Source organism: Kingella sp. SNUBH-2017 (assembly GCF_028680565.1).
GTDB lineage: Bacteria > Pseudomonadota > Gammaproteobacteria > Burkholderiales > Neisseriaceae > Kingella_D > Kingella_D pumchi.
In genome coordinates this window covers 1-41,007 of record NZ_JAPHVK010000016.1, presented here as the reverse complement: position 1 = coordinate 41,007, position 41,007 = coordinate 1, and the positions used below count along the sequence as shown (strand labels likewise).

Below are 41,007 nucleotides of genomic sequence, written 5' to 3'. Positions count from 1 at the left end.
GCACAGCGGGGGCTGCACAGCGGGGGCTGCACAGCGGGGGCTGCACAGCGGGGGCTGCACAGCGGGGGCTGCACAGCGGGGGCTGCACAGCGGGGGCTGCACAGCGGGGGCTGCACAGCGGGGGCTGCACAGCGGGGGCTGAGGCGGCAAACCTGCCTGCGGCGGTTTGCCGCCTCAGCCGAACGCATTATCAATCATCCGAGCCTAGACTTACAATTCTAGCGGCAGGTTTTGCCTTTATTAACAAAAGCTGCCGAAATAGGCGCAGATTGTGTAGCAACTGTATTTTTCACCCCGTCGGGTAAAAATACAGTTACAGTTGCTCGCATGTTGCGGGGTGGCATACCGTGCAGCAAAACGCAGCCTGAAAACCGTTTGTGCGGTTTTCAGGCTGCTTTGTTGCCGCACAAACGGCAGGCGGGGGTTTTAGACTGCTTGAACGTGCCGGCGGCTGCAGCGGGGTTTAGAAATCAAAATCGACCAAACCGCCGCCGCAGTCTTGTTCGCGCCAGCGCTGCAGCAGCAGGCGGTGGGGTGTAGCGGCGGCGGCGCCGGTTTCAATGCGGCTGATACGGTCGCAGCGGAAATGGCGGAAGTCACCGCGCAGGCAGCACCAGGCGGCGAGCAGGCGCACGCCGCGGTCGCCGAAATAGCCGACCGCCACCGGCTGGACTTGGCGGCGGCTGGCGCGTCCTTCGGCGTCGGTATAGTCGAAACACAGGTAACAGCCACTGCCGAGCGCGGCGCGGATATGCTCCAGCACCTGCGCTTCCTGCGGCGTGCAGCCGGTATCGGCAAGCGGATAGAGCGCCATGTTTTCCAGCTCGGCGGCGGCGGCCGGCGGAATCAGGGCGCGGATTTTTTCCAGCGCCGAGCGGGCGGCTTCGCCGGCGCCGCCCTGCCGCGCCGCCCAGCGCAGGCCAAGCAGCAGCGCGGCCAGTTCGTCCTGCCCAAAGGCGGCCGGCGGCATCAGCCAGCCGCCGCGCCATTCAAAGCCGACGCCGGCTTCGCCGCAGATGTCGGCACCCTGCGCGCGCAGCAGGGCGATGTCGCGGTAAACGGTGCGCACGCTGATTTGCAACTCGGCAGCCATTTCCTGCGCCGGCAGCGGGCGGCGGCTGCGGCGCAGCAGGTCGGACAGTTGCAGCAGGCGTTGGGTGCGGCTCATGGGATCGGGTGGTGAAATAAGGGGAACAGAAGGAGCGGACGCTTATTCAGGCTGCCTGTTTGTTATTCTGCCGGCGGCAAGCCGAAGTGGCGGTAGCTCAATTCGGTGGCGACGCGGCCGCGCGGGGTGCGCTGCAAAAATCCCTGCTGGATCAGATAGGGTTCGATTACGTCCTCGATGGTGTCGGGACTCTCGCCGATGGCGGCGGCGACGTTTTCCAAGCCGACGGGGCCGCCGCTAAATTTGAACAGCACGGCTTCGAGAAATTTGCGGTCCATCATGTCCAAGCCGACGGCATCGACATCGAGCATTGATAGCGCGGCATCGGCCACGGCGGCATCGGCGCGGCCGCCGTGTTTGACTTCGGCGTAGTCGCGCACGCGGCGCAGCAGGCGGTTGGCGATGCGCGGGGTGCCCCTGCTGCGGCGGGCAATTTCCAGCGCGCCGTCTTCATCGAGCGCCATCTGCAAAAGTTCAGCCGAGCGGGCGACGATGGTCGATAAGTCGTCGGCGCGGTAAAACTCCAGGCGCGAAACGATGCCGAAGCGGTCGCGCAGCGGATTGGTGAGCATGCCGGCACGGGTGGTGGCGCCCACCAGCGTAAAGGGCGGCAGGTCGATTTTCACCGAACGGGCGGCGGGGCCTTCGCCGATCATAATGTCGAGCTGGTAGTCTTCGAGCGCGGGATAAAGGATTTCTTCAACCACGGGGCTGAGCCGGTGGATTTCGTCGATAAACAACACGTCGTGCGGCTCGAGATTGGTGAGCAGCGCCGCCAAATCGCCGGCACGCTCGAGCACCGGGCCGCTGGTCTGGCGCAGGTTGACGCCCAATTCTTTGGCGATGATGTGCGCCAGCGTGGTTTTGCCGAGCCCCGGCGGGCCAAACAGCAGGGTGTGGTCGAGCGCTTCGCCGCGCGCGCGGGCAGCCTGAATAAAGATTTCCAGCTGCGATTTGGCCTTGTGCTGGCCGATGTAGTCGGCCAGCGTTTTCGGCCGCAGAGCGCGTTCGAGCTGCTCTTCTTGGGCGGACATTTTCTGCGCCGCCACCATGCGCGGCGCGGCGTGGGAAGTAAGCTTGTCGGTTTCGAGCATAGGGATTGGGCTTTGAGCAAGGCAGCCTGAAAACGGGAAAACGACGGTTCAGGCTGCCTGAAAAGGGAAAAAACGGGCAAAACCGGCTTTCAGGCTGCCTGAAAGGCGGCAATCGGATTCAGCTGCCGGCCACGGTCATCTTGCCGACCAGTATCGAGCCGACGCGGTTGCCGGCGCGCGGCAGGGCATCGTCGGCAATGCCTTCGATGGCGGCGAACATTTCCTGCAGCCGGCCGGCCACGGTAATGCCGCTGACCGGATAGGCAATCACACCGTTTTCCACCCAGAAGCCGGCGGCGCCGCGCGAATAGTCGCCGGTCAGGGTATTGACGCCCTGCCCCATCAATTCGGTAATCAGCAGGCCGCTGCCCATCTGCCGCAGCAGATCTTCGCGGCCGACGCAGGTGGCGCCGAGCACCAGATTGTGCGCGCCGCCGGCGTTGGCGGTGGTCTGCATGCCGAGTTTGCGCGCGCTGTAGCTGCCGAGAAAATAGCCGCGCACGCTGCCTTCTTCAATCACGAAGCGCGGCGCCGTGGCCACGCCCTCGCTGTCGAAATAAGTGCTGCCGAAGCGGCGCGGCAGGTGCGGCTCTTCACGCAGATTGACGAAATCGGGAAAAATGCGGCTGCCGATGCTGTCGCAGAGAAAACTGCTGTGGCGGTAGAGCGCGCTGCCGCTGAGCGCACCGACCAGATGGCCGATCAGGCTGCCGGCCACGGTGTGGTCGAACAGCACCGGATAGCTGCCGGTGGGCACGCTGCGGGCGCCGAGACGGGCAACGGTGCGCTCGGCGGCGGTGCGGCCGATGGCGGCGGCAGCCTGAAGCTCGGCGGCATCGCAGGACATATCGAACCAATAATCGCGCTCCATGCCGCCCGCATCTTCGGCAAGCACGCTGCAGAAAATGCTGTGGTGGCTCACCTGCTGGTGGCGCAAAAAGCCGTGGCTGTTGCCGTAGGCAAACTGCGAGTGGCTGCTTTGCACGTTGGCGCCTTCGGAATTGCCGATGCGCGCGTCAAAATCGAGCGCCGCCGCTTCGCAGTTGGTCGCCAGCTCGAGCGCCTGCGCGCTGCCGACATCCCATTCGTGGTATTTGTCCAGATCGGGGGTGTCGGTGGCCATCAGATCAGCATCGGCCAGGCCGGCATAGGGGTCTTGCGCGGTGTAGCGGGCGATGTCCAGGGCAGCCTGAACGGTGCCGGCCAGCGCCTGTTCGGAAAAGTCGGCGGTGCTGGCGCGGCCTTTGCTCTGCCCCAGATACACGGTCAGATCCAGCGATTTGTCCTGGCGGTGCTCGATCTGGTCGGTTTCGCCCAGCCGCACCTGCACGCTCAGTCCCACCGATTCGCTAACGGCGGCTTCGGCAGCCTGCGCGCCTTTGGCATTAGCCAGCGCCAGCGCGCGCGCCACTACGTCGCTAAGGTCGGATGCTGTGTGTTGGAACATCATGGTTCTCGGGTCGGGATATCAAGGAAAGGGCGGCATTTTAACCGTTTTCAGGCTGCCTTGCGCCAAAAGCGACAAAGCGGCGCTTTTGCTATATGATGCGCGGCTTTATCCGCACAGCAGCCTGAAAAATGGATACGCACCAAGACGACGAATGGGTCAGCAAGACCGCCAAGAAAAAACAGATGAACGAGTTGCAGGATTTGGGCATGGAGCTGACCCGCCTGTCCCACGACACCCTGAAAAAAATCGGCCTGCCGGAAGAGTTGGCCGAAGCGGTGCGCGAATACCGCAAAATCACGTCCAACGGCGCACTCAAGCGGCAGAGCCAGTTTATCGGCCGCCTGATGCGCGACATCGACCCCGCGCCCATCCGCGCCTTTTTAGCGGCGCTCAAAGGCGAAAACCAGGCGCACAACGCCTTTTTGCAGCGGGTCGAGCAGGCGCGCAGCCGTCTCTTGGCCGACGACAACGCGCTCACCGCCTTCATCGCCGAGCATCCGGCAGCCGACGCCGGCGTGCTGCGCACCCTGATCCGCAACACGCGCAAAGAGCAGGAGCAGTCCAAGCCGCCGAAAAACTTCCGCGCGCTGTATCAGGAACTGAAACGGCTGATGCAGCCTGAAAGCGCCGTCGAAGCCGAAAATGACGACCAAGAGTCCTAATCAAGAGTTTCAGGCTGCCTGAAAACCGTTTTGCCGTTTTTTCCTTTTCAGGCTGCCTGACAGCCATGCCGCGCAATGTGAAAACACGTTAAAATGCGCCCCATTCCCCTTATCCCCTTTTCCGCACCGCCATGTTCCATCTGATCGAAAAATACCGCAAACCTTCCCAGTTTCTGCTCGGCTGCATCGCCCTGTCGTTTGTCGGCTTCAGCGCCGTCAGCCTGACCAGCCTGGGCAGCGGCAACTACATCGTCCAAATCGGCGAGAAGACCATCACCCGCGAAGATCTCGACCGCGCCCTGCACAACACCCGCAACAGCGGCGGCAGCGGCAGCCGCGAAGAAGTGTTCCAAGCGCTGCTCAACCAGGCCTATCTGCTCGAAGGCGCGAAAAAAATGGGCGTGGCGGTTTCCGACGAGCAAATCAAGCAGATGATTGTGGACGATCCCAACTTCCACGACCAAAACGGCGATTTCAGCCCGCAAATCTTCCGCACCTTCCTGCAAAACAACCGCATGAGCGAAGAGCAGTACACCGACCGCCTGCGCGACCAGTATCTGACTTTCGCCCTGCAGAAAATCTTTGCCAACGGCAGTATTCCCGATACCCAGGTGGCGCAGTTTGCCCGCAGCGTTGCCGCCGCGCGCACCATCCGTCTGGCGGTGGCCGATGAAAGCGCCTTTGCCGGCAAGGTTGCGGTAAACGACGCCGAACTGCAGAAATTCTACCGCGCCAACCAAAAAGCCTACCGCCAGCAGCAGGCGGTGAAATACCAGTATCTGCTGCTGTCGCCGAAAATACTGGCCGAGCGCGAAAGCGTGAGCGATGCCGAAATCGACGAAATCTTCAAGCAGCAGCAGGACAAACTCAAGCCCACCCGCCGCGTCAGCATGATTATGGTGCCGATTCCGGTAAAAGGCGGTGATGCCGCCAAAGCCGCCGCCCGCGCCGAAGCCGAAGCCGCGGCACAGGCTGCCAAAGCCGCGCCCGAGCAGTTTGCCGCCATCGCCCAGCGCTTCTCCAAAGACGGCAGCGCCGCCAAAGGCGGCGACATCGGCGACATCAGCCAAAACGGCACGCTGGAAAAACCGCTGGAAGACGCAGTTTTCGCGCTAAACAAAGGCGAAGTCAGCGCCTTAATCGAAGGCAGCTTCGGCTATTACGTCTTCCAAGTGAACGACATCCTCGACAACTCGCCCGCCGCCGTCAAAGCACGCATCGCCCAAGATTTGAAAGAGAAAAAAGCCGTCCAGTCACTGAAAAAACTGCGCGAAGACTTGGGCGACTATGTGATCAACAACAGCAGCGAGCTTGAAAGCACCGCCAAAAAATTCGGCGTGCCGCTGCAAAGCGGCGGCGACTGGCTGACCCGTGCCGGCGCCGCCGAGCAAAAGCTGCCTGAAGCGGTAATCGAAGCGCTGTTTGGCAGCGACGTTTTCGACAAAAAACACAATTCCGACCCGATTAGCGCCGCCGACGGCTCGGTATGGGTGCTGCGCGCCAGCGAAACCCGCCCCGAAGCGCAGCTTTCATTCGAGCAGGCCAAAGAGCAGGTGAAGGCCGACTACATCCGCTCCGAAAGCCGCCGCCTGGCCACCGAGCACAACAAAAAACTGCTCGCCGAGCTGCAGGCCGGCAAAGAGCCCGCGCTCAACTGGACCAACCCGCAGCCGGTGATGCCCGAGCAGCTGCGCGGCATGATGCCGCCGGCCGACTATCTGGCGATTATGAAAGCCCAGCCCAAAGACGGCAAACCCGCCTACGCCCTGCTGCAGGGCACCGGCATGCCGCAGCTGGTCGAAGTGCAGTCGCTCTCCGAAGTCAAACCCAATGCCGAAGAGCGCGCCGCCATCAAGCAGCAGCTGGCGGTTATCCAGGGCAACACCCTGATTGAAGCCTATCTGCAAAAGCTGCGGCAGGAAATTCCCGCCAAGCAGGGCAGACAAAAGCTCGAAGACCAATAAGCCGCCCCTTTTTCAGGCTGCCTGGCAACCCAGGCAGCCTGAAACGCGAAAACAGGCCGCCCACGCCCTTGCAGGCAGCCTGAAAGCGCAGCTTCAACGAAGTTAAAACCCAACCCGCCACACAAGGAACACCCCCACCATGCAAATCATCCGCACCATCGAAGAAATGCGCCAATGGCGGCGCAGCCACGACAGCGTCGCCTTCGTGCCCACCATGGGCAATCTCCACGCCGGCCATCTGGCGCTGGTGGCGCAGGCCAAACAGGCCGAGCGCCACACCGTGGTCAGTATCTTCGTCAACCGCCTGCAGTTCGGCCAGGGCGAAGACTTCGGCCGCTACCCGCGCACCCTTGATGCCGACGCCGAGAAACTGCGCGCAGCCGGCGTCGATGTGCTGTTCGCCCCCGACGAAGCCGAACTCTACCCGCGCGTGGCCCAGCAGTACCAGGTCGAGCCGCCCAACCTACAAAACGAGCTGTGCGGCACCTTCCGCCCCGGCCACTTTCGCGGCGTCGCCACCGTCGTGTGCAAACTCTTCAACATCGTCCAGCCCGACACCGCCTGCTTCGGCAAAAAAGACTACCAGCAGCTGGTGGTCATACAAGGCATGGTCGATGATCTCAACATCCCCGTGCACATTATTCCCGTCGATACCGGCCGCGCCACCGACGGCCTCGCCCTCTCCAGCCGCAACCAATACCTCAAGCCCGAAGAGCGCGCCGAAGCGCCGCAACTCTACCGCAGCCTGCAGGCCGTGGCCGACACCGTGCGTGGCGGCAGCCGCGACTACGCCGCCCTCGAAGAGCAGGCTCGCCGCGGCTTAGCTTCGCGCGGCTGGCAGGTGGACTACATCGAAATCCGCGCCGCCGGCAGCCTGAACACCGCCCGCGTCGGCGACAAACAGCTGGTCGTCCTCGGCGCCGCCCGCCTCGGCGGCACCCGCCTGATCGACAATATCGAATTCAGCATCGAAGACTAAACCGCCGGCCTAAAGGCAGCCTGAAAGATTGCAGCGCAAACCCAAAGCAGCCTGAAAAGCGTGTTCACGTTTTCAGGCTGCTTTTTAGCAAATATTCAAACCGGCAAACTTTCAGGCTGCCTGAAAGCCGTTTTTAGCGCATCCCATCCCCACTACCGTCATTCCCGCACAGGCGGGAATCTTGGTTGGTGTACAGCAATGCCTGCCAGCAAGGTAGGCTGGGTCTAGACCCAGCATTCCAGCAATACGGCTTGTTACGTTGCGCGCCAACAAGCCAAGCAAAAAGCAGCCTGAAAACCGTATCCGCGTTTTCAGGCTGCTTTTATGCAAAACCGACTTTCAGGCTGCCTAGCCCCTATTTTCCAGCGTATCGAGAAAACGGCGGCCAAAGCCGGTCAGCACGCTGCAGTCGTCACGGATGGCCAGCGCGCGGATGCGGCGGTTGCCGTACAGCATCAGCGCCAGCAGCGCGATCATGGCGCCGCCGAAACCGAGCGACATCAGCAGCGGAATCTTGCTTTCCGCCAACAGCAGCAGCAAAACCGCCGCCAGCGCCAGCGCCGCCATCACCCCGATGCGGCGGCGCCGGCAGCGGCGGCACACCGGCACAAACAGCCGCCGTTTGCGCTGCAGCCAGATTTGCGCGGCGGTAAACAGCAGCGCCAAAACAATCAAAACCGGCGCTTTCCACTCGTCCAGCCACGCAAACAGTACCGGCGCAAAAATAAAAAACAGCACCATCACCGCGGCCGACAGCAACAGCGCCGCCGGCGGCGTCCAATACAGATTCACGCTTTTGCCTTCTTCCGCCGTAGTCTCACCCGCGCAACGGATGCAGCGGCAGGGCAACGCGCTGCCGGCAGCGAGCCAGACTTTGCCGCCGCGCCGCCAGCAGCCCTGCGCCGGCTCGTCGCTGGCGGGGGTTTGGTAGGGATTAAAGTCGTTCATGCCCATCTTCCCAAGGCAGCCTGAAAACTATTTCTGCCAATAAGTCTTCACATTAACAAACTCATACAGCCCGAACTCGGACAGCTCGCGGCCGAAGCCGGAATCTTTCACGCCGCCGAAGGGCAGGCGCAAATCGCTGCTGGTGTGGCGGTTGACAAACACGCTGCCCACTTCGAGCCGCGCGGCCATGCGCTCGGCCAGCTCGGTATCGGCGGTAAAGATGCTGGCGCCCAGGCCGTAGGGCGTGCTGTTGGCGGCGGCCACGGCGGCTTCGGCATCGGCCACGCGGATAATGCCCAGCGCGGGGCCGAACACTTCTTCGCGCCACATCCGGCATTGTGGGTTGAGCCGGTCGATAAGGGTGGCGGGGTAGAACCAGCCCGGCGCCGTTTCCGACTGCGGCGGCAGCACGCCGCCCGCCAGCAGTTTGGCGCCGTGCGCCAGCGCGTCCTGCACCTGCGCGTGCACGCGCTCGCGCAAATCGGCGCGGTGCAGCGGCGCGAGCGTGGTTTCAGGCTGCATCGGGTCGCCGCTTTTTAGTTTGGCGCATTCGGCCAGCAGCAGCGGGATAAACTCGTCGGCTACGCTGTCGCAGACAATCAGGCGCTTGGCGGCGTTGCACGACTGGCCGGCGTCGCGGAAACGCGAATGGCAGGCTTCGGCGGCGGCGGCGGCCAGATCGGCATCGGGCAGGACGATAAAGGCGTTGCTGCCGCCGAGTTCCAACACGCATTTTTTCAGGTGTTTGCCCGCCAGCGCGGCCAAATGGCGGCCGGTATCGGTGGAGCCGGTAAAGGCCAGCGCATCGCACGCAGCCAGCGCGGCTTCGGTGTTTTCGTGCGCCAGCCACGCCGGCTGCAAGGGCAGACCGTCTGCCAGCTCAAACAGCGCCGCGCTCACCCGCGCCACGCTGGGGGCGGGTTTGACCAGACAGGCATTGCCCGCGCACAGGGCGGGCACGGCAAAACGCAGCACCTGCCACACCGGATAGTTCCACGGCATCACCGCCAGCACCACGCCCAGCGGCGCAAAGGAAACGCCGCTGATGCTGGCCTGGGTAGCGATGGTTTTGCCGGCGAGAAACTGCGGCGCGAGCTTGGCGTAATAGCGGATCAGCGCCAGCGATTTGTCGATTTCGGCTTCGCACTCGCGTAGGCAGCGGCCGACTTCTTCGCACACCATCGCCGCCAAACGGCTTTTATTGGCGGCCAGCCGCTCGGCAAAAGCCGCCAGCTGCGCGGTGCGCTCGGTGATTTTTAGCGCGGCAAATTCGCGCTGGCGCGCTTTGAGCGCGGCAATCTGGCGCGCGGTGTGTTCGGGCGTGTCGGCGGCTCGGGTGTAAAGGACGTCGCCGCTAACGGTGTGGATGCTGGTAAACATGGTTTCAGGCTGCCTGAAAGGATTAACGGGTATGGAGCCAGTCGGCGGCGGACGCGGCGGGATCGGATGCGGCAGCAGCTGCCGGTGCCGCGGCGGATGCGGCGTTTTCAGGCTGCCTTACGGCAGACGCAGCCGGCGGCGGGGCAAAGCTGCCGCCATCTGCCGGCGGCCGGTAAAACATACCGAAACCGATCAGGCTGAACATCATCAGCGAAAAACCGCCGAGCATCAGGCGGGTAAACAGCATTTTTTTCGCCGGCGTTTTCTTCGCCAGCAAGGCGGCAATCAGGCCGATCAGCCCGATCGAGCCGACAATCAGTCCCAGCAGTACCAAAACGGTAAAAAATTTGTCCATAGTGTTTGTCCGATGCGGTTGGCAAAGGCGGCAGATGGTAGGCAAAAGCGCCGCCCGCCGCAAGATTCAGGCAGCCTGAAAGCCGTTTTACGGTTTTCAGGCAGCCTTAGTATAGTGAAACAAAATAGGAAAGATACAAGGCAGCAAGCCGCAGGCAGTACAGGTAGTACGGCAAGGCACAGCAACGCCATAGATTTTCTATTTTGTTTCACTATTTGATGGCATTTGTCCTGCGGGGCGGTTCCTTGGGAAAGTTTGTATCCGCATGGGAAAAGCACAGAAAATTTTTGGGCTTATTGTCCGAACGGATAGGCTTTCGGCAGGAGATAGCGGCCTTTTGCCGCATTGTAACGGGCGACATACCGCACGGTTTTGATATTTTTCTTCAAACCCGCCCTGCTGCTTACCGTAATCAGCAGCGGATAGCGGCCTGCCGCTGCCTTGCCGTGTTTCTGCACGCGCATCGTGCCGTGCGCGTAAGCTGCGCCCCGCATACATTTTTCAAACCCAGCTGCCGGTTTGCTTTCCTCTGTTTCGCAATGTGCCGCCCATTCTTCCGTATCGCTTAAATTGCCAATCCGCTGTTCGCTGATTTTGCTGCCGCTGTCGTGATACACCAGCACCAGCGAACCGGAGCGGTAGCCTTGCGCCGTTTCGCTTTCTTCGGCAACAAAACCCCATTTGTCTTTGCCGAACTGCTCAAACCGCCAATGTTGCGGCGCATCGCCGAACGTGCCCGTATAAATTTCCGGCTTCGCCGCCAGCAGCCGCCAGCCGCCCGATTCTTTTTTGAAGACAAACAGGCCGGCCATGCCTTTGTCCGGATGGTTTCTGCTTGGTTGCTGGCTGTCTGCATACAGTGTCCTGCCTGTAAACAGCAGATAGAGCTGTTTGCCCTGTGCCGTGTGCCGCGTTTTTGCCTGTGCCTGCTTCATGCAGTGATACACGCCGGTTTCCCGGTTGTACGCCTTGCGGTTGAAACGGCAGTGTGCCTTATCGGCGTATTGCGGGTAATACTGCGCCACGATTTGATCAGGTGTTTGGGCGCGAAGTGTTCCGCAGGCAAGCAGTACGGCTGCCATGGGTATCATTTTTTTCATATCGGGCTTCTCCAAGGGTATGCCGTTTTGCTGCTTTATCATCAGGCAGCCTGAAAGGTAAAAAAACCGTTTTCAGGCTGCCTATTCGGCAACGCAATATTCCACTTCGTGCGCTTCGTCGTAGCTGGGAATTTCCAGTTTGCCGAGCAGGCGGCGGATAACGGCTTCGGGAACGCTGTGTTCGCGCTGTTTGTTTTGGCGCAACAGCTGCGGCCAGGGCACTTCCAGATAGATGATGTGGATGCGGGCGCGGTAGTCGGCAAAGAGTGACGTCCATTTGCCGCGCAACTCACGGGTGAGGTTGGTGGCGTTGAATACGAAGTCTTGGCGGTCGCGCAGGTATTGGCGGGCTTGTTCTTTGCCAAGCTGTATCACGCGCCCTGCGGCTTTTTTGTCGGCGGGGTCTATGCGGTGGGCGCGGCGGATGTCGTCGAGCGAGAGCACGGGCAGCTTGGGGAAGCGTTGGGCGATGTGGGTGTCTTTGCCGCTGCCGGGCAGGGCGCTCATCATGTAAACGGTGCAGGCGAAGTCGTCGTAGGGGTGGTAGTCGGGGCTGCTTTCGGGGTGATTGAGATAATGGTAACGCGCGTGGCAGCCTGAAAAGGGGTAGGACGCGCCCCAGCTTTGGTTTTCTTCGCACAGGGCTTGGAATAGGGCGATGCGTTCCAGCAATTCGGCGGTGTCGGGGCAGATGCGTCCGAGGGCGTCGGCTTTGGCGAGGATGGCGAGCAGGCGGGTGTCGGTGTGCAGGCTGGCGGCGATTACGGCGTGTTCGGGCTTGGGTTTTTCTATCGCCCACAGCGGCAGCCCGTGCCAGCGCACGAGTTTGGCGACGGCTTCGCGCACGGCAAAGGGGGCGGCGAGGTCGCAATAGAGGATTTGGCGGGCGGTGTGCTCGCCTTTTTTGGCGTGGCGCGGGGAGATGATGCGGGTTTTGCCGTCGCGCTCTTCGGTGGTGGTGCTGCTGCGTTTTTCTACGTCGTGCAACAGGGCGGCGGCAAACAGGATGTGCTGCGCCTGTTCGTCCAGTTCCTGATATTCGGGCAGCCTGAAAAGCTCGGCAGCAACCATTTTGGTGTGGGTCAGCACGTCGCCTTCGCCGTGCCATTCGGCATCTTGCGGCACGGCGGCCATGTCGGCAAGCCAGTCAAAACGGGCGGTGAGGGCGTCCCAGTCGGGGGCGCGGTTGGGGGTGAAATGGGGGAATTGCCACATGGCATGCGTCCTTAGGGGATGATTGGTTTTGGTGGTGGAGTGGGCAGCCTGAAAATGGATTTGGTGTTTTGACTGCGCCAAATCAGGGCTTTCAGGCTGCCTTTATCTGTTTTGGTATTGGTAGCCGTGCCAGCCGTATTGGTCGTAATCAATCAGCGTGGCGGGCTGCCAGGTTTTGGTCCAATGCACATCGGTTTTAACGTGTTTGGCGCGCACCAGTTTGAACAGGTTGTCAAATTCGTTGGGCTGCACGGGCAAATCGCCGTTGTTGGTGGCAAAGCCGTCGCGGTTGCGGATAACCAAGCCTTCGCAGCAGGGGGCGTTGGTTTGCGGGTCGTAGCCGCCGAGTGCGCCGCTGGTTTCCACGTAATCCAGCCAGCTCATGCCGAGATTGGCGGTGAGCCAGTCGGCAAGCTGGCGGTTTTCGTCAATACCGTCGCGGTACATGTCGCGCAGCGGCTGGGTAATCGGCAGCTCGGGCACGGTGGGGAAGTCAAACAGGGCGGCGTAGAATTTGATTTCGTCCCAGCCGAGCCAGCGCTCGCCCTGGCGTACGGCGAATAGATAGAAATAGGATTCCAGGCGCTGGTAGGCGATGGAGTGGATGCCGTAGAGATTTTCGCCGAAGAGTTCCAAATCGCCCAAATCGTCTTTGATGCGCTGCCAGCGCTCAATCAGCGGTTTGTCCCACGGGTGTTGCGTGGGCGCAGCGTGCGAGCGGGCGAAAACGCCGTGGCGGTTGAAGCAGTTGTTTTGCCCGTCGAGTTTTTCGGTGAGCACCAATGCGTCTTTTTGGGCGAAGGCAGCGAGGTAGTCTGCGGGCATAAAGCGGTCGTCGGAGGTGGTGCCGAGGCTGATGGGGGCGTGCAGGCTGCGGCTGTATTTGGTGGATGGGGTCATGGTTTTGGGGGCTTTTTTTGGGATGGTTGGGCAGCCTGAAAAGGGCGGCGTGGTGGTTTTGATGTTTTAGCTTCGCAATTCCGCTACGCTTTTCAGGCTGCCTTTGGACTGGGATAAGGCAGCCTGAAAGTGGAAAACGGCGTTTAAATCAGTTTCTGCAGTTTCATTTCGTTTTTCAGATAGGCGTAGTACACCGGGGCGATGATGATGCCGCCGATGCCGAAGATGCGCTCGCACACCACCATGGCAATCAGCAATTCCCATGCGGTCGATTCGATTTCGGCGCCGATGATTTTGGCGTTGAGAAAATACTCCAGCTTATGCACCACCACCAAAAACACCAGCGATGCCAGGGCGACATACAGCGATACGCCCAGGCTCAGGGTGATGATGACGGCGTTGGAAATCAGATTGCCGGCCACCGGTATCAGGCCGACGATAAAGGCGATAACGAGCACGGTGAGCCGAAACGGCAGCTCCACGCCGAAAAGCGGCAGCAGCAGATACAGGTAAAGGGCGGTAACGGCGGTGTCGATCAGCGAAATTTTCACCTGCGCCAGAAACACGCGCTCGAAGCTGCTTTGGAAGCTGGCGATGCGCCGGATCAGCTCGGCCTTAAACGGCGGCATCTGCACGCGGGTGTGGCGGGTGGCCAGGCGGTGGAAGCTGAGCATGGCCCCGACAATCACGCCGATCAGGATATAAACGAAGGAAGTCAGGCTGTTTTTGCTGATGCGGGTCAGGGTGTCGCCGTATTCACGCACCAGCGCGGCGGCGGCGGTTTTGATTTCCGCCAGATTGGCCGGCAGCATATTGAGCAGGGCGGGCGGCAGCTCTTTGCTGTTTTTGGTGTCGGCGATAATCGCCGCCAGCTTGCCGATCATGGTGTTGATGTGGCCGCCGTGGATCAGGTGGTAGATGCCCAGCGCCATCAGGAAAATCGCCAGTAGCACCAGGCCGATGGTGAGCACGGTCGAAACCAGATTGATGTTGCGCGCATTGAGCGAGCGGTGCATGCGCGTGTGGCGCGGCAGCAGGCGGCGGCGCAGCCAGAAAATCAGGCGGTTGGTTTTGCTGATAAAGACATAAGTCAGAATCACCGACAGCAGCAGCGGCAGAAAATGAAAATACAGCACGCCGATCAGCACGGCGGCCATCAGGATATAGCTGCTGTTGCGCAGGGCGGGGGAAACGGGGGCTTTGGCGCTCATGTGTGTTCTTTATTAAAAACTCGAAAAATCGGATGTTTGTTGTTTTCAGGCTGCTTTCAGGCTGCCTTGATGATCAGGCAGCCTGAAAGTTTGGCGGCGGCAGGCAGGCGCCCTATTCCACCCACTGCACCACTTCGGCGGCGGCGCGGCGGGTTTTGGCGCGCGGCTCGGCGGCGCGGTAGCCGAAAGCGGCCATCAGCGCGGTGCGGTGTTCGGCCGGATCGAGCAGGCCGTTGTCTGCCAGCAGCTGATCGACGGCGGCCTGGTCGAAGCCTTCAACCGCAGTCGAATCGATGCCGATCAGCGCGGCGGCGGTCATCATATTGGCCAGCGCGATATAGCTTTGCTTGGCTGTCCAGTCGTTAAAGGCGCGGGGCGTTTCGTTGAGCCGGAAATCGTGTTCGGCAAAATGGCTGAACTTGGCTTCGCGCTGCTCAACGACATCCGCGGCAATCGCGTGCACTTCGCTCCACATCCGGTGGCGGTAGCCGGCGCGGGTGGCATCGGCGGTGCGGGCAAGCAGGATCACGAAATGGCTGCAGTCGAGCTTTTCCGCCGCGCCCCAGGCCAGCGGCGCCAGCGCGCGGCGCAGCTCGGGATTCTGTATCACCAGAAAACGCCACGGCTCCAGCCCGAACGAGCTGGGCGACAGGCGCGCGGTTTCGAGAATAAAGTCAAAATCTTCGCGGCTGATTTTTTTGTCCGGGTCATAACGCTTGCAGGCATGGCGGAAATGAAAGGCGTCAAGGACAGTCTGTTTGTCGGCAAACACGGCATCGCTCCTGTAATCGCGTGGTGGAAAACGGCGGCATTATAAACCGCCGCACCAACCGAAAGGCAGCCTGAAAGCGCAGGCGGCGTTTAGCCCGCGCGGCTTTGCCCCAAGGCAGCGGCAGCCTGAAAGGCAAAAAGCGCCGCAAATGCAGCCGGCGCGTTTGATTCCGATGGCCCTATCGGATAGAATGCCGCTTTTTTTCGTTTAACGAACCCCAAGGAAATAAAACCATGAAAACCGCACAAGAACTGCGCGCCGGCAACGTATTTATGATCGGCAGCGACCCGATGGTCGTTCAGAAAACCGAATACATCAAAGGCGGCCGCTCTTCGGCCAAAGTGAGCATGAAGCTGAAAAACCTGCTCACCGGCGCCAACAGCGAAACCATCGTGAAAGCCGACGACAAATTCGACGTAGTCGTGCTCTCGCGCAAAAACTGCACCTACAGCTACTTCGCCGACCCGATGTATGTGTTTATGGACGAAGAGTTCAACCAATACGAAGTCGAAGCCGACAACATCGGCGACGCGCTCAAATTCATCACCGACGGCATGGAAGACGTGTGCGAAGTAACCTTCTACGAAGGCAACCCGATTTCCGTCGAGCTTCCCACCATCATCGTGCGCGAAGTGGAATACACCGAGCCGGCGGTTAAAGGCGACACTTCCGGCAAAGTGATGAAAACCGCCCGTTTGGTCGGCGGCACCGAAATCCAGGTGATGTCCTACATCGAAAACGGCGACAAAGTGGAAATCGACACCCGCACCGGCGAATTCCGCAAACGCGCCTAAGCTGGCATCATCAAAAAGCAGCCTGAAAACCGCGTATCACGGTTTTCAGGCTGCTTTTTTTCATTGCCAAAGGATGCGGCGGAGATTTTGCAAACCCTGCCGCATCTGCCTATCCGTTCTGCTTCGCCGCTGCGGCAGGCAGCCTGAAAGGCGCGGCGGTCAGGCTTTCACCACCAGCGTCCGCGCCAGCAAATCCTGCAGGGTGCGGCGCCGCTTGCTGCGGAAAAACAGCATCAGCAGGCAGATCAGCAGGGCAATCGTGCCGACGGGCGATTCCGTTTTGCCGTTGCCCATATCCATTTGCCACGGCAGCAGCTCGCCGATTACCAACACAATCAGGTAGTAGGCGCAAAAGCGCAGCAGAAAGTGGCGCACAAAGCCCGCGGTTTCGCCATCGGTGGTAATCACGCGGATGCGCATCTGTTTTTTGCCCAAGGTCTGCCCGTCGCGCGACATCAGCACAACCTGGTACACCAGCAGCCCCAAACAAATCAGGACGCCAACCACTATAACGCCGCCAACCAGCAGATTGCGGCTCTCTTCCGTATCCAGAGACCATGACGATGCCGCCAAACCGAGACCGAAAGCCAGCATCACAAACACCACTATCGGAAAAATAAGAACCAGCAGCCAATCGATAAGCGCTGCTGCAATCCGCTGCCACGGCGTTGCCAGCTCTACTTCGTAAGCGTCGTCAAAATGCGCTTCAACCACGGTGGATTGGTAGGCCTGACGAAAATCACTCATGTTTCAATTCCTTATCTGTTTGCTTGGTAAAACGGGTTGTTTTTTCTTTTGCTGCCGCGTTTTCAGGCTGCTTGGCGCCGCTGCGGCACAGGCAGCCTGAAAGCCGCATTGGTTAAAACGGTTTATTGTTCGGGCTTGGGTTCGGATGTATCACCGCCCTGCCCTGCACCCAACGCGGCAGTCAAACCATTGATATCGCCGCCGTTTAAGCCCAACTCTTTGAGCAGACCGTCCACCAGCGGCGCTTGGGCACGGTAGCGCAGGGCGCTGTTGACCATTTGGTCGGAGAGTGCGGGGCTGGCGGATGGGCTTTGGCCGTCGGCTGTGCTGCCGGCTGCGCCGCCCAGGCCGCTGACTTGCAGGATTTTGATGTCGTCGATGTTTTCCATCGGTTTGACCGATTCGCGGATGATGTCGGGCAGGTGTTTTAACAGCGCCAGGCGGATTTGCATGGCAACCTGGTCGGCGCTTAACACATTGGCCGCTTCGTTTACCGCGCGTTTGCCCTCGGCATCGACTTTGTACTGCTGCTCCTGCGCTTGCGCCAGCAGCACTTTGGCGTCGGCCTCGCCACGCGCTTTCAGGCGGGACTGCTCGGCTTCGGCTTCGGCAGCGATGCGCAGCGCTTCGGCTTTGTCCTGCGCCGCCTGTTTTTCGGCCTCGGCGGCCACGGTTACGGCAATGGCTTCGCGCTGGGCGGTTTCGGCGGCGGCAATCAGTTCCACCGCTTTGGCACGCTCGGCGCGCTCGGTTTCGCGCACGGTAATCACGCTTTCTTCCTCGCGCACGGCGGCGGCACGGGCTTTGTCGGCTTCGGCTTTGGCTTCGGATTCGGCGCGCGATTTTTCGGCGACGGCGATGGCTCTGTCCTGCTCGGCCAGTTCGATGGCTTTGCGCCGCTCGACTTCGGCCTGCTCTACGGCCTGCGCCTTGCGGATGTCTTCGTTTTTCACATCGCGCTCGGCGGCGATGCGTTTCAGATCGACTTCGCGCTCGGCGGCGATTTTCGCTTCTTCGGCCTCGCGTTTTTTCGCCGCTTCCTGCTCGGCGATACCCGCCTCCTGCTCGGCGCGGCGCACGGCGATTTCGCGCTCTTGTTCCAATTTGGCGTACTCTTCTTCGCGGGCGATTTTCAGGCGCTGCTGCTCGGCTTCGAGATTTTTGGTTTTAATCGCCAGATCGGTTTCCTGCTCGATGTCGTTGCGTTTTTTGCGCCGCGATTCGATGGTTTCGGTGAGCTTGGTCAAGCCCTCGGCGTCGAAGGCGTTTTGCGGGTTGAAGAAGCGGAAATCGGTCTGATCCAGGCCGGTAAGCGACACGGCTTCCAATTCCAAACCGTTTTTGTACAAATCCTCGCTCACTGCCTGCTGCACTTTCTGCACGAAATCAACACGTTTTTCGTGCAGCTCTTCCATCGCCATTTCGGCGGCCACGGCGCGCAGGCTGTCGACAAACTTGCCCTCCACCAAGTCTTTGAGCTTTTCCGGCGACATGGTTTTCATGCCCAAAGTCTGCGCCGCGGTGGCAATGCTCTCGGCGGTGGGCTTCACGCGCACGTAAAACTCCGCCGCCACATCCACGCGCATGCGGTCTTTGGTAATCAGCGCCTGCTCTTCGGCACGGCGCACTTCCAGCTTCAGCGTGTTCATATTGACCGGAATCACCTCGTGCAGCACCGGCAGCACAATTGCGCCGCCGTTCACAATCACCTTCTCGCCGCCGAAACCGGTGCGCACAAAGGACACTTCCTTGCTGGCGCGGCGGTACAGGCGGGTGAGGATGAGGCCGAGCACGAACAGCGCGACGAGTATGACGCCGGCGATGATGCCGATGGAAACTAAGTTCATGGGTTTTCCTTTCTTGGAGAAGGTTTTTTTCAGACGGCTTCCTGCTGCCTGAAACAGGTTTGGAGAAAATCAAACAAATACAGTGGATTCAAATAGAAATACCTGCATCGTCATTCCTGCGCAGGTGGGAATCCAGACTTCGGGATTCCAAGGAAATATTCAAAGATTGCCACAATTCTAAACCTCTGGATTCCCACCTGCGCAGGAATGACGGTATGGGTATTTTTATCTGGATTTACATTAAGGCGGCCTATATTTTCAGACGGCCTAAGGACGGCTGAAACGCAGTTCGCGGGCAAACAGGCTGCGGCGTACATAGACCGTTTCGCCGTCGGGCGTTTCAAAACTGCCTTCGCACCAACTGCCGTCAAAATCGCGATGACTTTCGGGCAGGTGGACGGCAAGCTGCCGCGGGCGGCTATAGCGTCCGCAGCGTCCTTCAACGGTCATTTCCACCGCCACACGCTCGAACGGTTTACCCCACAGGCTGGCCGTGCCCGACAGCGAAGCCAACGACCACACGCACAACGCGCCTATGGCCAGCCAGAACAGGGCGGTTTTGCCCCCCGTGGTTAAAACGGCCGATTGCCGTTTGCCGCAGATAATGGTTGGACGGCAGGCCGAATACGGTTTCTCCGACCAGCACCTTGCGGCTCATCCAAGCCAAAGGCAGCAGCCATGCGGCGGTCAGCGCGGCGGCGGCCTGCCAGGCAAGGGGCGACAAGAGCATGTTGCCGAATATTTGCCGCACGCACGCCAACAGCACCGTTGCCGACACCAGCCCTATCAGTATCCGCCAGCCGCGCCTTTTTCTTTTGTCCAAATTGTCGAACAACTCCATAAAGCCGTTTTGCATCGCAACCGACATTTCCCTGCCCCGATCTACCGCGCCCAACTCTGCAATCAAAGCAGCGGTATTGCGGCACAAGGAGGTGGAAAAGCGGCGGCTGTGTCCGTCGGGCGAGATGGTGCGAAAAGAGAAGATGCGGCGCCGCCTATCGCACAGATAATCGAACCGCCAATCGGTCGGACAGCGGAAACGCGTGCGGCCGAATGCACCGTACAGCACCAATTCCCCGCCGCCGATGGAGGCAAAACGGCGGCAGGTCAGGCCGAACCACCAGCCTTCCGAGCGTTTCAGGCCGTAGAGCAAAAACACACACGCCGCCGCTTTTGCCGCCCAATCGTGCACCGTCGGCAAAAATCCGCTGACGGCAAGGAAAACCAACAATGCGATAAAGACCAATAGCAGCCCCGTTACCAAAGGCATAAACAGCGTGCCCCAAAAAGAGGTGGCAAATACCGTTTGTCTGCCTTCGCGCCGCACTCCTGCCTGCGGTTGCCTGCCGAGGCCGGCCCAAGATACCGAATCGAATCGCTGTCTGTTGCGGTTTTGGCGGTAGCGCGATTTTTTACGTTGTTTGCCCATTATTGTTTGCCTTTTGTTTTTCAGACGGCCTTTTCGGATGGTTCGATATATTCCAGCAACGGCAGCCCCGTGGCGAGGCTGATTTGTTTGGCCGTTTTCTCCGCCGTCTGCCGGTTGTCGCGCAGCAGCAAATCTGCCTCCAGCAGCCGCACATCTTTGCCGCCTTCTTTGCCCGCCAGCCGGATTTCGTTCAAGCCCACACCCAATCCGCTGTATTTCACGCGGCTGTAAATGCCGCAAAACCCCGATAACGCATAGCGTTTTTCAGGCAGCCACTTGAAACCGTGCAGGCAGTATACGGTCAGTACGTCTTCCTGCACGCTGTAGCGTACCTTGCGCAGTGTATGCCAATGGTACGCCAGCCGCCATGCGGCAAACAGCAGCGCCGCCAGCCAGAACAGCCGCCAGCCGAACCCGCCCCCGCTCCACACCATCAGCAGTGCAAACAGCAAAAACGGGATGCGCGAGAGCAAAGTGCCGAGCGAATACACGGCAAATTCCGCTCTGTCCAAGAGCTTCGGCGCAGCGCGTTCCAGCAGCTTCGGCTGCAGTTCATGTTCCGCCTGCCTTGCCGCCGCCAGCGCGGCTTTGATTTCTGAGGGCTGCCGCCAAGCAGTTTGTGTTTGCGCCGTTTTCCGGCAGCGACACGCACGAAACACCCCGCGCACTTCCGACACCGCCACCGCCAACAACCCGAGCGCCAGCAGCCCCGCGCCGAAATACAGCGGCTTGGGCAGGCCGCCGCTTTGCCAATCCGCCGCCAAACGCAGCAGCCAGACCGCCAGCCAAGTCCACAACCCGGCTGCTGCCAGATTCACCGCCTGCCGCCACGCAGGCAGCGTTTTCGCTTGCAAGGGCTGCAACTGTGCCGGATTGGCCGCCGTCTCCTCCGCCGCACGGATTATTGTGTTGATTACCGGCCGTTTGGCCAAATCCGTTGCCTGCGCGATATGGTTCTGAATTCTGTCTAATTCGTTCAGCGAACCCTTATGCGGCAGGAAATTTTCCTCCAGCACCAAATCGTTCCGCCCATCCGCCGATTCCAGCCACAAGCGCCCGTAGTAGCCGCGGTAATCGTCCCGCACCTTCTCCGCCGCCACCGCCGCAAACATCGAAAGCGGATACTCCCACTGCGCCTGCCAACCCCAACGCCAGCGCCCTTGCAACAGCACGCTGCGTTCTGTGTCCAACCGCAGAAAGTCCCGCGCCGTGAACATGCGCCAATACAGGAAACCAACCAGCGCCGCACCGCCAAAAAACAGCAGCACCATGGCCAAACGAAGCGCCGTATCCACCCCGTCGCCGGAAATATCCGACAGAGTATCCAGCCCGATAATAAGCAGCAGCAATACCCCTGCGCAGACCACACCGATTTCCAGCATCAAATCCTTAGATGTAGCCGGATACAGCATCACGATTTTGCTTTTATTCTGTTGCATGGCTTCCTCTTTATATTACGGCAGGCTACCTGAAAATGTGGGGTATCGGTTTTTAGCACTGCAGAAATTCGGCTGCTATTTTCAGCTAGCCTTAATCCACCAAACTCCCGCTCGGATTCAAAATCGCCTTAAACGTGTTCCCCTCCAGCGACACCAAAAGCACCGCCTCGCCCTGCTTCAGCACGCCTTCGCCGTCGGGCTCGGCCATCACATAATGCGTTTGGCCGAAGCCGTCTTTCACGCGCACTTGGGCAGGGCTGCCGGTGCGGGCTTGGCCGATCACAATCACGCCGACGCGGCCGATTAGCGTGTCTTGCGACACGGCGGTGGTTTCGTCTTTGGGCAGGATTTTGTACAGGCCGCCGGCAGTGGCGCGCACCAGCGGCAGCGAAAGAAACCATACGGCGACGGCAGCCAGCGTGCCGTTCAAATACGCGCCGAACACGGCGGCAAAGGCCGTCTGAAACACATAGCCCACCAGCCCGTACACGGCGAGAAACACCACCAAGAGCATCAACACCGGCACTTTGCCGACATACAGCCAGCTTAAAAACCGCACCACCACGCCGTCGGCCGCGTCCAGCCCCACTTCGGCGTGGGCGCTGTCGGCCAGGCTGTCGGGCAGCAGGTTGTCCAGCCACTCGCTCGCGCCGCCCAACAGCATCGACAACACTTCCAACACGCCCAACAGCAGCATCAGCGCCAGGGCAATGCCGAAGATTTGGTTTTCAGGGGCGGTAATCAGATTCCACATCGGCGGTTTCCTTTATGGGTTTAAGACGGCCTTGGGTTTTTCAGGCAGTCTGAAAGCGGCTTCGTGTGTTTGTCGGATTCAAGAATCCGACCTACGTCTGCTCAATCGCCGCTCACATTCAACACCGGCGCGGCGTTTTCTTCGGAAAGCAGCACGGTCATCATATTGGTTACCAGCTTGGCTTTTTCGCTGTCGCTCATTTTCACGATATCGCGCTGCTCGAGCTGGCGGACGGTGCCTTCCACCATGCCGATGGCGCCGCGCACCAGCGCGTAGCGGGCGGCGATTACCGCTTCGGCCTGCTGTTTGCGCAACATGGCTTGGGCGATTTCGGGCGCGTAGGCCAGGTGGGTGAAACGGGCTTCGTCGATGCTGATGCCCGCGCGCTCGACGCGCTCCTGCACCATGTCGCGGAACTGCTCGAGAATATGCTCGGAATGGCGGGTCAGGCTTTCGGTATCTTCGGCGGCGTAGGGGTGGTGGGTGGCCAGCGCGCGCAGGGCGGACTCGCTCTGCACCTGCATAAAATCGTGGACGTTTTCCACATCGAGCACGGCGGCGGCGGGGTTGCTGATGTGGTAAACGATGGCGGCGGCGATTTCAATCGGCGTACCGGCGGCGTCGTTCACTTTCAGCGTCGGGGTAACGTAGTTGCCCGAGCGCAGGGAAACGCTTTGGGTTTGGTAAATCAGCGGAATAATCCAGAAAAACCCGCTCTCGGACAAAATGCCGGAATAACGGCCGAAACAGGTGCTCACCAGCGCGGTGTTGGGCTGGACGATACGAAAGCCGCTGGCGGCCAGCACAATAAAGACAAACAGCGGCGCGGCCAGCACGCCGACGGTGGAAAACAGCGCCATGGCAATCAGCACGGCGGCACCGGCCAGCATGGCGGCGGCGAGCCAGCCGTTGAGATAGAACATATTGTGTCTGCTACTGGTTTGGTTCATGACGGGGTCTCCTTGATAAATGGCGGAACGGGGTTTCAGGCTGCTTTCAGGCTGCCTGAACGGGGCAGGTTTCAGTTTCAGACGGCCTTCGGATTTGCGTAGGTCGGATTCTCGAATCCGACGTTTTCCCACAGGGAAAAATCCGCGCTGCCGGTTTTAACTTTGCTGAAGCCTGTGGTTTTCAGACGGCCTTTGGGTTATTTCAGGCAGCCTGAAAGCCGCTTCGGGTGTTTGTCGGATTCAAGAATCCGGCCTACGGAACTGACGCGAATCAGTGTTTTTCCAATTCTTCCCGGCACATGGCGGCGTTTTCGCGGCCGTTGTCGGTATTAAGCTGCTGCTGCGCCGCTGCCATCAGGCGGCAGCCTTTTTGCGGATCGGCGGGCACACCGCGCCCTTCGGCATAGGCCACGCCCAGATTGTTCTGCGCCTTGGCGTGCCCCTGCGCGGCGGCTTTTTCATACCACGGCACCGCCAAATCCCAACGGTTTTGCCGCATATAGTGGCCGCCTGCCTGATACTGCGCTTCGGCTTCGCCCGCTTCGGCACGGCGGACAATTTCCGCAGGCGGCGGCTCGGCTTCGGACTTGGCAAACAATTTGCCAAACGGCGCGGCATTCTGCCAACCGCCGCGCTCATCGGCCTGCTGCACCAGCCACACCAGCGCGGTGGCGGCGGCCAGCACAACCATCATCGCCAGCAGCGGCGCGGTCAGAGCATTGTCGTTGTTGCGTTTCATCGCGTCGTTTCTTTCTTCAGACGGCCTTCGGATTTGCGTAGGTCGGATTCTCGAATCCGACGTTTTCCCACAGGGAAAATCTGCGTTGCCGGCTTTAACCTTGCTGAAGCCTTTGGTTTTCAGACGGCCTTTAGTTCTTTCAGGCTGCCCTAGCGCGTCAGCAGTTGGCGGATGCGCTGTTGCAGGCGTTCGCGCTGCTCGGGGCGGCCGTCGGGCAGAATCTGCGCCCAGTCGGCGTGTGCGGGGTCAATGCGCCCGCCGAAGCCGCCGAAGCCGTGCATTGTCAGACTGCGCTTTTTCCAATCCAGAGTAAAAACGGCAAGGGCGCGGCCGGCAGTCAGAACGCTGTTGATGCGCTTGAGCATCCACAGGGCAAACATTCCCATCGACACCGCCATCAGCAAAAACGGCAGCGCGTTGGCGGCTTTGAACGTGCCGTCGCTGTGGAAAAACAAATCGGGCAGCATCCGGTGCAGAAACAGAACCGACAGCGGCACGGTAAAACACGAAGCAAGCATGCCGAAACGCATGATGTTCACCGATTTTCGATCGGCATCGCTTAGGGAAACGGTTTTACGCCAAGTCAGCGGACGGCTGCCGTTTTGCGCGGCGGCCTGCAGTTCGGCAAGCGGGGTTTCGGGCTGGGACATGGTTTTCTTTCCAATAATCGGGGCGGGGTTTTCTTTTCAGGCAGCTTGGGGTCTTTCAGGCTGTCTGAAAGCTCTGTATTTCGTCATTCCCGCGCAGGCGGGAATCTTTTTTCAGCTTGGGTGATGGCGTTTTTTTCTGCCGTTTGCCGAAGCACGCAAAAGATTCCCGCCTGCGCGGGAATGACGGCAGTTTTATTTTCAGACGGCCTTTGCCAAGCAGCCTGAAAGGCCGTCTGAAAGCCGCTTCGTGCGCTTGTCGGATTCAAGAATCCAACCTACCGCACTCACTTCTGCGCCTTCAAAGCCGCCAGCCGTTCGGCGATGCGGTTACTGCGGCTCAGGTCTTCCAATTCTTTCAACTTGGCCAGCTGTACCGCGTCGCTGCTGCTGTGTACGGCGTTTTGCCTGCCCATCACGCGGTCGAAGGCGTTGCCGCTTTTTTCGGCGTTGCGGGCGATGCGCTCCAGGCCGCTGCCGCCTGCGCCGCCGCCCGCTGCCGCGTTTTGCTGCGCGGCGCGCCAGTCTTGCAGCTGCTGCTGCATTTCGCGTTTTTTCGCCTGCAACGCGGCGATAAAGCCTTCGAGTTCTTTTTCTTGCGCGGCGCAGTCGGCGATGGTGTTTTCGAGCACCGGCAAACGCGCTTCGATGTCCATCTGCTCGGCGATGCCGCTTTCGGCCAAATCGTCGCGCGCGGCGGACACGGCGGCGCGGATTTGGTCGGACAGCGCTTCGTGGCGGTTGCTCTCGTCGGCCATTTTTTTGGCGGCCAGATGTTTTTGCGCCAACACTTTACCCAGCTCGGCGCGCACTTCGTCCACCGCGCGCTCGATTTCGCGGATGCTCTCGTTCATTACCGCCTCGGGCGCCAGGTTTTCGGCGGCGTCAATCAGTGCGTGGAAGCCGCCGCTCACTAGGCGGCCGACGCGGCGGGACAGGGTTTCGCTCATTTTGTTTCCTTTCGTTTCAGGTTTCAGACGGCCTCTGCGCCAACCTCAGACGCACGGCGCACGATATCGGCCAGTTTCAAAGTGTTTTCAAGCTGTTGCAACACGGTATCGTCGTAGGCCGCGCCTTTGCCGGTAACGGCAAGCTGCAAAATGCTGTCGGTCAGGCGCACGATGCGCCACATCAGCTCGCGCTCGTATTTCTGCAAATCGGGCTGCGCGGCCTCTTCGGGCAGGTCGGCGGCCAGCGTGGCGGCCAAATCGGGCAGCTGCTCAAACAGCCGCGCCACGATGTGCGAATGCACTCCGGCCTGCTTTTCGGCATGCAGCACGCTGCGGCGGGCGGCCTGTAAAAACTGCTCCTGCGCCGTGAGCGCGGATTCGTAATCGCGCGTCTGCGTGTGCGCCAGTCTGGCCTGCTTCAACAATTCACGGATTTTTTCCGACGGCGTATTCGCGCCTTCAATTTTTAACTCTGCAATAAAATCAGCGTCTTCCTGCGTAATCCGCACGCTCACGGGAATACGGGTGCCTGCGTTCATTTCTATTTGTCCTGTTTTGTATTCATTTGTATGCGAATATACATGAAACATTTTCAGTTTTCAATTAAACTGCGAAAAAACCAAAAACAAAATTACAATACAATGTTTAAAAATGAAAATAGTAAAATTGCAAACGTGTACAAATGCAACACACCCGCCATAAAAAGGCAGCCTGAAAACCTTGATTGGGTTTTCAGGCTGCCTTTTTCGTTTTCGCCGCCGCTTTTCAGGCTGCCTGCCCAAGCAGCCTGAAAGGCAAATTCTGCTGCCGATCACGCACCGCGGCGAAAAAACAGTAGAATGCCCATTTACGCAAACTTACAAAACCACCATGCCCGCTCCGCTTTTGCTTGCCGATAACAGCTTCGATACCGCCCGCCACAGCTGGGCGGACAACGAGCAGCGGCTGATCGACTGCGCCCAAGCCGCCGGCTGCGATGCCGCGCTGGTGTTTTGCGGCGAAGACGGCATCGTGGTGCCGCGCAGCTACCGCAGCAAGCCCGGCTTTGACCAAGCCTGCGCTACGCTGGCGGCCGACGGCCTGCCGGTGCATGTGCGCCTGTCGGGCGGCGGCGTGGTGCCGCAGTCGCCCGCCGTGGTCAATCTGTATCTGGCGCGGCCGCTGTTGAGCGAGCAGCCGGTACGCGATGCCGAGCAGCAGTATCTGGCGCTGTGCGCCCTGCTGGAGCGGCTGTTTGCCGAGATCGGCATCGCCACCGGCTATCAGGCGGTGGCCGGCTCGTTTTGCGACGGCCGTTTCAATCTGGCTGCCGGCGGCCGCAAAATCGCCGGCACCGCGCAATACTGGCAGCGCCGCCGCGGCACGCCCAACGGCTACACCGCCCTGCTTTCGGCGGTAATCCTTGCCGGCGATGCCGCCGCGCTGACCGGGCGCGCCAACCGCTTTGAAGCGGCGCTGGGCAGCGATACGCACTACCGCGCCGATGCCTGCACCGCCGCCGCCGAACATGCCGATACCGATGCCGCAAAGCTGGCCGCCGTTTTGCGCCGGTTGCTGGGCAAGGCAGCCTGAAAGTTTATGGCAAGGCAGCGGCTCTGTTTGCCTGAAACCGAAATTCAGGCTGCCTGAAAACCGAAGCGAATAGCGCCATGCCGCAGCAGCAGCAGCCTGAACGCCCGACATGCCGCCAAACTGCTTTTCAGGCTGCCTGAAGGCCACGCTAAGCAGCCTGAAAGCCTGCCGCCCCAATCCATTTGCCCAAGTTTGCCATGAAAAAACTGCGTGTATTTTTATTGTTGTCTGCCTTGATTTTTGTGCTGCTGTTTGCCGTGCCGCAGTATCTGATCCGGCAGGAAATCGCCGCCGCCCAAGACGATTTGGCGCGGCTGGCAGTCAAACCGGCGCCGGCGCAAACCGCAGGCGGCGATGCGCTGTGGCTGGTGGGCTACCGTGCCGAAAGCGCTGCCGAACGCGAGCGTATGATGGCAACGTACCGGCCGCTGCTGATGCGCGGAAGCCGGCCGCCGGCGCTGGCCGAATACGAACTGCCGCAACCAGAGAACGGAGAATTTACCTGTGGCAGCGGCAAAAGCGCCGCCGACTGTCTGGCAGAAATACGTGGGAATCTGCCGCAATACCGCGATCAGGCCGAAAAATATCGGGAGCTGCTGGCCAATATCGACCGGCTGGCGGACTACGATGCTTTTGCCCAGTCCGGCTGGCCGAACGATCACACCGGTTCGTCCGATATGGCACTACCCCGGTTGCAGCATCTGTTTCTCAGCGTTCCCACCGCCGCGCTGGATTGGGCGGACGGCCGGCAGCAGGCGGCGCTGGTGCGCGTTTGCCGCAGCCTGAAAACCGGACGCACCCTGCTGCAAGGGCGCCCAAATATGCTCTATCCGATGGTCGGCAATGCGCTGATTCAAAAACACACCGCGCTGGCAGCGCAAATGCTGGCGGAAGATCCGTCATGGGCAAAGCGCCTGCCCAAAGAATGCGACGACGCCTTTGCCGTACTGTCGCCGCAAGAGCAAAACCTGTGCACCGCAGTACAGGACGAATTTCACGCTTCGGCCAATCTGCTGCGTAAAATGTCGCCCGAGTGGTCGCCGCGCAAAATGTTTACCGTTATGGCTCTAGCCGCAAATATGAGCGATGAAGACAGCATCGGTTCTCTCCGTGTACCGCGCTGGATGATATGGGTGCCGGTGATGGACATCGAACACAGCCGCGCCCGCAGCGCCGCCTATTATGCACAGGGCTGCAACGCCGAAACGGCCGCCGCTCTCGAACGCGACCAAGCCATCATCTGGCAGCCGCCCGCCCAAGCAAGCTGGAAACAGCTCTGGGCCTGCAGCAACAACGGCCAGGGCTGCGTGCTCTCCGATATTGCGCTCACTTCCTGGGACAGCTATTTCCAACATGTGCAGGACAGCGCCATGCAGCAGCGCGCCTTTCAGGCTGCCCTGGCGCTTTACCGTCTGCCCGCCGCCGAGCGCCGCGGCGCAATCGGCCGCATTTTGGCGGAGCATTCCAGCCCGTCGCGCCGGCTGGTGTGGAACGAACAAAACAGCAGCATCGGCTTTGCGCGCTACAGCAAACACCAAACTGAAAGCAGCGACATTCCCGTCAACCTGCGCTAAACTTTTCAGGCTGCCTACAGGGCGGCAATACCGCGGCAAAGCAGCCTGAAAAACCTGCCGCCGCACCCGCTACATAAGGAGAAAAAATGGACTACCCGCGCCACCTGCTCAAACTCACCGATTTCACCCCCGACCAAATCAACGCCCTGCTCGATCTGGCCGCCGAACTGAAAGCCGCCAAAAAAGCCGGCCGCGAAACCCAACGCCTGCGCGGCAAAAACATTGCGCTGATCTTTGAAAAAACCTCCACCCGCACCCGCTGCGCCTTTGAAATTGCCGCGCATGACCAGGGCGCCAAGGTAACCTATCTGGAACCGGGCAGCAGCCAGATCGGCCACAAAGAAAGCATCAAAGACACCGCCCGCGTGCTCGGGCGCATGTACGACGGCATCGAATACCGCGGCCACGGCCACGAAACCATAGAAGAGCTGGCGCGTTATGCCGGCGTGCCGGTGTTCAACGGCCTAACCGACCGCTACCACCCCACCCAAAGCCTGGCCGATTTGCTGACCATGCGCGAACACAGCGGCAAAGCCCTTGCCCAAACCGCCTATGCCTACGTTGGCGACGCCCGCTGCAATATGGGCAACTCCCTGCTGCTGGCAGGCGCGCTGATGGGCATGGACGTGCGCATCGGCGCACCGAAAGAATTGTGGCCGGACGACAGCGTAATCACACGCGCGCACGAGCTGGCCGAGCGCAGCGGCGCGCGCATCCTGCTCACCGACAACCCGCAGCAGGCCGTTGCCGGCGTCGATTTCATCCACACCGATGTTTGGGTCAGCATGGGCGAGCCGCCGGAAATCTGGCAGCAGCGCATCGACCTGCTGCGCCCCTACCGCGTCAGCGCCGAGCTGATGGCCGCCGCCGGCACGCCGCAGGTCAAATTCATGCACTGCCTGCCCGCCTTTCACAACCGCGAAACCAAAATCGGCGAATGGATCTACCAAACCTTCGGCCTAGACGGCGTGGAAGTGAGCGAAGAAGTATTCGAAGGCGCCGCCAGCATCGTTTTCGACCAGGCCGAAAACCGCATGCACACCATTAAAGCAGCGCTGGTCGCCCTGCTCGACCGCCCGCCGCAGGCAGTCTGAAAGCCGGCAAACGGTTTTTCAGGCTGCCTTTGAAACCGTTTGCCGCTGCTCCGTTTTACCGCTTTCAGGCTGCTTTTTTCTCCGAGCAAACCCAAGCAGCCTGAAAACGCCAAACAGACAAAACCGCCGCCGGATCGCACTCTGGCGGCGGTTTTGCCGTTTTCAGGCTGCCTTTGGCTACAGCGCGCGGTGCTGCTGCGCCCAGCGGCTGCATTTTTCCAGATACCACACCAGCGCCACCGCGGCGGCGGCCAGCGAAGCAATCAGCGCCGCCCAAAAGCCGTACACCCCCATGCCGGCGTGGTGGGCGAGCAGATAGCCGGGCAGCAGCCCCAGCCCCCAAAAGGCGATACCGTGGATAATCATCGGCGCGCGGGTGATTTTGTAGCCGCGCAGGGCGTAAGAAGCGATGCACTGGGTGAAGTCGAAAAACTGAAACACCGCGGCAAACAACAGAATATTGGCGGCAATCGCAATCACCGCGGCATCGCCGGTGTAAAACGATGCCAGCGTGCGGCGGAACAACACCAGCACCGTCAGCGTCAGCAGCGCCAGCGCCCAGCCCATCGCCAGCGACACGCCGGCAATGTAGCGGGCGCGGGCAAACTGGCGCCGTCCCAGCGCGAAGCCGATGCGCACGGTGGTCGCCGCGCCCACCGCCGAGGGCACCATATACACCACGCTGGTAATGCTGATTACCACCTGCTGCGCCGACACCGTGTCTTGGCCGAAATTGGCAATCAGCCACACAATCAGGGTAAACAGGCTGGCTTCAAGGAAATAAGACAGCCCGATCGGCCAGCCCAGCTGCCAAATCCGCCGCTGCGCCGCCTTGTGCGGCAGGCTGAAACGCGCCGTCAGGCCAAAAGCGGCGAAATACGGATTGCGCACGATATGGCCGCCCAAAGCCGCCGCGCTAAACCAAAACACCAGCGCCGTCGCCAGCCCGCAGCCGGCGCCGCCCATCGCCGGCAGGCCGAATTTGCCGTACACGAAAACATAATTGAGCGGCACGTTCAGCAGCAGCGCCGCCCAGCTCGTCCACATCAGCGGCTTGGGGCGGTCAAGGCTGGAAGCATAGGCATAAAGCGCACGGTAAACCATCGCCGCCGGCATCGCCAGCGCCACATAAAACAGATAATCGCCCAGCGTATCCAGCACATAAGCGCCGTAGCCCTTGCCCGCCAGATAGCCCTGCAGCGGCTTGATCAAAGCCATCATCAGCAGCATACCCGCCGCGCCCAGACCCAGGCCGAACCACATGCCCTGGCGGCCGGTTTCGCCGATTTCGCCCTGCTCGCCCGCGCCGTGCTGCTGGGCGATCATCGGATTGAGCGCGGTCATAATCCCCAAAAAAGTGATGAACACCGTGGCAAACACCGCACTGCCCAGCGCCACCGCCGCCAAATCGTCCTTGCTCGCCCGCCCCGCCATCACGGTATCGACCACGCCCACGCCCACCGACGCTATCTGCGCCAGCAGCATCGGCAGCGCCAGCGACACCAGCTTGCCGGATTCAGAACGAAAAGAAGACGGGGAAAAACGGTTCAGGTTCAAAAGCATGGTTCAAACAATCGGAAAAACGACCGGCCGCACCTTTCAGGCAGCCTGAAAAGCCGGCACAGCATAAAAACAGCAGCCAAAAGCCGCGCATCTTAACCGATAGCCGCCGCTTTTGACAGCCGCCCCAACCCCGCCGCCGGCAAGAAAAAGCAGCCTGAAAAGCCGTTTTAGCGTTTTCAGGCTGCTTTGCTAATTCCGCGCCACCCTGCCGGCATGCGGCGCCGGCTGATTCAAATGCCGGCACCGCCCGCGCGGCAGCTGTTGGTTTTCAGGCTGCCTATAAAGTACCAAGCAGCCTGAAAATAGTTTGATTCGGTTTTCAGGCTGCCTGAAAGCACCAGGCAGCCTGAAAATACGGTTAATCAGCCAATCAGCCCTTCAGCGGGCGGATGCCGACGGCGTCGCGCACTTGGTCGAGCAGCTCGCGGGCGCGTTTGCGGGCGCGCTGGGCGCCGGCCTGCAGGATGTCTTCGATGCGCTGCGGGTGGGCGGTGAGCTCGTGGTAGCTTTCGGTGTAGCCGTCGAGCTCCGCGCCGATTTTGGCGGCGAGCATTTTTTTCGCTTCGCCCCAGGCCAGGCCGTCGGCGAGCGCTTGGGCGAAGGCGGCGGTTTCGGCGGGGGTGGCGAAGGCTTTGTAGATGTCGAACACCGGGCTTTCGTCGGTGCCTTTGGGCTCGCCCGGCGCTTTTAGGTTGGTAACGATTTTGTTGACCATTTTCTGCCGCTCTTTGGGCGTTTGGAACAGCGGGATGGTGTTGCCGTAACTTTTGCTCATTTTGCGGCCGTCCAAGCCCACTAAGAGTTCGACCTGCTCGTCGATGCGGGCTTCGGGCAGCACAAACAGCTCTTTGAAACGGTGGTTGAAGCGGGCGGCGATGTCGCGCGCCATTTCGACGTGCTGGATTTGGTCGCGGCCGACCGGCACGGTGTCGGCGTTGAACATCAGGATGTCGGCGCTCATCAGCACGGGGTAGCTGTAAAGCCCCATTTCGATGCCGTGGTCGGCGTCTTCCTGGCCGTTGTCGAGATTGTCCTGCACCGCGGCTTTGTAGGCGTGGGCGCGGTTCATCAGGCCTTTGGCGGTGATACAGGTCAGAATCCAGTTTAATTCCAGGATTTCGGGGATATCGGACTGACGGTAGAAGGTGGTGCGCTCGGTATCAAGGCCGCAGGCAAGCCAGGTGGCGGCCACGGCGCGGGTGGATTCGTGGATGCGCTCGGGCTCGTGGCATTTGATCAGGCCGTGGTAGTCGGCCAGAAACAGGAAAGATTCGGCGCCGCCTTCGGCTGCGGCGCGGATGGCGGGGCGGATGGCGCCGACGTAGTTGCCCAGATGGGGAATGCCGGTGGTGGTAACGCCGGTCAGGACGCGTTTGGTACTCATGCTGTGCTTTCTGTTTGCTCAACTGCCCGCCGGCGCGGCAAAACGGCCGGCGGCGGGGATAAAAAAGGTCGAATCTTAGCACAGGCAGCCTGAAACCGCGCGGGCCGAAACCGCCGCATCCGCGCGGTCGCCCGCTACACGGCAGGCAGCGTATCCGCAGGCGGTACCGCCGTCCGCCGCAGCGGCGGCTTTAATGCTAGAATGGATTTGTTCCGATACCGTATTGCATCCATGTACGCATTTATCCACACCCACGGCAAATGGATCCGCATCCTTACTTACAGCGCGCTGATACTCGCCGCCGTCTATATCGGCGCCTATGCCTCGCTCTACCGCCTGTCCGAACACGACACTCTGCAGCTGGAAGCGCAAGCTGCGTTGCAGGGCAAAAACCGCACCGTGCGCTTTGCCGAGCGCATCGACCGCCGTCTCTTTCCCCGCCCCACCGTTACCCTTTACCACGCCGAGCTGAGCGAAGCCGGCGGCGGCCGCACTGCCTTTGAAGTCGAAGAAATCCGCATCGGCATGGCGTGGAAAAGCCTGTGGGACGAGCCGGAAGTGGAAAAACTCACTCTCGAAAACGTCCGCGCCGACATCAATATCAACGACGAAGGCGTGTGGGACATCGCCGATTTGTTCCAATCCGCCGCGCGTCCCAGCCCGCGTTTCAACCGCGTCAATATCCGCAACGGCACCCTTACCCTGCGCGAAAACGGCCGCCGCTGGCAGCTGGGCGCCGTCGATTTCACCATGACCCGCGCCGACGCCGAAAACCAGCCCTACACCCTGAGCGCACGGCTCGAAGAACAAGACCTGCGGCTGGACATCAGCGCCGCCGGCACCGTCGGCTGGGACGGCAAAACCTTCTCGCTGCCCGATCTGGCCGCCGATTTTTCGGGCGAAGAACACAGCTACGGCTTTTCAGGCAGCCTGAAAAGTTCGCTGCGCTTTGCCGGCGGCACGCCCGCGGCCGACAAAACCACCCTCACCCTCAACAGCAAACGCTACGACAGCAGCCTGAATCTCAGCGCCGATGCCGCCGCGTGGCAAAACGGCCGCGCCACCATCGGCAACCTCAACGCCGTTTTCACCGCCGCCGAAGGCAGCCGCCGCTACAACGGCACCCTTACCAGCCCCAAAGTCAGCGGCAGCGGCAAAGTGTGGAGCAGCGACGAAACCGTCTTCAACCTCAACACCGAAGCCCCCGGCCAAGATCCGCTCAGCCTCAAGCTCGACGGCAGCGCCCAATGGCGCGACGGCACGCTCTCGGTGCCCGAGTTCAAACTCATCAGCCAGCAAAACGGCGCCGACGGCCGCCAGCGCTTCGTTTCCGAATGGGAAGGCAGCCTGAAACTGCCCGCCAGCGGCAACTGGCAGTTCCAAGCCCAAGGGCTGTTCGACCGCCAGCCGGCCAAAATCGAATTTTCCCGCAGCGGCGACAACATCGGCGGCAGCGCCAATCTCGCCAAACTCAACGCCGCGCCCTATCTCGACCTGCTGCAAAGCGAAACCGCCGCCAGCCCCTACCCCGAATGGCACGACCGCAAACTCAAGCTCAAAGTCGATCTGGCGCTGGGCATGCTCGAACTGCCGGGGCTGAACGTCGAAAACATCGCCGCCACCCTCAACGCCGACGCCGAAGAAGCCCGCTTTGATCCTTTGTCGGCCGAACTCTACAGCGGCCGCACCAGCGGCAGCTTCACCGTGCGCAACACCGTGCCCACCGAATACCGCCTGAAACAAAACGCCGAAAACGTCGAACTGCTGCCGATGCTGCAGGATCTGCTGCGCTACAGCGCCATCAGCGGCAAAGGCCGCGCTATTTTCGATCTGTCGGCCAAAGGCTCCGGCCGCCGCGAGCTGCTCGCCAGCCTTTCCGGCAGCCTGAAATTCGACGTGGCCGACGGCCAATGGCTCGGCATCAACCTGCGCGCGCTGGCGCAGGGCCTGCTCGACAAAAAAGGCGGCGGCCCCACCGTCCACACCCCGTTTTCCCGCTTCGAGCTGGAGAGCACGATTGAAAACGGCATCAGCCGCAATACCGTCAAAGCCCGCCTGACCGACCCCGCCGTCGATATGAGCGGCAGCGGCGAAACCAATCTTGCCGAAGGCACCGTCAGCGAAAGCGTGCTGCTGCACAACGGCGAAGGCACGCCGCCGCTGCCGGTACGCATCAGCGGCACCCTCGACAAACCCACCGTCAGCCTCGACTACCAGCAGATTACCGCCGGCATCACCGACCCCGAAGCCAAGAAAAAAGCCGTCCAAGACGCCCTTTCCGGCCAATGGCAATGGCTCAAACGGCAAAAATAACCGGTTTCAGGCAGCCTGAAAGCCCGTTGCAGCGTTTTCAGGCTGCTTTTTACCCCTTTTTATCAGGGAACGACCATGAATCCCCAGCCCAACCTCACCCCGAACAAACCCGGCAAACGCGGCCTGGCACGCATCTTTGCCGCCCTCGGCTATTCGCGCGACGGCCTGGCTGCCGCCTGGCAGTACGAAGCCGCCTTCCGCCAGCTGGTGTGGCTGCACGCCGCGCTGCTGGTTGTGCAGTTTTTCTGCGATTTCGATACGCCGGTGCGCATGCTGCTTTTGGGCGTGTCTTTTTTGTCGCTGATTACCGAAGCCCTTAATTCCGCCATCGAAGCGGCCGTCGACTATATTTCCAGCGAACGCCACCCGCTGGCCAAGCGTGCCAAAGACCTGGGTTCGGCGGCGCAGCTGTTGGCGCTGGTGATGACCGCGCTGCTGTGGCTGATGGCGCTGTACGGCTGAGCGGCGGCATCGTTTTTCAGGCTGCCGCCAACAGCCCAAACACCGCTTTCAGGCTGCTTCAAGCGTTTTGACTATTTTTCAGGAATCCGAGCATGAACAAACTCTCCGCCCTGTGCGCCGCCCTGCTCTTGGCCGCCTGCGGCAATCCGCACGACCGCTACGTCGGCCACTGGCAGCCCGCCGCCCGGGGCGCCGATCCCTACCGCGTACTCGAAATCGGCAAAAGCGCCGACGGCAGCTACCGGCTGCGGCGCGATGTTTTGGGCGCCCATCCCGCCGACGAAACCCTGCTCGCGCTGGCCGACGGCAGCCTGAGCAACACCGGCGGCAGCCGGCTGACGCTCTCGGACGACGGCCAAACCCTGCAACTGGCCGATGCGCCCTACCGCCGTCTCCCCGACAGCGAAATCGAGCCGCTGCGCGCGCAGGCGCAGTCCGCCGCCGCCGAGCAGGAAAACAACCGCCAGCGCTGCCAAAGCCTGCTGGCCGAATACGCCAACCGCAAGCTGGCGCTGGGCAAGCCCGACGTCACCACGCCCAAAGAAGTGTGGAGCGAAGTGGTCGAGCAGCACCAGCGCCTGGAAGCCGAATACCGCGCCAAAACCCGACAAATCCGCGGCTGCTCGCTGTAAGGCAGCCTGAAAACCTTTTTTCATTCCACTTTAAGGAGTTTCGCCGTGAAAAAACTGTTCGCCCTGTTTACCGTTTTGCTGCTGGCCGCCTGCAGCAAAGGCCACGAGCGCTACGAAGGCTATTGGAAGATGGAAAACGTTTCCTTCCAATACCTGATTCAAATCCAAAAAACCGACGACGGCAGCTATCTGCTCAAAGACGACGTGCTCGGCGGCAGCGGCAGCAGCCAGGCGCTTGAGCCGCAGGACAAAGGCGTGCTCGCGCTGGCCGGCGGCGAAGCGCTGGAGCTTTCGGACGACGGCGCCACGCTGAAGATGGGCAAAGCCGCCTACCGCCGCATCGACGATGCCGAAGCCGCCGCGCTGCAGCAGGCCGCGCAGCAGGAAATCGCCAAGCAAAAGGCGGTGCAGGCGGAAAATCTGCGCCGCTGTCAGGAAAACAGCGCCGCCTATCAGAAAGAAAAAGCCGCGCTGCGGCAGGGGCGCGGTGCAGCGGCAAAAAACGAAGCCGCCCTGTCCGTCGAATACCGCCGGCGCGCGCTCAAAATCCCCGGCTGCCATCTGGCGGCGGACTAAACTTTCAGGCTGCCCCATACCGGCAGCCTGAAAAGCACTTTGCCTAAGCGGCAACATTTTTTTACAATACGCTTTTTTTGGCGACGGGAGAAAGCGATGAATCCTTTGCAGTTTGTCCGCGAAGCCCAGGCTCTGGTCCACCGCGACGAAGCAGGAAAACTGCTGGCGGAAGCCAAGTGGCGGCGCCTGAACGCCCACACCATCGAAGTGTTCCACACCCATGTGGACGACAGCCTGCGCGGCCAGGGCGCCGGCAACCAGCTGTTGGACGCGATGGAAAAACTGGCGGCGCAGGAAGGCTGGAGCGTGCGCGCCAGCTGTCCGTTTGCCCAGCGCCGTTTTAGCGCAGCCTGAAACCTTTTCAGGCTGCTTCTCCGACAAAAAGCAGCCTGAAAAAGCCGCCGCGGCCATAACAAAGCAGCCTGAAAATCTTTTCAGGCTGCCTTTTCGCAAACAGCATTTAGGGCGCGCGGATAATGGTATAGACGCTGCTCAAATCGTAAACCTTGTAGCGCGCCGGCTCGCGGCGGTTTTCGCCGGCGTAGCTCAGCACCAAACCCTGCCGCCGCGCTTCGTCCACCCAGCCGACAAACAGGCCGCTGTGTTCGTTGCCGCGGTAATCGTGGTTCACATAATACAGCCAGTCGCCCGGGCGGATTTGGCTGCTGTCGGCATAGGGGCCGCCTTTCAGGCTGCCTTTGTGCACAGTTTGGCGGCTGTTGCGCGGCACGCCGGCGCGGGTAAACACCAAATCCAGATAGTCCCAGCAGCCGCCCTTAACGATAACGCGCTCGAACAAAGTCATTTTGCGCGCCTGCTCCAACACCGCGCGCGCCTTGCCGCTGCTTTGGCGCTCGGCCGCCGCAATCAGCGCATCATCGCCGGCAGCCGCATTGACGCTGCGGCCGGCAGACGACTTGGACTGAATTTTGGGACGGCCGGCTTTTTTGGGCGCGCCGCCGCAGGAAGCCAAGAGCAGGGCGCAGGCGGCGGGCAGCAGAAATCGGGCGTAAGGCAACACGGCGTCTTCCTCCAATCAAACAAAAACGGCCGCCACTCTAACACAAAGCGCCGCCACAGGCTTTCAGGCTGCCTGAAAAAGCGGCGGCGCCAAACACAAACACAAACCATAAGGACAACATCCATGAACCCCGAAACCGAACGCGACAGCATGCAGTACGACGTCGTGATCGTCGGCGCCGGCCCGGCCGGGCTGGCGGCAGCCATCCGCATCAAGCAGCTTGCCGAAAAAGAAGAACGCGACATCAGCGTCTGCGTGCTGGAAAAAGGCAGCGAAGTCGGCGCCCACGTGCTCTCGGGCGCGGTGCTCGATCCGGTTTCGCTCACCGAGCTGCTACCCAACTGGCGCGAAACCGGCGCGCCGCTCACCTGCGCGGTGCGCGAAGACAAAGTGCTGTTTCTCACCAAAAAACGTGCTTTCAGGCTGCCTACTGCGCCCAGCTTCCAAAACCACGGCAACTACATCATCAGCCTCGGCCTGCTCACCCGCTGGCTGGCGGAGCAGGCGGAAAACCTCGGCGTCGAAATCTATGCCGGTTTTGCCGTCGCCCAAGTGCTCTACCACCCCGACGGCTCGGTTAAAGGCGTCGCCACCGGCGATATGGGCGTGGAAAAAGACGGCACGCGCGGCGACAACTACCAGCCGGGGATGGAGTTGCACGCGCAGCAAACCCTGTTTGCCGAAGGCGCACGCGGCTCGCTGACCAAAACCCTGATCCGCCGCTTCAATCTGGATACCGGCAGCCAGCCGCAAACCTACGGCATCGGCATCAAAGAAATCTGGGAAGTGCCGCCCGGCCAGTCGCAAAGCGGGCTGGCGGTGCACACCACCGGTTGGCCGCTCGATACAAAAACCTACGGCGGCTCCTTTATCTACCATATGGACGACAACCAGATCGCCATCGGCTTTGTGGTCGGACTTGATTACCAAAACCCCTATCTCTCGCCCTTTGAAGAATTCCAGCGTTTCAAAAATCACCCCGCCATCCGCCCAATGCTCGCCGGCGGCCGCCGCATCGCCTACGGCGCGCGCGCGCTGGTCGAAGGCGGCCTGCAGTGCCTGCCCAAACTCAGCTTCCCCGGCGGCGCCCTGATTGGCGACGGCGCCGGTTTTCTCAACGTGCCGCGCATCAAAGGCACCCACACCGCCATCAAATCCGGCATGCTCGCCGCCGAAGCGCTGCTGCCGCTGTTGGCCGATACCAGCGAAGGGCAGCCTGAAAGCAATCCCGAAGCCGCCGCTTACCAGCAGCTTTTCGAGCAAAGCTGGCTCTACCGCGAACTCTACGCCGCCCGCAACATCCGCCCTTCCTTCAAATGGGGCATGTGGCCGGCCTTTGCCTACACCGCGCTCGAACAATATATATTCAAAGGCCGCACGCCGTGGACGATCAAACACCACGGCACCGACCACGGCAGCCTGAAAAAAGCCGCCGCCTGCCGCCCCATCGACTACCCCAAGCCCGACAACGAAATCAGTTTCGACCGCTTAAGCAGCGTATTTCTTGCCAACCTGTCGCACGAAGAAAACCAACCCGTACACCTGAAACTGCGCGACCCCGCGCTTGCCATCAGTCTCAACTACCGCGAATACGCCAGCCCGGAAACCCGCTACTGCCCCGCCGGCGTTTACGAAATCGTCGAAGAAAACGGCCGCCCCGAGCTGCGCATCAACGCCGCCAACTGCGTGCAGTGCAAAACCTGCGACATCAAAGACCCCGGCCAAAACATCGAATGGACCTGCCCCGAAGGCGGCAGCGGCCCCAACTACGGCGCCATGTAGGAAGCCTGAAAAAGCGTCTGCCCTGCCGGGATTCGCAGCAAAACGCATCCCGCCTACCCACGCCGAAGCAGCCTGAAAAGCGTTTTCACCTTTTCAGGCTGCATTTCGTTCAAACAACAGACTTCAGGCTGCCCGCATCACGCGCGGCAGCGTGAAAACAGCTGTAGGGTGCCGCACCGCGCACCATCACACCGGCCTGGCTTTTCAGGCTGCCCCAATACTCCCCCCTACACAAAAACATTTATTTCTGTATTGACAGAAATAACCGCAATCCCTAAACTGCGCGCCATGAAACTGAATCCGACTACCGAAAAATTCGTCCTGCACTGGGGCGAGATGGGCGCCAAATGGGGCGTGAACCGCACCGTGGCGCAGATCCACGCGCTGCTGTATATCATCGGGCGGCCGATGAATGCCGAAGAAATCGTCGAAACCCTCGGCGTGGCGCGCTCGAATGTCAGCACCAGCATTAAAGAGCTGCAAAGCTGGCAGCTGGTGCAGACGGTGCACATTATGGGCGACAGGCGCGACCACTTTTCCACTTCCGACGATGTATGGACGCTGTTTCGCACCATTGTTGCCGAGCGCCAGCGCCGCGAAATCGAGCCGACTTTGCAGTTTTTGCAAACGCTGATGGAAAGCCCCGAGTTTGCCCAGGAAAACGAAGACGTGCGCCGCCGCATCAGCCAAACCCGCGACTTTATCGGCACGCTCACCGCCTGGACCAACGAAATGCTGCGCCTGTCGGTGGGCGCGATGGCCAAAATCCTGAAACTGGGCGCGGGAATACAGAAGCTGCTGCGTTAGGCGCAGTACCGCGATTTCAGGCAGCCTGAAAGGCAAACCATGAGCACTTTGATGATTTTTCCCTTAGCCGCCCTTGCGCTTGCCGTGTCGGCGTATGCCTATCTTGCCAAAAGGCAGCCTGAATACCCGAATGCGCGGGTGATTGCCGTGTTTACGCTGTTGGGCGGCGGCTTGGGCGGATTGCTGGTGCTGCTGGCAATCGGGCAGGCTTTTGGCGCAGGGGTTGGGGAGTTGTGGCTGCTGGGCATGGCTTTGGGCGTGGCAATGGGCACGCTGCCTGCTGCGTTGTGCGGCGTGCTGCTGGCGTTTTTGCGCGCGGAGTATTCGGGGAGCAACGTGGCTTTGGCAGTAGCGGTGGGCGCGTTGGCAAGCGCAGCGATGGGGCTGGTTTGGGCGCATGACGGCATAGCTGCTGTGTGGACTGCCTGCGTGGGTGGATTGTCGGCGGCGATTTTATCTGCCATTGTGTTGCCCAAGGCGCTGTAAACCGCGTTTCAGGCTGCCTTTGTGCGAACCATTAGGGCAGCCTGAAAGCCGAAGGCTTTAACAAAAACAGTCCCCATATCTGCAAAATTTTTGGGGCTGTACTAGATAAGCCCTAAATTTCACACCACCGGCGCAGCACTTTAAGCTGCTCGGAAGGTGCGCCAAAGTTAAAACGGAACTCGCATTCTTTCAAGAACAGCGGGAAAGATTTACGGTCGATTCCATTGTATTTGCGCAGTACGCGTTT

Annotated in this window: 40 protein-coding genes and 1 pseudogene; 15 read left to right on the top strand and 26 right to left on the bottom strand. The window is 60.7% G+C overall.

The genetic code is table 11. From position 1 onward, the window contains the following. Positions 1-463: 463 nt before the first annotated feature. From OP500_RS10855 to pmbA, 3 genes are all read right to left on the bottom strand, one after another. Positions 464-1,168 carry a helix-turn-helix transcriptional regulator gene (locus OP500_RS10855; protein ID WP_274070957.1) on the bottom strand — a complete coding sequence of 235 codons (705 nt, stop codon included), beginning with the start codon at positions 1,166-1,168 and terminating at the stop codon, positions 464-466. Between the two features lie 62 nt (positions 1,169-1,230). Next, positions 1,231-2,262, bottom strand: coding sequence for a Holliday junction branch migration DNA helicase RuvB (ruvB, locus tag OP500_RS10850; protein ID WP_274070956.1), 1,032 nt, complete (start codon positions 2,260-2,262; stop codon positions 1,231-1,233). 118 nt (positions 2,263-2,380) lie between these two features. Next, positions 2,381-3,712 (bottom strand): metalloprotease PmbA, encoded by a 1,332-nt coding sequence (gene pmbA, locus OP500_RS10845; protein ID WP_274070955.1) that lies wholly within the window; start codon positions 3,710-3,712, stop codon positions 2,381-2,383. 128 nt (positions 3,713-3,840) lie between these two features. On the opposite strand from pmbA, the gene yjgA reads away from it, so the two are divergent. The 3 genes from yjgA (at position 3,841) to panC (ending at position 7,317) form a co-directional block, all read left to right on the top strand. Next, positions 3,841-4,374, top strand: coding sequence for a ribosome biogenesis factor YjgA (gene yjgA, locus OP500_RS10840; RefSeq protein WP_274070954.1), 534 nt, complete (start codon positions 3,841-3,843; stop codon positions 4,372-4,374). A gap of 131 nt (positions 4,375-4,505) precedes the next feature. Beyond that, positions 4,506-6,338: a SurA N-terminal domain-containing protein gene (locus tag OP500_RS10835; protein WP_274070953.1), complete on the top strand. Its 1,833-nt coding sequence runs from the start codon at positions 4,506-4,508 to the stop codon at positions 6,336-6,338. 139 nt (positions 6,339-6,477) lie between these two features. Next, positions 6,478-7,317, top strand: coding sequence for a pantoate--beta-alanine ligase (gene panC, locus OP500_RS10830; protein ID WP_274070952.1), 840 nt, complete (start codon positions 6,478-6,480; stop codon positions 7,315-7,317). Positions 7,318-7,665: 348 nt separating this feature from the next. Here panC and OP500_RS10825 read toward each other — a convergent pair whose 3' ends face one another. The 8 genes from OP500_RS10825 to OP500_RS10790 form a co-directional block, all read right to left on the bottom strand. After that, entirely contained in the window at positions 7,666-8,265 is a 600-nt protein-coding gene (locus tag OP500_RS10825) for a hypothetical protein (protein WP_274070951.1), read from the bottom strand. Between the two features lie 27 nt (positions 8,266-8,292). Beyond that, positions 8,293-9,645 carry an aldehyde dehydrogenase family protein gene (locus OP500_RS10820; RefSeq protein WP_274070950.1) on the bottom strand — a complete coding sequence of 451 codons (1,353 nt, stop codon included), beginning with the start codon at positions 9,643-9,645 and terminating at the stop codon, positions 8,293-8,295. A 22-nt stretch (positions 9,646-9,667) separates the two neighbouring features. Then, positions 9,668-10,000, bottom strand: coding sequence for a hypothetical protein (locus tag OP500_RS10815; protein WP_238748149.1), 333 nt, complete (start codon positions 9,998-10,000; stop codon positions 9,668-9,670). A gap of 293 nt (positions 10,001-10,293) precedes the next feature. Then, positions 10,294-11,082: a hypothetical protein gene (locus OP500_RS10810; protein WP_238748148.1), complete on the bottom strand. Its 789-nt coding sequence runs from the start codon at positions 11,080-11,082 to the stop codon at positions 10,294-10,296. A gap of 99 nt (positions 11,083-11,181) precedes the next feature. Then, entirely contained in the window at positions 11,182-12,396 is a 1,215-nt protein-coding gene (locus OP500_RS10805) for an AAA family ATPase (RefSeq protein WP_274070949.1), read from the bottom strand. 21 nt (positions 12,397-12,417) lie between these two features. After that, positions 12,418-13,215 (bottom strand): RNA ligase family protein, encoded by a 798-nt coding sequence (locus OP500_RS10800; protein WP_274070948.1) that lies wholly within the window; start codon positions 13,213-13,215, stop codon positions 12,418-12,420. A gap of 143 nt (positions 13,216-13,358) precedes the next feature. Further along, on the bottom strand, positions 13,359-14,426 hold the full coding sequence (locus OP500_RS10795; protein ID WP_274070947.1) for an AI-2E family transporter: 1,068 nt from the start codon (positions 14,424-14,426) through the stop codon (positions 13,359-13,361). Between the two features lie 112 nt (positions 14,427-14,538). Beyond that, positions 14,539-15,198 (bottom strand): NAD(P)H-dependent oxidoreductase, encoded by a 660-nt coding sequence (locus tag OP500_RS10790; RefSeq protein WP_274070946.1) that lies wholly within the window; start codon positions 15,196-15,198, stop codon positions 14,539-14,541. Positions 15,199-15,431: 233 nt separating this feature from the next. Here OP500_RS10790 and efp point away from each other — a divergent pair, with 233 nt between their 5' ends. Then, complete coding sequence (efp, locus tag OP500_RS10785; RefSeq protein ID WP_238748143.1) at positions 15,432-15,992, top strand: elongation factor P; 561 nt, start codon at positions 15,432-15,434, stop codon at positions 15,990-15,992. Between the two features lie 159 nt (positions 15,993-16,151). Here efp and OP500_RS10780 read toward each other — a convergent pair whose 3' ends face one another. From OP500_RS10780 to OP500_RS10730, 11 genes are all read right to left on the bottom strand, one after another. After that, entirely contained in the window at positions 16,152-16,739 is a 588-nt protein-coding gene (locus tag OP500_RS10780; RefSeq protein ID WP_274070945.1) for an RDD family protein, read from the bottom strand. A 122-nt stretch (positions 16,740-16,861) separates the two neighbouring features. Continuing rightward, positions 16,862-18,586: a flotillin family protein gene (locus tag OP500_RS10775; protein WP_274070944.1), complete on the bottom strand. Its 1,725-nt coding sequence runs from the start codon at positions 18,584-18,586 to the stop codon at positions 16,862-16,864. Positions 18,587-18,853: 267 nt separating this feature from the next. Further along, a complete protein-coding gene (locus OP500_RS10770; protein WP_274070943.1) occupies positions 18,854-19,108 on the bottom strand; it encodes a hypothetical protein in 255 nt (84 codons plus the stop codon). Beyond that, positions 19,062-20,015 carry a hypothetical protein gene (locus OP500_RS10765; RefSeq protein ID WP_274070942.1) on the bottom strand — a complete coding sequence of 318 codons (954 nt, stop codon included), beginning with the start codon at positions 20,013-20,015 and terminating at the stop codon, positions 19,062-19,064. Before OP500_RS10765 ends, OP500_RS10770 begins: the two co-directional genes overlap by 47 nt. Positions 20,016-20,035: 20 nt before the next feature. After that, positions 20,036-21,454 (bottom strand): hypothetical protein, encoded by a 1,419-nt coding sequence (locus OP500_RS10760; protein ID WP_274070941.1) that lies wholly within the window; start codon positions 21,452-21,454, stop codon positions 20,036-20,038. A gap of 91 nt (positions 21,455-21,545) precedes the next feature. Further along, a complete protein-coding gene (locus OP500_RS10755) occupies positions 21,546-22,208 on the bottom strand; it encodes a YqiJ family protein (protein WP_238748138.1) in 663 nt (220 codons plus the stop codon). A gap of 101 nt (positions 22,209-22,309) precedes the next feature. Beyond that, on the bottom strand, positions 22,310-23,158 hold the full coding sequence (locus OP500_RS10750; RefSeq protein ID WP_238748137.1) for an SPFH domain-containing protein: 849 nt from the start codon (positions 23,156-23,158) through the stop codon (positions 22,310-22,312). A 271-nt stretch (positions 23,159-23,429) separates the two neighbouring features. Further along, positions 23,430-23,897: a tetratricopeptide repeat protein gene (locus OP500_RS10745; RefSeq protein WP_009427449.1), complete on the bottom strand. Its 468-nt coding sequence runs from the start codon at positions 23,895-23,897 to the stop codon at positions 23,430-23,432. Between the two features lie 149 nt (positions 23,898-24,046). Beyond that, positions 24,047-24,547, bottom strand: coding sequence for a hypothetical protein (locus OP500_RS10740; protein ID WP_274070940.1), 501 nt, complete (start codon positions 24,545-24,547; stop codon positions 24,047-24,049). Between the two features lie 284 nt (positions 24,548-24,831). Continuing rightward, a complete protein-coding gene (locus OP500_RS10735) occupies positions 24,832-25,494 on the bottom strand; it encodes a PspA/IM30 family protein (RefSeq protein WP_274070939.1) in 663 nt (220 codons plus the stop codon). A 23-nt stretch (positions 25,495-25,517) separates the two neighbouring features. Further along, positions 25,518-26,033, bottom strand: a complete 516-nt coding sequence (locus tag OP500_RS10730; protein ID WP_274070938.1) for a hypothetical protein — start codon at positions 26,031-26,033, stop codon at positions 25,518-25,520. A 331-nt stretch (positions 26,034-26,364) separates the two neighbouring features. Here OP500_RS10730 and OP500_RS10725 point away from each other — a divergent pair, with 331 nt between their 5' ends. The 3 genes from OP500_RS10725 (at position 26,365) to argF (ending at position 29,734) form a co-directional block, all read left to right on the top strand. Beyond that, positions 26,365-27,066 (top strand): lipoyl protein ligase domain-containing protein, encoded by a 702-nt coding sequence (locus tag OP500_RS10725; RefSeq protein ID WP_274070937.1) that lies wholly within the window; start codon positions 26,365-26,367, stop codon positions 27,064-27,066. 197 nt (positions 27,067-27,263) lie between these two features. Beyond that, a complete protein-coding gene (locus OP500_RS10720; protein ID WP_274070936.1) occupies positions 27,264-28,640 on the top strand; it encodes a hypothetical protein in 1,377 nt (458 codons plus the stop codon). 86 nt (positions 28,641-28,726) lie between these two features. Then, entirely contained in the window at positions 28,727-29,734 is a 1,008-nt protein-coding gene (gene argF / locus OP500_RS10715; protein WP_274070935.1) for an ornithine carbamoyltransferase, read from the top strand. Between the two features lie 177 nt (positions 29,735-29,911). On the opposite strand, the gene OP500_RS10710 is transcribed toward argF, so the two are convergent. Both OP500_RS10710 and trpS read right to left on the bottom strand, forming a co-directional pair. Further along, positions 29,912-31,297 (bottom strand): MATE family efflux transporter, encoded by a 1,386-nt coding sequence (locus OP500_RS10710; protein WP_274070934.1) that lies wholly within the window; start codon positions 31,295-31,297, stop codon positions 29,912-29,914. 370 nt (positions 31,298-31,667) lie between these two features. Continuing rightward, a complete protein-coding gene (gene trpS, locus OP500_RS10705) occupies positions 31,668-32,681 on the bottom strand; it encodes a tryptophan--tRNA ligase (RefSeq protein ID WP_238748130.1) in 1,014 nt (337 codons plus the stop codon). A 231-nt stretch (positions 32,682-32,912) separates the two neighbouring features. Between trpS and OP500_RS10700 the strand changes: the two genes are divergently transcribed. The 5 genes from OP500_RS10700 (at position 32,913) to OP500_RS10680 (ending at position 37,018) form a co-directional block, all read left to right on the top strand. Then, a complete protein-coding gene (locus tag OP500_RS10700; protein WP_238748129.1) occupies positions 32,913-34,994 on the top strand; it encodes an AsmA family protein in 2,082 nt (693 codons plus the stop codon). 75 nt (positions 34,995-35,069) lie between these two features. Next, complete coding sequence (locus OP500_RS10695; RefSeq protein WP_238748128.1) at positions 35,070-35,456, top strand: diacylglycerol kinase; 387 nt, start codon at positions 35,070-35,072, stop codon at positions 35,454-35,456. A 92-nt stretch (positions 35,457-35,548) separates the two neighbouring features. Next, positions 35,549-36,088: a hypothetical protein gene (locus OP500_RS10690; protein WP_274070933.1), complete on the top strand. Its 540-nt coding sequence runs from the start codon at positions 35,549-35,551 to the stop codon at positions 36,086-36,088. A gap of 45 nt (positions 36,089-36,133) precedes the next feature. After that, the gene (locus tag OP500_RS10685) at positions 36,134-36,664 is read left to right on the top strand and encodes a hypothetical protein (RefSeq protein ID WP_238748125.1); all 531 of its coding nucleotides are present in this window, start codon (positions 36,134-36,136) and stop codon (positions 36,662-36,664) included. A gap of 96 nt (positions 36,665-36,760) precedes the next feature. Next, the gene (locus OP500_RS10680) at positions 36,761-37,018 is read left to right on the top strand and encodes a GNAT family N-acetyltransferase (RefSeq protein WP_238748124.1); all 258 of its coding nucleotides are present in this window, start codon (positions 36,761-36,763) and stop codon (positions 37,016-37,018) included. A gap of 106 nt (positions 37,019-37,124) precedes the next feature. On the opposite strand, the gene OP500_RS10675 is transcribed toward OP500_RS10680, so the two are convergent. Then, positions 37,125-37,685 carry a hypothetical protein gene (locus OP500_RS10675; protein ID WP_238748123.1) on the bottom strand — a complete coding sequence of 187 codons (561 nt, stop codon included), beginning with the start codon at positions 37,683-37,685 and terminating at the stop codon, positions 37,125-37,127. Between the two features lie 123 nt (positions 37,686-37,808). Here OP500_RS10675 and OP500_RS10670 point away from each other — a divergent pair, with 123 nt between their 5' ends. The 3 genes from OP500_RS10670 (at position 37,809) to OP500_RS10660 (ending at position 40,760) form a co-directional block, all read left to right on the top strand. Beyond that, a complete protein-coding gene (locus OP500_RS10670) occupies positions 37,809-39,467 on the top strand; it encodes an electron transfer flavoprotein-ubiquinone oxidoreductase (protein ID WP_274070932.1) in 1,659 nt (552 codons plus the stop codon). A 288-nt stretch (positions 39,468-39,755) separates the two neighbouring features. Continuing rightward, positions 39,756-40,274, top strand: coding sequence for a GbsR/MarR family transcriptional regulator (locus tag OP500_RS10665; protein WP_274070931.1), 519 nt, complete (start codon positions 39,756-39,758; stop codon positions 40,272-40,274). A 39-nt stretch (positions 40,275-40,313) separates the two neighbouring features. Next, a complete protein-coding gene (locus tag OP500_RS10660) occupies positions 40,314-40,760 on the top strand; it encodes a hypothetical protein (protein ID WP_238748120.1) in 447 nt (148 codons plus the stop codon). A 112-nt stretch (positions 40,761-40,872) separates the two neighbouring features. Here the strand turns inward: OP500_RS10660 and OP500_RS10655 are convergent. Then, a pseudogene (locus OP500_RS10655) lies at positions 40,873-41,007 on the bottom strand (IS1595 family transposase); the annotation flags it as partial.

Bases quoted from the DNA above. Each gene is read 5' to 3' on its own strand.
- OP500_RS10855 (WP_274070957.1), bottom strand. From the start codon at position 1,168: ATGAGCCGCACCCAACGCCTGCTGCAACTGTCCGACCTGCTGCGCCGC.
- ruvB (WP_274070956.1), bottom strand. From the start codon at position 2,262: ATGCTCGAAACCGACAAGCTTACTTCCCACGCCGCGCCGCGCATGGTG.
- pmbA (WP_274070955.1), bottom strand. From the start codon at position 3,712: ATGATGTTCCAACACACAGCATCCGACCTTAGCGACGTAGTGGCGCGC.
- yjgA (WP_274070954.1), top strand. From the start codon at position 3,841: ATGGATACGCACCAAGACGACGAATGGGTCAGCAAGACCGCCAAGAAA.
- OP500_RS10835 (WP_274070953.1), top strand. From the start codon at position 4,506: ATGTTCCATCTGATCGAAAAATACCGCAAACCTTCCCAGTTTCTGCTC.
- panC (WP_274070952.1), top strand. From the start codon at position 6,478: ATGCAAATCATCCGCACCATCGAAGAAATGCGCCAATGGCGGCGCAGC.
- OP500_RS10825 (WP_274070951.1), bottom strand. From the start codon at position 8,265: ATGAACGACTTTAATCCCTACCAAACCCCCGCCAGCGACGAGCCGGCG.
- OP500_RS10820 (WP_274070950.1), bottom strand. From the start codon at position 9,645: ATGTTTACCAGCATCCACACCGTTAGCGGCGACGTCCTTTACACCCGA.
- OP500_RS10815 (WP_238748149.1), bottom strand. From the start codon at position 10,000: ATGGACAAATTTTTTACCGTTTTGGTACTGCTGGGACTGATTGTCGGC.
- OP500_RS10810 (WP_238748148.1), bottom strand. From the start codon at position 11,082: ATGGCAGCCGTACTGCTTGCCTGCGGAACACTTCGCGCCCAAACACCT.
- OP500_RS10800 (WP_274070948.1), bottom strand. From the start codon at position 13,215: ATGACCCCATCCACCAAATACAGCCGCAGCCTGCACGCCCCCATCAGC.
- OP500_RS10795 (WP_274070947.1), bottom strand. From the start codon at position 14,426: ATGAGCGCCAAAGCCCCCGTTTCCCCCGCCCTGCGCAACAGCAGCTAT.
- efp (WP_238748143.1), top strand. From the start codon at position 15,432: ATGAAAACCGCACAAGAACTGCGCGCCGGCAACGTATTTATGATCGGC.
- OP500_RS10780 (WP_274070945.1), bottom strand. From the start codon at position 16,739: ATGAGTGATTTTCGTCAGGCCTACCAATCCACCGTGGTTGAAGCGCAT.
- OP500_RS10775 (WP_274070944.1), bottom strand. From the start codon at position 18,586: ATGAACTTAGTTTCCATCGGCATCATCGCCGGCGTCATACTCGTCGCG.
- OP500_RS10765 (WP_274070942.1), bottom strand. From the start codon at position 20,015: ATGGGCAAACAACGTAAAAAATCGCGCTACCGCCAAAACCGCAACAGA.
- OP500_RS10760 (WP_274070941.1), bottom strand. From the start codon at position 21,454: ATGCAACAGAATAAAAGCAAAATCGTGATGCTGTATCCGGCTACATCT.
- OP500_RS10755 (WP_238748138.1), bottom strand. From the start codon at position 22,208: ATGTGGAATCTGATTACCGCCCCTGAAAACCAAATCTTCGGCATTGCC.
- OP500_RS10750 (WP_238748137.1), bottom strand. From the start codon at position 23,158: ATGAACCAAACCAGTAGCAGACACAATATGTTCTATCTCAACGGCTGG.
- OP500_RS10745 (WP_009427449.1), bottom strand. From the start codon at position 23,897: ATGAAACGCAACAACGACAATGCTCTGACCGCGCCGCTGCTGGCGATG.
- OP500_RS10740 (WP_274070940.1), bottom strand. From the start codon at position 24,547: ATGTCCCAGCCCGAAACCCCGCTTGCCGAACTGCAGGCCGCCGCGCAA.
- OP500_RS10735 (WP_274070939.1), bottom strand. From the start codon at position 25,494: ATGAGCGAAACCCTGTCCCGCCGCGTCGGCCGCCTAGTGAGCGGCGGC.
- OP500_RS10730 (WP_274070938.1), bottom strand. From the start codon at position 26,033: ATGAACGCAGGCACCCGTATTCCCGTGAGCGTGCGGATTACGCAGGAA.
- OP500_RS10725 (WP_274070937.1), top strand. From the start codon at position 26,365: ATGCCCGCTCCGCTTTTGCTTGCCGATAACAGCTTCGATACCGCCCGC.
- OP500_RS10720 (WP_274070936.1), top strand. From the start codon at position 27,264: ATGAAAAAACTGCGTGTATTTTTATTGTTGTCTGCCTTGATTTTTGTG.
- argF (WP_274070935.1), top strand. From the start codon at position 28,727: ATGGACTACCCGCGCCACCTGCTCAAACTCACCGATTTCACCCCCGAC.
- OP500_RS10710 (WP_274070934.1), bottom strand. From the start codon at position 31,297: ATGCTTTTGAACCTGAACCGTTTTTCCCCGTCTTCTTTTCGTTCTGAA.
- trpS (WP_238748130.1), bottom strand. From the start codon at position 32,681: ATGAGTACCAAACGCGTCCTGACCGGCGTTACCACCACCGGCATTCCC.
- OP500_RS10700 (WP_238748129.1), top strand. From the start codon at position 32,913: ATGTACGCATTTATCCACACCCACGGCAAATGGATCCGCATCCTTACT.
- OP500_RS10695 (WP_238748128.1), top strand. From the start codon at position 35,070: ATGAATCCCCAGCCCAACCTCACCCCGAACAAACCCGGCAAACGCGGC.
- OP500_RS10690 (WP_274070933.1), top strand. From the start codon at position 35,549: ATGAACAAACTCTCCGCCCTGTGCGCCGCCCTGCTCTTGGCCGCCTGC.
- OP500_RS10680 (WP_238748124.1), top strand. From the start codon at position 36,761: ATGAATCCTTTGCAGTTTGTCCGCGAAGCCCAGGCTCTGGTCCACCGC.
- OP500_RS10670 (WP_274070932.1), top strand. From the start codon at position 37,809: ATGAACCCCGAAACCGAACGCGACAGCATGCAGTACGACGTCGTGATC.
- OP500_RS10665 (WP_274070931.1), top strand. From the start codon at position 39,756: ATGAAACTGAATCCGACTACCGAAAAATTCGTCCTGCACTGGGGCGAG.
- OP500_RS10660 (WP_238748120.1), top strand. From the start codon at position 40,314: ATGAGCACTTTGATGATTTTTCCCTTAGCCGCCCTTGCGCTTGCCGTG.